At 67.9% G+C, this 55995-nt stretch carries 52 protein-coding genes, 2 tRNA genes and 2 pseudogenes (2 of these 56 running past the window's edge); 35 read left to right on the top strand and 21 right to left on the bottom strand.

From position 1 onward, the window contains the following. Both R3I40_RS10430 and R3I40_RS10435 read right to left on the bottom strand, forming a co-directional pair. A protein-coding gene (locus R3I40_RS10430; protein WP_285261711.1) for a restriction endonuclease subunit S crosses the window boundary here: on the bottom strand, positions 1-628 show its 5' portion. 572 nt of this gene lie to the left of the window's left edge; the window shows 628 of its 1200 coding nt (coding positions 1-628); the start codon lies at positions 626-628; its stop codon lies beyond the left edge, outside the window. Continuing rightward, positions 625-2598: a type I restriction-modification system subunit M gene (locus R3I40_RS10435; protein ID WP_285261710.1), complete on the bottom strand. Its 1974-nt coding sequence runs from the start codon at positions 2596-2598 to the stop codon at positions 625-627. The genes R3I40_RS10430 and R3I40_RS10435 overlap by 4 nt, the downstream gene beginning before the upstream one ends. A gap of 299 nt (positions 2599-2897) precedes the next feature. Between R3I40_RS10435 and R3I40_RS10440 the strand changes: the two genes are divergently transcribed. Next, the gene (locus tag R3I40_RS10440) at positions 2898-4592 is read left to right on the top strand and encodes an ATP-binding protein (protein WP_285261709.1); all 1695 of its coding nucleotides are present in this window, start codon (positions 2898-2900) and stop codon (positions 4590-4592) included. A gap of 15 nt (positions 4593-4607) precedes the next feature. Here the strand turns inward: R3I40_RS10440 and R3I40_RS10445 are convergent, their stop codons facing one another. After that, complete coding sequence (locus tag R3I40_RS10445) at positions 4608-5081, bottom strand: GNAT family N-acetyltransferase (protein WP_285261708.1); 474 nt, start codon at positions 5079-5081, stop codon at positions 4608-4610. 82 nt (positions 5082-5163) lie between these two features. On the opposite strand from R3I40_RS10445, the gene R3I40_RS11600 reads away from it, so the two are divergent. The 9 genes from R3I40_RS11600 to R3I40_RS10485 all read left to right on the top strand — a co-directional run bounded on the left by R3I40_RS11600 (position 5164) and on the right by R3I40_RS10485 (position 12917). Then, a complete protein-coding gene (locus R3I40_RS11600; RefSeq protein ID WP_183377274.1) occupies positions 5164-5319 on the top strand; it encodes a GH-E family nuclease in 156 nt (51 codons plus the stop codon). After that, entirely contained in the window at positions 5316-5945 is a 630-nt protein-coding gene (locus tag R3I40_RS10450) for an ankyrin repeat domain-containing protein (RefSeq protein WP_239375950.1), read from the top strand. The genes R3I40_RS11600 and R3I40_RS10450 overlap by 4 nt, the downstream gene beginning before the upstream one ends. Positions 5946-6118: 173 nt before the next feature. After that, positions 6119-6295 (top strand): hypothetical protein, encoded by a 177-nt coding sequence (locus tag R3I40_RS10455; RefSeq protein ID WP_285261707.1) that lies wholly within the window; start codon positions 6119-6121, stop codon positions 6293-6295. A gap of 462 nt (positions 6296-6757) precedes the next feature. Beyond that, on the top strand, positions 6758-8842 hold the full coding sequence (gyrB, locus tag R3I40_RS10460; protein WP_183377277.1) for a DNA topoisomerase (ATP-hydrolyzing) subunit B: 2085 nt from the start codon (positions 6758-6760) through the stop codon (positions 8840-8842). 102 nt (positions 8843-8944) lie between these two features. Beyond that, the gene (gyrA, locus tag R3I40_RS10465; RefSeq protein ID WP_285261706.1) at positions 8945-11638 is read left to right on the top strand and encodes a DNA gyrase subunit A; all 2694 of its coding nucleotides are present in this window, start codon (positions 8945-8947) and stop codon (positions 11636-11638) included. 75 nt (positions 11639-11713) lie between these two features. Beyond that, positions 11714-12340 (top strand): DUF3566 domain-containing protein, encoded by a 627-nt coding sequence (locus R3I40_RS10470; protein ID WP_259922194.1) that lies wholly within the window; start codon positions 11714-11716, stop codon positions 12338-12340. A gap of 237 nt (positions 12341-12577) precedes the next feature. Continuing rightward, positions 12578-12651 (top strand) — tRNA-Ile (locus R3I40_RS10475). A gap of 21 nt (positions 12652-12672) precedes the next feature. Continuing rightward, positions 12673-12816 carry a DLW-39 family protein gene (locus tag R3I40_RS10480; protein WP_239375941.1) on the top strand — a complete coding sequence of 48 codons (144 nt, stop codon included), beginning with the start codon at positions 12673-12675 and terminating at the stop codon, positions 12814-12816. Between the two features lie 25 nt (positions 12817-12841). Then, positions 12842-12917: transfer RNA gene (locus tag R3I40_RS10485), tRNA-Ala, on the top strand. Here R3I40_RS10485 and R3I40_RS10490 read toward each other — a convergent pair. The 8 genes from R3I40_RS10490 to R3I40_RS10520 all read right to left on the bottom strand — a co-directional run bounded on the left by R3I40_RS10490 (position 12906) and on the right by R3I40_RS10520 (position 21568). Further along, positions 12906-14495 carry a recombinase family protein gene (locus R3I40_RS10490; RefSeq protein WP_285261705.1) on the bottom strand — a complete coding sequence of 530 codons (1590 nt, stop codon included), beginning with the start codon at positions 14493-14495 and terminating at the stop codon, positions 12906-12908. The genes R3I40_RS10485 and R3I40_RS10490 overlap by 12 nt on opposite strands. A 493-nt stretch (positions 14496-14988) precedes the next feature. Next, positions 14989-15462, bottom strand: a complete 474-nt coding sequence (locus R3I40_RS10495) for a helix-turn-helix domain-containing protein (protein ID WP_285261704.1) — start codon at positions 15460-15462, stop codon at positions 14989-14991. Next, the gene (locus R3I40_RS11605) at positions 15459-15974 is read right to left on the bottom strand and encodes a helix-turn-helix transcriptional regulator (RefSeq protein ID WP_396349473.1); all 516 of its coding nucleotides are present in this window, start codon (positions 15972-15974) and stop codon (positions 15459-15461) included. Before R3I40_RS11605 ends, R3I40_RS10495 begins: the two co-directional genes overlap by 4 nt. After that, the gene (erm, locus tag R3I40_RS10500) at positions 15893-16711 is read right to left on the bottom strand and encodes a 23S ribosomal RNA methyltransferase Erm (protein ID WP_285261703.1); all 819 of its coding nucleotides are present in this window, start codon (positions 16709-16711) and stop codon (positions 15893-15895) included. Before erm ends, R3I40_RS11605 begins: the two co-directional genes overlap by 82 nt. 445 nt (positions 16712-17156) lie before the next feature. Further along, complete coding sequence (locus R3I40_RS10505) at positions 17157-18320, bottom strand: hypothetical protein (RefSeq protein ID WP_285261702.1); 1164 nt, start codon at positions 18318-18320, stop codon at positions 17157-17159. A gap of 610 nt (positions 18321-18930) precedes the next feature. Beyond that, on the bottom strand, positions 18931-19434 hold the full coding sequence (locus R3I40_RS10510; RefSeq protein WP_285261701.1) for a DUF4411 family protein: 504 nt from the start codon (positions 19432-19434) through the stop codon (positions 18931-18933). Continuing rightward, the gene (locus R3I40_RS10515) at positions 19434-20591 is read right to left on the bottom strand and encodes an ImmA/IrrE family metallo-endopeptidase (protein WP_285261700.1); all 1158 of its coding nucleotides are present in this window, start codon (positions 20589-20591) and stop codon (positions 19434-19436) included. The genes R3I40_RS10510 and R3I40_RS10515 overlap by 1 nt, the downstream gene beginning before the upstream one ends. A 632-nt stretch (positions 20592-21223) precedes the next feature. Continuing rightward, the gene (locus tag R3I40_RS10520; protein ID WP_285261699.1) at positions 21224-21568 is read right to left on the bottom strand and encodes a hypothetical protein; all 345 of its coding nucleotides are present in this window, start codon (positions 21566-21568) and stop codon (positions 21224-21226) included. A 547-nt stretch (positions 21569-22115) separates the two neighbouring features. Between R3I40_RS10520 and R3I40_RS10525 the strand changes: the two genes are divergently transcribed. Further along, on the top strand, positions 22116-23222 hold the full coding sequence (locus R3I40_RS10525; RefSeq protein ID WP_285261698.1) for a bile acid:sodium symporter: 1107 nt from the start codon (positions 22116-22118) through the stop codon (positions 23220-23222). 111 nt (positions 23223-23333) lie between these two features. Here the strand turns inward: R3I40_RS10525 and R3I40_RS10530 are convergent. Next, a pseudogene (locus R3I40_RS10530) lies at positions 23334-23495 on the bottom strand (YccF domain-containing protein); the annotation flags it as partial. On the opposite strand from R3I40_RS10530, the gene R3I40_RS10535 reads away from it, so the two are divergent. The 6 genes from R3I40_RS10535 to R3I40_RS10560 all read left to right on the top strand — a co-directional run bounded on the left by R3I40_RS10535 (position 23416) and on the right by R3I40_RS10560 (position 28158). Beyond that, positions 23416-23784, top strand: coding sequence for a phosphoenolpyruvate carboxykinase domain-containing protein (locus tag R3I40_RS10535; RefSeq protein WP_285261697.1), 369 nt, complete (start codon positions 23416-23418; stop codon positions 23782-23784). The pseudogene R3I40_RS10530 and the gene R3I40_RS10535 sit on opposite strands and share 80 nt — an antisense overlap. A 137-nt stretch (positions 23785-23921) precedes the next feature. Next, a complete protein-coding gene (locus R3I40_RS10540; protein WP_285261696.1) occupies positions 23922-24851 on the top strand; it encodes a metal ABC transporter substrate-binding protein in 930 nt (309 codons plus the stop codon). A gap of 2 nt (positions 24852-24853) precedes the next feature. Then, positions 24854-25642: a metal ABC transporter ATP-binding protein gene (locus R3I40_RS10545; protein WP_239376509.1), complete on the top strand. Its 789-nt coding sequence runs from the start codon at positions 24854-24856 to the stop codon at positions 25640-25642. Then, positions 25639-26574 (top strand): metal ABC transporter permease, encoded by a 936-nt coding sequence (locus R3I40_RS10550; RefSeq protein ID WP_285261695.1) that lies wholly within the window; start codon positions 25639-25641, stop codon positions 26572-26574. Before R3I40_RS10545 ends, R3I40_RS10550 begins: the two co-directional genes overlap by 4 nt. Further along, a complete protein-coding gene (locus R3I40_RS10555) occupies positions 26571-27458 on the top strand; it encodes a metal ABC transporter permease (protein WP_183377079.1) in 888 nt (295 codons plus the stop codon). Before R3I40_RS10550 ends, R3I40_RS10555 begins: the two co-directional genes overlap by 4 nt. Positions 27459-27483: 25 nt before the next feature. Next, positions 27484-28158, top strand: a complete 675-nt coding sequence (locus R3I40_RS10560; RefSeq protein ID WP_285261694.1) for a metal-dependent transcriptional regulator — start codon at positions 27484-27486, stop codon at positions 28156-28158. A gap of 3 nt (positions 28159-28161) precedes the next feature. Here the strand turns inward: R3I40_RS10560 and R3I40_RS10565 are convergent, their stop codons facing one another. Beyond that, a complete protein-coding gene (locus R3I40_RS10565; protein ID WP_285261693.1) occupies positions 28162-28839 on the bottom strand; it encodes a metal-dependent transcriptional regulator in 678 nt (225 codons plus the stop codon). A gap of 337 nt (positions 28840-29176) precedes the next feature. Between R3I40_RS10565 and R3I40_RS10570 the strand changes: the two are divergent. Continuing rightward, positions 29177-29503 (top strand): annotated as a pseudogene (locus tag R3I40_RS10570) (relaxase domain-containing protein); the annotation flags it as partial. Positions 29504-29520: 17 nt separating this feature from the next. Then, positions 29521-30279, top strand: a complete 759-nt coding sequence (locus R3I40_RS10575; protein WP_285261692.1) for a MerR family transcriptional regulator — start codon at positions 29521-29523, stop codon at positions 30277-30279. A gap of 115 nt (positions 30280-30394) precedes the next feature. Here the strand turns inward: R3I40_RS10575 and R3I40_RS10580 are convergent, their stop codons facing one another. Further along, positions 30395-30814 (bottom strand): YccF domain-containing protein, encoded by a 420-nt coding sequence (locus R3I40_RS10580; protein WP_285261691.1) that lies wholly within the window; start codon positions 30812-30814, stop codon positions 30395-30397. Between the two features lie 223 nt (positions 30815-31037). Between R3I40_RS10580 and R3I40_RS10585 the strand changes: the two genes are divergently transcribed. The 3 genes from R3I40_RS10585 (at position 31038) to yczE (ending at position 34202) form a co-directional block, all read left to right on the top strand. Next, a complete protein-coding gene (locus R3I40_RS10585) occupies positions 31038-32447 on the top strand; it encodes a dicarboxylate/amino acid:cation symporter (protein WP_285261690.1) in 1410 nt (469 codons plus the stop codon). A 389-nt stretch (positions 32448-32836) separates the two neighbouring features. Continuing rightward, on the top strand, positions 32837-33499 hold the full coding sequence (locus R3I40_RS10590; RefSeq protein ID WP_285261689.1) for a GNAT family N-acetyltransferase: 663 nt from the start codon (positions 32837-32839) through the stop codon (positions 33497-33499). Between the two features lie 7 nt (positions 33500-33506). Continuing rightward, positions 33507-34202, top strand: coding sequence for a membrane protein YczE (gene yczE, locus R3I40_RS10595; RefSeq protein WP_285261688.1), 696 nt, complete (start codon positions 33507-33509; stop codon positions 34200-34202). Here yczE and R3I40_RS10600 read toward each other — a convergent pair. Continuing rightward, positions 34184-35056 carry a GNAT family N-acetyltransferase gene (locus R3I40_RS10600; RefSeq protein ID WP_285261687.1) on the bottom strand — a complete coding sequence of 291 codons (873 nt, stop codon included), beginning with the start codon at positions 35054-35056 and terminating at the stop codon, positions 34184-34186. The two genes, yczE and R3I40_RS10600, sit on opposite strands and share 19 nt — an antisense overlap. A gap of 79 nt (positions 35057-35135) precedes the next feature. Here R3I40_RS10600 and R3I40_RS10605 point away from each other — a divergent pair, with 79 nt between their 5' ends. Continuing rightward, on the top strand, positions 35136-35858 hold the full coding sequence (locus tag R3I40_RS10605) for a hypothetical protein (protein WP_285261686.1): 723 nt from the start codon (positions 35136-35138) through the stop codon (positions 35856-35858). 57 nt (positions 35859-35915) lie between these two features. On the opposite strand, the gene R3I40_RS10610 is transcribed toward R3I40_RS10605, so the two are convergent. Further along, on the bottom strand, positions 35916-36722 hold the full coding sequence (locus R3I40_RS10610) for a histidine phosphatase family protein (RefSeq protein ID WP_285261685.1): 807 nt from the start codon (positions 36720-36722) through the stop codon (positions 35916-35918). A gap of 165 nt (positions 36723-36887) precedes the next feature. Here R3I40_RS10610 and R3I40_RS10615 point away from each other — a divergent pair, with 165 nt between their 5' ends. The 6 genes from R3I40_RS10615 to R3I40_RS10635 all read left to right on the top strand — a co-directional run bounded on the left by R3I40_RS10615 (position 36888) and on the right by R3I40_RS10635 (position 41720). Then, a complete protein-coding gene (locus R3I40_RS10615) occupies positions 36888-37214 on the top strand; it encodes a DUF3870 domain-containing protein (RefSeq protein WP_183377067.1) in 327 nt (108 codons plus the stop codon). A gap of 209 nt (positions 37215-37423) precedes the next feature. Beyond that, the gene (locus R3I40_RS10620; RefSeq protein WP_183377066.1) at positions 37424-38578 is read left to right on the top strand and encodes a DUF819 family protein; all 1155 of its coding nucleotides are present in this window, start codon (positions 37424-37426) and stop codon (positions 38576-38578) included. A 21-nt stretch (positions 38579-38599) separates the two neighbouring features. Then, positions 38600-39754, top strand: coding sequence for a dipeptide epimerase (locus R3I40_RS10625; RefSeq protein ID WP_285261746.1), 1155 nt, complete (start codon positions 38600-38602; stop codon positions 39752-39754). Continuing rightward, on the top strand, positions 39751-40863 hold the full coding sequence (locus tag R3I40_RS10630) for a C40 family peptidase (protein ID WP_285261684.1): 1113 nt from the start codon (positions 39751-39753) through the stop codon (positions 40861-40863). Before R3I40_RS10625 ends, R3I40_RS10630 begins: the two co-directional genes overlap by 4 nt. A 255-nt stretch (positions 40864-41118) precedes the next feature. After that, positions 41119-41328 (top strand): type II toxin-antitoxin system HicA family toxin, encoded by a 210-nt coding sequence (locus tag R3I40_RS11610; RefSeq protein WP_183377064.1) that lies wholly within the window; start codon positions 41119-41121, stop codon positions 41326-41328. Between the two features lie 5 nt (positions 41329-41333). Further along, on the top strand, positions 41334-41720 hold the full coding sequence (locus tag R3I40_RS10635) for a hypothetical protein (RefSeq protein WP_183377063.1): 387 nt from the start codon (positions 41334-41336) through the stop codon (positions 41718-41720). Between the two features lie 44 nt (positions 41721-41764). On the opposite strand, the gene R3I40_RS10640 is transcribed toward R3I40_RS10635, so the two are convergent. Further along, positions 41765-42601 (bottom strand): serine hydrolase, encoded by an 837-nt coding sequence (locus R3I40_RS10640; RefSeq protein ID WP_285261683.1) that lies wholly within the window; start codon positions 42599-42601, stop codon positions 41765-41767. Between the two features lie 62 nt (positions 42602-42663). Between R3I40_RS10640 and R3I40_RS10645 the strand changes: the two genes are divergently transcribed. Further along, positions 42664-43863: a glycerate kinase gene (locus R3I40_RS10645; RefSeq protein ID WP_285261682.1), complete on the top strand. Its 1200-nt coding sequence runs from the start codon at positions 42664-42666 to the stop codon at positions 43861-43863. A 12-nt stretch (positions 43864-43875) separates the two neighbouring features. Here the strand turns inward: R3I40_RS10645 and R3I40_RS10650 are convergent, their stop codons facing one another. Genes R3I40_RS10650 through R3I40_RS10660 form a run of 3 tightly spaced genes read right to left on the bottom strand, consistent with a single transcriptional unit; the run spans position 43876 to position 47692 of the window. Continuing rightward, a complete protein-coding gene (locus R3I40_RS10650) occupies positions 43876-44892 on the bottom strand; it encodes an NAD(P)-dependent oxidoreductase (protein WP_285261681.1) in 1017 nt (338 codons plus the stop codon). A gap of 14 nt (positions 44893-44906) precedes the next feature. Next, entirely contained in the window at positions 44907-46274 is a 1368-nt protein-coding gene (locus tag R3I40_RS10655) for a four-carbon acid sugar kinase family protein (RefSeq protein WP_285261680.1), read from the bottom strand. A gap of 26 nt (positions 46275-46300) precedes the next feature. Further along, the gene (locus tag R3I40_RS10660) at positions 46301-47692 is read right to left on the bottom strand and encodes a GntT/GntP/DsdX family permease (RefSeq protein ID WP_285261679.1); all 1392 of its coding nucleotides are present in this window, start codon (positions 47690-47692) and stop codon (positions 46301-46303) included. A gap of 163 nt (positions 47693-47855) precedes the next feature. Between R3I40_RS10660 and R3I40_RS10665 the strand changes: the two genes are divergently transcribed. After that, positions 47856-48560, top strand: coding sequence for a FadR/GntR family transcriptional regulator (locus tag R3I40_RS10665; RefSeq protein ID WP_183377058.1), 705 nt, complete (start codon positions 47856-47858; stop codon positions 48558-48560). A 99-nt stretch (positions 48561-48659) separates the two neighbouring features. Beyond that, positions 48660-49658 carry a D-erythronate dehydrogenase gene (denD, locus tag R3I40_RS10670; RefSeq protein WP_285261678.1) on the top strand — a complete coding sequence of 333 codons (999 nt, stop codon included), beginning with the start codon at positions 48660-48662 and terminating at the stop codon, positions 49656-49658. A gap of 54 nt (positions 49659-49712) precedes the next feature. Here the strand turns inward: denD and R3I40_RS10675 are convergent, their stop codons facing one another. Then, positions 49713-50003, bottom strand: coding sequence for a GNAT family N-acetyltransferase (locus R3I40_RS10675; protein WP_183377056.1), 291 nt, complete (start codon positions 50001-50003; stop codon positions 49713-49715). A 135-nt stretch (positions 50004-50138) separates the two neighbouring features. Between R3I40_RS10675 and R3I40_RS10680 the strand changes: the two genes are divergently transcribed. The 3 genes in view from R3I40_RS10680 to R3I40_RS10690 are tightly spaced (each overlapping or abutting the next) and all read left to right on the top strand, a layout consistent with a single transcriptional unit that may run on beyond the window. Next, on the top strand, positions 50139-52166 hold the full coding sequence (locus R3I40_RS10680; RefSeq protein WP_317699986.1) for a hypothetical protein: 2028 nt from the start codon (positions 50139-50141) through the stop codon (positions 52164-52166). Further along, positions 52160-53080: a PD-(D/E)XK nuclease family protein gene (locus R3I40_RS10685; RefSeq protein WP_317699987.1), complete on the top strand. Its 921-nt coding sequence runs from the start codon at positions 52160-52162 to the stop codon at positions 53078-53080. Before R3I40_RS10680 ends, R3I40_RS10685 begins: the two co-directional genes overlap by 7 nt. Continuing rightward, positions 53077-55995, top strand: the 5' portion of a protein-coding gene (locus R3I40_RS10690) for a UvrD-helicase domain-containing protein (protein ID WP_285261676.1). 543 nt of this gene lie beyond the right edge of the window; 2919 of the gene's 3462 nt are visible here — the first part of the coding sequence; its start codon is at positions 53077-53079; its stop codon lies off the right edge, out of view. The genes R3I40_RS10685 and R3I40_RS10690 overlap by 4 nt, the downstream gene beginning before the upstream one ends.

Raw genomic sequence — 55995 nt, forward strand, 5'->3', positions numbered from 1 at the left:
ATGGGTAGTCGGAGAGGTCTTTGTTCGCGTAGTTTGTACCGAGAGTGAGGCCGGCCTGGATGACAGCGTGTACCTTGAGAGGGGTCAGAGTGCTGGCAAGCGAGAGGTCCGACAATTGCTCGTTTAGCGCCGCCCAACGCCGTTCTACCGTCAGTGTCTGCAGCGTCTTCAGATCTTTAACGAACTCATCGATCTCGGCGGTCTCGTGGTCGAGGTAGTCGGCGATCCCGGTCTGCGTCGAGTGTGGCGGGACTGGGATCGTCAGTTCACCCAGATCTGCTGAAGTAACACTCGGCAGAGCTGTATTTGTCGACAACAGCCCGAACGGAATTGTCTGCGACCAGTAGGCCAGGTATTTAGGATGAAGACGTCGGTCGCGAGGCCTTGCGAAGTAGGCCGTGTCCACGTGCCAGAACTTGCCAGACACATATGTTGGTCGATCAACGGTGCCCTTGCGACCGAAAAGAACACCTTCGCCATGCCTCAGAGCGACACTCGAACGCGCAAACTCGCCTCCGGAGCCGAAAACCGGGAAGCACCCGTCGGGATCTTCGACCTTAGAGTGGTCGATACCGGGCAAAAACTCGACCAAATGCGAAAGGCGGGCCACAGGCCAGACGTCGCTCACCCCTTCACCTCCTCGAGGCGGGCGCGGATGCGGCCGAGGACTTCGTCGAGCTCAGCGTCGATCTCCTCCAGGGGTCGCGGCGGCACATACTCATAGAAGTGCCGGGTGAACGGGATCTCCGCACCCTCCTTCGTCTTCGAATGGTCGATCCACGCATCCGGCACCCACGGCTTCACCTCGCGCTCCAGGTACTCCTCAACGTCCTGGTCCCACGGCACGTTCTCCGTGTCCCGCAGATCCGCCGACGGCTCCGGCTTGCCCGCCTTCATCACGAGCTCACCCTCATCGTCATGCTCACCCAGAGCACCCAGAACAGCCTTCAGCTGCGCCGCCGTCAGCTTCAACCCCGCGGCATCCGCGATCTCACTGACCCGCTTCGAGAACTCCGCGCGCGACGTCGACAGCGCACCAGCATCAGCCGCACCCGCCTCGGTCAGGCCCTCACGGAACTTCTCCAGCAGGGACCCGTCGGCCTTCGCCAACTGGCGCAGAGCCAGCACCCGCTCAACCCGATCGGGCCCGAACCCATAGTTCAGCCGCAGCGGGCGCTCCACCGTGATCGTCCGGTAGAGGAAGTCCTCGATGCGGAATATCTTCGAATGCTTCGACTCCTCAAACGCATCGAACAGGCGCGTCAGCTCAGCAATATGCGCCGCACTCAGCTGCCGGCGCTTCGACCCGATCGACTTGCGCATCTTCTCGAACATGCCCGTGGCATCGATGAGCTGCACCTTCCCGCGGCGCTCCCGCGGTTTGTCCTTGTTGAGCAGCCACACGTAGGTTGCGATCCCCGTGTTGTAGAACATGTCCGTGGGCAGGGCAACGATCGCCTCTAGATAATCCTGCTCCAGCACCCACTTGCGGATATTCGACTCACCACTGCCGGCACCACCGGTGAACAGAGGAGAGCCGTTCAGCACGATCGCACCCCGCCCAGCCGACGCGTTCGGATCCCCCGGCTGCGGCTCCCGCAGCTTCGAAATCAGGTGCAGAAGGAACAGCGTGGACCCGTCGGACACGCGCGGCAGACCGGGCCCGAACCGGCCATCGAAGCCCCGCACCGCGTGCTCCTCCTCCACCACCTTCCGGGACTGCTTCCAGTCCACACCGAACGGCGGGTTCGACAGCGCGAAGTGGAACGTGCGGCCACGGAACGCCGGCTGCGTGAGGGTATTGCCGAGAACAATGTTGTCGATCGGCTGACCCTTCACCACCATGTCCGCCTTGCAGATCGCGTACGACGCCGGATTGATCTCCTGCCCATACAGCGACACCTCAGCGGTCGGGTTCTCCGCCCGGATCTTCTCATCCGCCATCGTCAGCATCCCGCCCGTGCCCACGGTCGGGTCATAGATCTCCCGCGCCACATGGTCCTTCCCCAGATCCGGGGCGTGCGCCAGCAGCAGCGTCACCATCAGGTCAATGACATCGCGCGGCGTGAAATGCTCACCCGCCGTCTCGTTCGACGCCTCCGCGAACTTCCGGATCAGCTCCTCGAAGATGTGCCCCATCTTCTCGTTCGAGACAACCTTCGGGTGCAGGTCCACCTTCGCGAAATGCTGAAGCACCTGCAGAAGCAGGTCATGCTGAGCCAGCTCGATGATGCGATCCTCGAACGCGTACTTCTCGAAGATCTCCCGCACGTTCTGACTGAACGAGTTCACGTAGTCCCGAAGGTTCTCCTCCAGGTTGTCCGGATCGCCCTGCAGCGACTTCAGATCATGCCGGGACCGGTTATGGAACGAGAAGTCATGGCCAGCGCGGGCACGCAGCATCGCCGCCGGCGGCTCCGGATCCCACTCGCCGTCACCCAGCACCTCCAGCACCTTCGCCTTCGTCGGCGCCAGTACCGAATCCAGACGCGACAGCACCGTGAACGGCAGGATCACATCCCCGTACTGGTGCTGCTTGTACGTGCCGCGGAGGATGTCCGCCGCGGACCAGATGAACTGCGCGTGATTGAACGACACGGGAAAGAGCTCGCTTCCTTGCGGTGACCAAGAGAAGGGGGCGTCAGGAATGCTTGCTCGTTCGCCCCGAAGGTACACCGCAAGGATAGGGGGTCCCCCGTCTTGCCGTGAGGGTTGCTGCCTGGTGTGCTATCAGTGAGCGGATGCTGTCGGTCACTGACATTCATTGGGATCTCAGTGAGATCGAACTCGGCTTCAGTGAGACGATGCGAGGTCTCAGTGAGGCCGCAGTCACTCTCACTGAGCTTCGAGAGCGCCTCACTGAGGAAAATCTTCTCTCAGTGACATAAGATGGAGCCATGGACACTGCACAGGTGCAGCAACGCGTCGACCGCGCACGCGCGCGCTCCTCTGATGACAGCGCTGTCGAGATCAAGGCATCTGCGAAAAACTTGCCCAAGAGCGTCTGGGAGTCCATCTCCGCATTCGCGAACACCAGCGGCGGCCTGATCGTCCTTGGGCTCAGCGAGGACGATGGTTTCACGCAGGCCGACGGTTTCGACCCCTCCAAGGTGGTCAATCAACTCCAAGCGGGGCTGGGAACCGAAGCGCCTAAGGTTCAGCCGGTGCCCAACTACGAGTTGGATGTCATTGACATTGACGGTGGTCAGACTACTGTCGTTGCAGTCCAGATCAGCCGCCTCGACGTGCATCAGGACCTGCCCGGTCCGTGCTTCGTCATCGATAAGGGAATTCAACGTGGCAGCTTTCGTCGCGAGCATGACAGCGACCGTCGACTGTCGCCCTACGAAATCCATCAGATCGGGGAGAGGTGGCAACGTCCAATCGTCGATCGGCAGGCGGTGACCGGGCGCGCCGTCGCCGACTTCGATGAAGAGGCAGTTGAGCGACTGATCAGCCGCCTGGAAAAAGAGAACTCGCGTGCCATCAGTGGAGTGTCAACCACTGCCGAACGCCTAGTAAGGCTCAATGCCGTTACCGCAGGTGGTGAGCCAACTATGGCCGGTTGGCTGACACTGGCCGGATATCCCCAGCAGGAGTTTCCGCAACTGTTCATTGACGTAGCGGTTCATCCGGGAGGAACGAAGTCGAGTGATGCCGAAGTTCGCACAGTAGATCGGCGAATCTGCGACGGACGGATCCCTGACATGATCTCCGACGCTGTTCAGGTCTGCCTGAGGCATCTGTCAGTCCGCACCACCATCGACGGTGTCGAGGGAAGAAATGAATACGAGATCCCCGAGGAAGTTCTGCGAGAGGCGTTCACCAACGCGGTCATGCATAGGGACTACAGCAGCGCCGTGCTCGGGCAACAGGTAGCTGTTGACCTTTTTCGCGACCGGATCGAGATCACCAACCCTGGAGGGCTCTGGGGTGATCGTACAGTCGAGAACATTGCCGACGGTCGATCCACCGCCCGCAACGAGGCCCTGGTGCAGCTCCTTATGCGCGTGCCCATGCGGTCAGGCGGAGTTGTCGCCGAGAACCTTGGGTCGGGTGTCCCACGTATGAACGCCGCCATGCGGGAACACGGGCTCCTCGAACCACAGTTCCGGGCAGAGCCCGGGTTGACCTCGGTGACTATCTTTCGGCATGGCTTCCATACAACCGAGTTCCGGAGTTGGCTCGGCACCCGTGAAACCGATGGATTAGGTCGCGACCATATCCGCCTCCTCGCCTATCTCTTCCGGAATGAGAAGGTGAGTGTTTCTGAAGCACGTCACGCACTGCACCTTGACTCCGATGATGTTCGCGTAGTCTTGAAGGATTTGGTGGCACGGGGGGTTGTATCCGAGCGGGAGCCGGGACTGTTCGGGATCAACGTCCGGGCCAGGGCTTCGCTGACCGTCACTGAGCAACTCGTGTTCGACGAGATGCATAGCGATCAACCCAGGACGATTGCCCAGCTGGCCCAAGCAACGGGTAAGACAGCGGTCCAGCTACGGCCCGTCCTTCGGTCCTTGGTGGAAAGTGGCCACATCGTAGCGACGGCTCCGCCAACGTCCCGTAACCGTGCATATTTGCGGGCTTGAGTCCGCCGCAGTTCGTCAGCGCGCCGAAGCGACCAGCGGTTTCACCATGAACAGGCACGGGTTGTCCTCGCCCCACAGGTCCGTCTCCTCCAGTGGCAGGAACCCGATCTTCTCGTAGAAGCGGCGGGTCTTTGCGTAGCCTTCGTCGGGGTGCGACGCGCCGAGCGTCTTCACCTCCAGCAGCGCCACGCCCCGCTCCCGGGCGTCGACCTCGATCGCGGCCATCAGCGCGGTGCCGACGCCGCACCCCAGGTGGTCCCGGTCCACCGCCATGAAGTGCACCTCTGCGACATGCTCGAAGTGGCGGTCGATGAGGGCCACGCCGATGACGGCCCCGTCGGCCCGCACCGTCCACGTCTCCTTGGTCTCGGCGGCGTCGATGTACTCCTGGTTCGCGTCCGACAGGCCGAACCATTCCGGCAGGGTGGCGATGATCCGCCGAACATCGTCGGGGACGGGCCGGCTGCGCTGCGCAGTCCACTGGGGCATGCGGGGCTCCTTCGTCGAGGGTGGTCCTGTTGATCGTGAGGCCCCGTCGGCCGGGAGGCAACTGATTTTCGGGGGCCGACGGATGCACGCCCGCAATGGCCGATGCGGACTGTGCGCGGGCGGTAAGATCACCTCGGAAGATTTCAAGAAATGGCACCAAGATCCCGACCACTATGTGGTTGAGGATCCGGGCCGGAATCGGAGTCATGGTGATGACAATGTGGAGAATCCGGAGTGAGTGACGAGTTTGAGAATTGGTCGCCGTTCATGGCTGGCCGCTATTGGACCTTTGAAAAGGTGATGGATGCTCTTCGGGCGAATCCGGATCCTGTGGAGCCGGACGGTTGGACGGATTTCCTTTTCGACAGTCTCTCGAACAAGGTCGTTGAGGATCGTGTGGCGATGGCGACCATGATCCTGGATCACGGTGCTGATCCGTCCGTCATTTCGAGGGACGGTGACCGGATCAATTGTTTGCATGTGCTGTTCACGTCCGGTAGCCGGGTGCATGATCCGGCGTTAGAGGCTCCATTGTTGGAACGCCTGCTCGACGGCGGGGCCAGCATGACGCTGCGGTCGCCACGGTTCGGGACGCCTTTCGAGATGATGACGAAGGTCGTTGCGGCAGAGGAATTGCTGTATCCATTCTATGATGTGGTGTTCGCTCGTCCCGATATTGATATGGGTGTGGTGATCGATCCGCCGACGGGAAAGACTCTGGCGCAGAAGCTTCTATCGCCCTTGCGACGGGGTCGGGGACGGATGGAATGCGCCCGGCGTGCGCAGGACTACATCAAGAAGCACGGTCTGCAGGAAGCAGCCGGCGTGAGCGATGAGGACCTGGAAAGGACGCTCAATGAGTGAACCCGTCGAATCCAACTCCAGTGCTGGTGCGTGCGTCCCGCCGAAGTTCCGGGCCTGACACGACGCCGCTGACCCCGTCGGCCTGCGCCCGCTCTCGCCGCCCGGCCGGTCCCCGTCGGCCAGGTCCGGGCCGCCACGAGCCCGGACCACGTGACCTCGGGGTGACAGGCGGGTTGCAATCCGATCACGGCGCCGGCCCCGCGCCCGGATCCGCGGCGCCCGCCGCGCCGTCCGCCCGCAACGGTGTGCGCGCAGCGAACTGGGCGGCCGTGATCATCGCCTACATCGTCCTGTTCATCGTGGTCGGCGGCATCGGCACCTCCGTCCTCAAGGACCGCGCCGAGCACTGACCCCGTCGGCCGGGTGAGCTCACCCCGCCCACCCGGCCCGCCCACGCTCGGCGGGCGCAGAGCGGCACCCCGTTGTCTATATCGACCTGGTGTGCCGCTATACGCCAATGCTCGCCCTCCCGCTCCGGCCCGGCCGGACGTGGGCGCCCCTCGGCTGCCGCCCGCGCAGCCGTTGGACCCCTCCAGGCGCCTCCAGAAGCCCCGCGGCCGTCCCCCGACCCATACCGACGTGTTCTGTGCCCGATTCGGGCCCTTCACGGCCTTTTGAGGGGCGTGTTCCAGCCGCCGATCGGGTAGAATCGTGCAGGTTGAGAATCGGGACGCGCCCTGTGCGGCCCTCCAGGGCCCCGTCGGGAAAACGCGGGCCCGCCAGGAAAAGGGGCCCCGTGGGGACACCGCCCGCGCGCCCGCCCGTGCAGAGCGCCCGATCCTTGCACGCGACCAGAAGGAGCTGTTGCGCCAGTGAGCGAGAACACCGCACCCACCCCCGCCGATGCACCCCACTACGAAGCGTCGGACATCACGGTCCTCGAGGGCCTCGAGGCGGTGCGCAAGCGCCCCGGCATGTACATCGGCTCCACCGGTGAGCGCGGCCTCCACCACCTCGTCTACGAGATCGTGGACAACTCCGTGGACGAGCACCTCGCCGGCCACGGCTCCTCCATCGAGGTGACGATCCAGGCCGACGGCTCCGTGCGCGTGGTCGACCACGCCCGCGGCATCCCCGTGGACATGCACCCCACCGAGAACAAGCCCGCCGTGGAGCTGGTGCTGACTGTGCTGCATGCCGGCGGCAAGTTCGGCGGCGGCGGCTACGCCGTCTCCGGTGGCCTGCACGGCGTGGGCTCCTCCGTGGTGAACGCCCTGTCCACCCGCCTCGAAGTGGAGATCCGCCGCCAGGGGCACGTGTGGCGCCAGGCCTACGAGCGGGGCGTGCCGACGGGCCCCCTCGACAAGGGGGAGGAGACCGACGAGACCGGCTCCACCCTCACCTTCTGGCCGGACCCGGAGATCTTCGAAACGGTCGAGTTCGACTTCGAAACCCTCCGCAAGCGCTTCCAGCAGATGGCGTTCCTCAACAAGGGCCTGCAGATCTCCCTGACCGATGAGCGCGTCCAGGAGGAGGACGAGGACGAGGAGCACCTCGGCGACCTCGACAACCTCAAGTCCGATGACCCCAAGGACGTGGACGGCATCGAATCCGATGCCGAGCAGCCCGCGGAGCAGAAGGACGCCTCCGCGCCGCGCGTGGTGGTGTACCGCTACGACAACGGCATCATGGACTTCGTCGCCTTCATCAACAAGCAGAAGCGCGCGGAGACCATCCACCCCGAGATCATGTCCTTCGAAGCGGAGGACACCGCGGAGACGATCTCCGTGGAGATCGCGATGCAGTGGACCACCGCGTACAGCGAATCCATCCACACCTACGCGAACACCATCAACACGCACGAGGGCGGCACCCACGAGGAGGGCTTCCGCTCCGCCCTCACCGGCGCCGTGAACCGCTACGCCCGCTCTGCCGGCCTGATGAAGGAGAAGGAGCCGAACCTCACTGGTGAGGACATCCGCGAAGGCCTCACCGCCGTCATCTCCGTGAAGCTCGGCGAGCCGCAGTTCGAAGGCCAGACCAAGACGAAGCTCGGCAACACCATCGCCCGCACGTACGTGTCGAAGGTGATGACCGAGCACCTCGGCGACTGGCTGAACATGCACCCGAACGAGGCGAAGGACGTGGTGAAGAAGGCCCAGTCCGCCGCCGCCGCGCGCGAAGCCGCCCGCAAGGCCCGCGACGCCACCCGCCGCAAGTCCCCGCTGGAGACCGGCGGCATGCCCGGCAAGCTGCGCGACTGCTCCGGCCGCAACCCCGCCGAGTCCGAGATCTTCATCGTGGAGGGCGACTCCGCCGGCGGCTCCGCAGTGCAGGGACGCGACCCGCGCACGCAGGCGATCCTGCCGATCCGCGGCAAGATCCTCAACGTGGAGAAGGCCCGCCTGGACCGCGCCCTCGACAACGCCGAGGTCCGCTCCCTCATCACCGCGTTCGGCACCGGCATCGGCGAGGACTTCGACCCGCACAAGCTGCGGTACCACAAGATCATCCTCATGGCCGACGCCGACGTGGACGGCCAGCACATCTGCACCCTGCTGCTGACCCTCCTGTTCCGCTACATGCGGCCCCTCATCGAACTGGGCCACGTGTTCATCGCGATGCCGCCGCTGTACCGCCTGAAGTGGTCCAACGCCCCCCACGAATACGTGTTCAGCGACGAGGAGCGCGACCAGCGCCTCACCGAGGGCCGCGCCGCCGGTAAGCGCATGCCGAAGGACAACGGCATCCAGCGCTACAAGGGCCTCGGCGAGATGGACTGGCGCGAGCTGCAGACCACCACCATGGACCGCGATGAGCGCTCCCTCAAGCAGGTGACCGTGGACGAAGCCGCCGACGCCGACGCCATCTTCTCGGTGCTCATGGGCGATGACGTCGAAGCGCGCCGTCGCTTCATCCAGGAGAACGCAAAGGACGTGCGCTTCCTCGACATCTGATGGCAGGCCGACGGGATCCGCAGCGCCCCGGCGCACGGCGGCCTCCGTCGGCCCCCGAACGGCAGACGACGAGACTGAGCGCAGATGGAGAAGCACAGAACAATGAGCGATGACGAACTGAACGGCGCAGCCGGCACCGGCCCCCAGGGCGAGGACACCAACGCCGAGGGCGCCGCGGACCGCGGCCCGCTGACCGCCCCCGACTCCCTCGAGGTGACCACCACGGAGAGCACCGACATCGACCCCGTCGACGCGGGCGACCAGCTCGTCCAGGTGGACCTCAACAAGGAGATGCAGCGCTCCTACCTCGACTACGCCATGAGCGTGATCGTGGGGCGCGCCCTCCCGGACGTCCGCGACGGCATGAAGCCCGTGCACCGCCGCATCACCTACGCGATGTACGACGGCGGCTACCGCCCCGAACGCTCCTTCTCCAAGTGCGCGAAGGTCGTGGGCGATGTGATGGGCAACTACCACCCGCACGGCGACTCCGCGATCTACGACGCCATGGTCCGCCTCGTGCAGCCGTGGTCAATGCGCTACCCGCTGATCCTCGGCCAGGGCAACTTCGGCTCCGCCGGCGACGACGGCGCCGCCGCACCCCGATACACGGAGTGCAAGATGGCGCCGCTGGCGATGGAGATGGTCCGCGACATCAACGAAGACACCGTTGATATGCAGGGCAACTACGACAACACCATCGACGAGCCCACCATCCTGCCCGCCCGGTTCCCGAACCTGCTCGCCAACGGCTCCTCCGGCATCGCCGTCGGCATGGCGACGAACATTCCGCCGCACAACCTGCGCGAAGTCGCCGACGCCGTCCACTGGCTGCTCACCAACCCCGAAGCCACCAAGGAAGAGCTGCTCGAGGCGTGCCTGGAGCGCATCAAGGGCCCCGACTTCCCCGGCGGAGCCACCATCGTGGGCACCAAGGGCATCGAGGAGGCGTACCGCACCGGCCGCGGCTCCATCACGCAGCGCGCCGTGGTCAGCACCGAGGAGATCAACGGCCGCCTCGCCCTCGTGGTCACCGAACTGCCGTACCTGGTGAACCCCGACAACCTCGCCCGCAAGATCGCTGACCTGGTGAAGCTGGGCCGCCTGCAGGGCATCTCCGACATCACCGACGAGACCTCCGGCAAGACCGGTCAGCGCCTCGTGCTGACCCTGAAGCGGGACGCCGTCGCGAAGGTGGTCCTCAACAACCTGTTCAAGCAGACCCAGCTGCAGGAGAACTTCTCCGCGAACATGCTGGCGCTGGTGGGCGGAGTGCCCCGCACCCTCTCGATCGACTCCTTCATCCGCGAATGGGTGAAGCACCAGATCGAGGTCATCGTGCGCCGCACCCGCTTCCGCCTGAAGAAGGCGGAGGAGCAGATCCACATCTACCGCGGCTACCTCAAGGCCCTCGACGACCTCGACCGCGTGATCGACACGATCCGCCGCTCCCCGGACGCCGACCAGGCCCGCACCGCGCTGATGGAGCTGCTGGACATCGACGAGATCCAGGCGAACGCCATCCTCGCCCTCCAGCTGCGCCGCCTCGCCGCGCTGGAGCGCCAGAAGATCATGGAGGAGCACGACCGCCTCGCCGCCCTCATCGAGGAGTACCAGGCGATCCTCGCGTCCGAGGAGCGTCAGCGGGAGATCGTGGGCGAGGAGCTCAGCGAGATCGTGGACCGCTACGGCGACGACCGCCGCACCGAGATCCTGCCGTTCGGCGGCGACATGTCGATGGAGGACCTCATCCCCGAGGAGGACGTGGTCGTCACCATCACCAAGGGCGGCTGGGTGAAGCGCACCCGCACCGACCAGTACCGGGCGCAGAAGCGCGGCGGCAAGGGCGTGCGCGGCGCGTCCCTGCGCGCCGACGACGTGGTGGACCACTTCTTCACCACCACCACGCACCGGTGGATCCTGTTCTTCACCAACCTGGGCCGCGTGTACCGCATCAAGGCGTACGAACTGCCGGAGGCCGCCCGCGACGGCAAGGGCCAGCACATCGCGAACCTGCTGGAGTTCCAGCCGGAGGAGACGATCGCGTCCGTCCTGGTCATCTCCGACTACGACGAAGCGGACTACCTCATCCTCGCCACCCGCTCCGGTGTGGTGAAGAAGACCGCCATGAGCCAGTTCGACTCGAACCGCTCCGCCGGGCTCATTGCCATCAACCTCCGCGAGGTGGAGGGGGCCGACGGGTCCACCGCCATGGACGAGGTCGTGGCGGCGCGCGCCGTCAACGCGGACGACCACCTGATGCTGGTGTCCCGCAACGGCCAGTCCGTGCGGTTCCCCGCCTCGGACGACGTGCTGCGACCCCTCGGCCGCGTCACCGGCGGCGTGACCGGCATGAAGTTCCGCGACGACGATGAGCTGCTCGCCATGGACGTGGTGCATCCCGGCACGTACGTGTTCACAGTGACCGACTCCGGGTTCGCGAAGCGCTCCCCGGTGGATGAGTACCGGGTGCAGGGCCGCGCCGGCCTCGGCATCAAGGTGGCGAAGCTGCCGAACAACCGCGGCCACCTCGTGGGCGCCGCGGTTGTGGAGGAGGATGACGAGGTCCTCGTGCTGATGGAGAAGGGCCGCGTGGTCCGCTCCCGCGTGGACGGCGTGCCGGCGAAGGGCCGCGACACGATGGGCGTGGTGTTCGCCAAGCCCGACCAGGGCGACCGGATCACCCTCGTGAACGTCTTCGCCGAGAGTGAGGACGAGGACGAGGTCGATGAGGCGGAGAAGCCCGACCTGACCGACGCCGACGCCACCGACAGCGCTGCCGAGACCGACGCCTGACCGCGCGGTGAGTACAGCAGGCCGGGCCGGATCGCATAGGCTCATCCCGAACACACTCGACATGAGGAGAACTGCGTGAACACGACGGACAGCACCACCCCCCGCGGCTCCAGCAGTCCGGGCGGCTCCAGCAGTTCGGGCAGCTCCGGCGCGGCCGCGGCCGCCGGGTCCGACACCCGCGAAGGCGTGACCCAGAAGCTCTCGAAGGTGCGCGACGCCGTCGCCGGTCCGAAGGGCACGTCCCGCTCCCCGCGGCCGACGGGTTCCGGCGCGGCCGGATCCGCGTCGAGCGCGAACCCTGCCGGCGCGAAGGGCGCTGCCGGCGGCGCCGCGAAGCGGAACCCGCGCCGTGTTCGCCTGACCCTGGCGCGTCTGGATCCGTGGAGCGTCATGAAGCTGTCGTTCCTCATCGCGATCGCCGTGGGCGTGGCGACCGTCATCGCCACTGCCGTGCTGTGGATGATGGTCGACGCGATCGGCCTCTGGGATCAGATCAACGAGATCGGGTCGACCATCAGTGAGGACGGGAAGCCGCTGAAGTTCCTCGAGTACTTCCAGTTCGGCAAGATGCTGTCCTACGCGACGCTGTTCTCGATCGTCAACGTCGTCATCATCACCGCGCTGGGCACGCTGTGCGCGTTCCTCTACAACATCGTGGCGGCGCTGCTCGGCGGTCTGAAGGTCACCTTCACCGACAGCTGAGCTGTGGCGCGGGGGGCGGCGGTGCCCGTCGGCGCGGTTCGCTACCCCGTTCGCGGGCACGGTGCGCTCGCAGCCCCGCTCGTCGGCACGGTGCCGCCGCCGCGCCGTCACCGAGCGGCCACTCACCTGTGGCATGCCTGACACTCCCCGCACATGGTTTGGCCGTGGGGGCGGGGCGGGGTAGAGTTATTCGTCGGTAGGCGATGAGTTTCCGAACGATTCGCACCACCCGGATACGGGCCTATAGCTCAGTTGGTTAGAGCGCTGTCCTGATAAGACAGAGGTCACTGGTTCAAATCCAGTTAGGCCCACTCTCGGAAACGGAGGATCTGATGAAGGTTCTGAAGTGGACACTCGGCCTGGCGGCCGTCGCAGCAGCTGGTGTTGTTGCTTGGCGTCAGAGCGAAGCCGCTCGACTCGAAGAGGATCTGTGGGCTGAGGCTGAGGTCAAGACCTCGCCTTCCACCCGTGACTGAGGTCAGCTAGGCTGACACCACCCTCGGGGGTATGGCGCAATTGGTAGCGCACCTGCTTTGCAAGCAGGGGGTTAGGGGTTCGAGTCCCCTTACCTCCACCAGATCAGACGTAGTAGAACACTGACATCGGTTGATGTGGGTGCGAGGGCGGCGAACGGCTCGTTGAGCTGGATCGCCGCTTTTTCGTCTTCGGTGATGAGGATGCGTTGGTAGAAGGCTTGGTTGGCGAGCCGCTTGCCCAGGTCGTCGGTGCGCTCGTACATCTGGGCGCAGTCGGCGAGGAGTCGTAGGGCGGTGGCGAGGTGTTGGCGGGGGCCTTCGTGGTCGTGCCGCTCGGCGTCCAGCCGTTTGGTGACGTCAGTCAGGGCGATGCGGATTCGGTCTTGGTGTCGTTTCAGGGTCGGTAGGTCGATGGCGTCGGCGAAGTGGGCTTCGAGGAGCTTGTCTGCTTCGGCTTCGAGCCGGTGCTTGATGGCGGTGAGGTCGTCGATGGTCTGGGACCGTTCAGCCATGCGCTCATCGAAGGCCGCCTCGACTCTCTGCGCGAGCTGTGCGTAGGTGTGTTCGGTGATGGCGATGTTCTGGTAGCAGTCGGCGACGAGTTGTTCGGCGATGCCGACGGGCACGGCCTTCCTCGTGCAGCGGGTGCGTTTGGTGGCTCGGCCGGTGCAGATGTAGTAGGCGTAGCGGATGCCTTGTTTGTTGCGGGCGTAGTCGAGTTGCAGCCGGGCGTTGCAGGTGCCGCAGTACAGGGTGCCCTTGAGGTAGTGGTCGTATTTGCGGCGGCGTTCTCCGGCGGTGGCGCGGGTGTCCAGGAGGGTCTGGACCTGCTGCCACGTCTCTGCATCGACGATGGGTTCGTGGGCGCCGGGATGGAGGGCGCCTTGGTAGCGGACCTGCCCGATGTAGTACGGGTTGCGCAAGAGTTTGAAGAACGTGGACCGCCCCACCGGCCCCGACGGCCGCTTCGGCGTGGGGACCGTGGTGAGGCCTCGTGCGGTGGCTTCGGCCAGCAGGTCGGGGACGGTGTGCTCGCCTTTGGCGTAGGTGTCGAAGACCCAGCGGATGAGGGGTGCGCGGTCGGGGTCGATCTCAACCGTGCGGTACTCCCGGCCCTGCTCGTCGCGTTTGCGGATGTTGCGGTAGCCGATGGGTGCTTTGGATGGGGTGCCGCCTGCGGCGACTTTTTGGGTCATGCCTTTGGTGACTTCGGCGGCGAGGTTGCGGGAGTAGAACTCTGCGATGGAGGACATGATGCCGTGGAGCAGCATGCCGGAGGGGGTCTCATCAATGTTCTCGGTGGCGGAGACCAGCTGGACGCCGGCGTCGATGAGGTGGCGGTGGATGTCGACGTCATCGAGCCGGTTGCGGGCCAGCCGGTCGACCTTGTGCACGATGCAGTAGGTGACCTGATGGGTGGTGATGTAGTCCAGCAGCTGCTGCAACCCCGGACGCTTCGCCGACCGGGCTGACTCACCTGCGTCAACGAACTCCGCGACCACCTGCGCGCCAAGGGTTTCGGCTTTGCGGCGGTTCGCCTCCCGTTGCGCGGGGATGGAGAATCCCTCGTCTCGGCCGCCGGTAGTGGCTTGTTCCTTGGTGGAGACCCGCTGATAGGTCACCGCCGTCACCCGCCCCTCACCCGTGATCGTTGGTGCCTGTGTGTCGGGGGTGGTCATGGGCATCTTCTCTCGTTGTCGAGCTTGCATCGGGTTCGGGCTGCGGGGTCTGGGCGTGGAGACAATCGGCCAGGTGCAGCACCAGCGCGACCATCCGGTCCATGTCCGGCTCGCCCCGGGGCACGGGTTCGGCGATCAATCGGCGCCCGGTGGGTGTGGTGCGTGCATACCTCATGCCCCACAGGTGGACACCCCACCCCAGTACCCACGGGGACGGTCGGGGTGCTGACGGTTCCGGAAAATGTCCGGCACCGTCGCTTCCACTTGAGCCGGGCAGGGCGGTGCCGGGTGGGGTGGTTCACGGCGGGGGAAAATTTCCCCAGCCGTCCAACCCCACCCGATGACGCATAATCCGAGCCGCGCCACGGCGCCTCGCGTAACAGTTGAGCCCAATGGAGGCTCACCAGCCAGGTGCGCACCGCGCCCCAGATCGAGCATCGTGGCGGTGACTTCCACGACTACTACCGCGCGACAGTGGCGGGAGTCCAGCAGTTCAGCCATGGATGAGCGGATCACCGTCTGATCTGCGCGTTTTCCGGTCATCGTCGGTGGCGGGAAGGGGTTGTCCGCACCACAAGCAACCGGTCAGGTCGTCTGCTGTCTGTCGGGTCTGCTGCCGGTATTCGGTCCGATACGCGGTTGGGGTGACGCCCATGGTCTTGGCGAACTGCTCCGCCGCATGGCCTCGATTCCTCCACCCCACCCGGACCCCGATCTGATCGACCGTCATATCCGACTCCCGCAACAGCCGTGCCATCTCCCGGACCCGCAACCGAGCCAGCAGCATGATCGGCGGGACGCCGAACTGCTCCACGAACAGGCCCCCGAGCCGTGACCGCGACAGGTGTGCATCCTGTGCGAGTTCGGCCAAGGTCCACCGGTGAGCGAGATCGGCCCGCATCCGGATGACCGTGTCACGGATCTCTGTCCTGGCAGGGTCGAGGCCAGAGCGCTCTGTGGCCGTCATCGGGGCAGCTCGCTTCGCTGTCCACAGCACGGGCATTTCAGGCTTGCTCGTTGGGTCGCGGTGAGTCGGTACGCGGATGGACTGACCCCGATGATGGCGGTGAACTGTCGTGCGGCGTGGCCGCGGCTGCGCCACCCGACCCGTGTCATGGCGACACCGATCGGAAGGTCGGTTTCGACCAGGAGCTCGGCCAGTCTGTGGGCTCGAACGTGAGCCAGGTACTGGATGGGCGGCATCCCGAAGCTTTGGCTGAAGGCCCTGCCCAGTTGTGACGTGGACAGGTGCACGAGGTCGGCAAGGTCACGAAGTCGCCAATCCCGTCCGGGGTCTTGAGCGAGGAGCCGTGCTGCATGGTGTGCGGCTGTCTCGGTCGGGCACGCATGGCTGGGGGTGGTCTCGTCAGGGCAGACTCGCCACGAGGGGTCGATGCTCATCGCCGCCGCCTTCCTGAGGACGACTGCGTGCGGCGGGACGGTGGCGAGGAGCCCGTGGTCTTGAACAAGTTCACCCATGCCTCGACGGGCAGGTCCTTCGGCAGTCCGGCAGCGGTCATACCGTGGCCCCTCAACCATGCCTGTGCCGCCTGTGGTGAGCCGAGTGCGGTGGTGCGTGCGAGGATCTGGGCGAGCCCGCGGCCGGGACCGGTGTAGACGCGGTGGACCAAGGCGTGGAACTGGCGCCGCCGTGCCGGGGGCACCAGCGGGTGTTCGCGGCGGTGAAGGGTGAGGATTCCGCCGTCGACTCCCGGACGTGGGGTGAACGCGCGGGCTGGAACACGACTGTGCAGCGTGAAGGTGAACCAGGGCGCCCATTGTGCGGTCATCATCGTGGCACCGCCAACTCCTGCTCTGCGCCGCGCGACTTCCCATTGCACGAGCACGATTGCATCGGTCCATGCGGGTGCGTGCAGGATGCGTCGCAGTATGGCTGTGGTCTGGTGAAATGGCAGGTTGCCGACGAGCACATGCGCAGACGTGGGAAGTCGGTAGGTCAGGAAGTCGTCGGCGACAACCTCCACGTGCGGTGGGAGTCGTTGGGTCAAGCGTCGGGCGAGTCGGGTGTCGATCTCGACGGCTGTCACCGGTCGCCCAAGCCGGGCTAGCGGGGTGGTGAGTGCTCCGTCACCGGGGCCGATCTCGATGATCGGGCCCTCGGTGGTGGCCACGAGCCGCGTGATCGTGGCGATAGTGGATGGGTCAGTCAGGAAGTTCTGGCCGTGCTCATGACGGCCACCTCGATAGGTAGGCACTGTTTGCTCCTTGGTTGTTGCGGAGCCGGGCACGCTGAAAGAGCCGCCCGGCCGTGATCACCGGGGGCGGGAGCAACAACCTGTGGAGGGTGCTCGCCGCCGTCAGCGGCTGCGCAGACGCAGCGAAGCAGTGCCGTAGAACAACATGCCCACCAGCGTAGGCGACCCCACCGCCACTCCGCGACCCATTACCCCGTCCATGCGACAAAGACGCGGAGATCTGTATCAGCACAGGCCAGAACCGGTGCACAGACTCTCCGTGCCCGACGGGCCTCCACACGGCAACCGAGAGACCCACAGAGCTTCCACGCGTCTTGCAGATGAGGGCGAGCGACGGCATCGACGCTGCACCGAGCACCAGTGGAAGTGTCTTCGCCTGGCTGGAGCCGACCGGCTGACACCCCGATCTGCAAGAGGCGTGGCAGCTGGGCGTCGGCTCACGGCACTAGCCTGGCTCAGACTTGAGGAAGTGCGCCGGTCCATACTGTGACAGCGACCATCGGCCCGCTTGCCACTCTGGGGCACTTGTTCCGTTCCCGTCGATTCGGACCCAGCGCAGATCTGTCTGATGTCGCTCGGCATTGACGGTCAGTCTGACGTCAGTGTGCGCGACTGCTGCCGCCACGTGGCGGACCCGGAGGATCTCCCACTCTTCAAGTCTCAACTCTTGATACAGGAGCTTTGCCTCTTCGGCGAGTTGACCGACGGGTCGCTGCGTGGGGCCAAACTGCATGAAGTGTTGGCCCATTGGGCCCCATTGGCGTCTACTCCAGCGTTCGAGAAAGTCCGTGCAGGCGGCGACTAGTTCCGAGGGCTGATCGCTGAACGATTCCTTCTCGTGTTCATGGGGTTCCCATTGGTCAAGTCTGGTCTTGTCCGCTTGTACGTCACGCCAATGTGCCAGCGCCTCGCGAAACGTTGGGCCGGGCTCAACCGGGGCTGCTTGGCGTCTCCGGGAGTCGGCCCAGTCGGCGACTGCGAATAGCCTGTTCCATGCCTTTGTTGCGACGACTTCATTGTTGTAGTGCACCAGTGTTCCGTGCATGATCCCGTTGCGGGCTAGTTCGGTGGTTTCATCCACGCTCGTCTTGTAGTGGCCCTTGATGAATGACTGGTGGGCGTGGCTAAGGCCGAGGTGGTGCCCAACGACGCTGTCCCAAGCAACCATGTCCTCGGGTGACCGTGCATGCAACCCCTTGCGTTGGGCGGTGTCCAAGTCGTTGACGAACCCATCCATAACTGAGAGTAAAACGAGAACGGTGCTGTAGAAACGACCTGATTCATAGTCAACCAGGGCCTTCTGCAGCAAGGGGATGCGCGGCCGCATCTCGTCGAATCGGTTGAGTCGGCGAAGCGGGAATGAAATTCTATCCTGCGTTTGGTAATACTCGATGAGCCGCTGCTCAGCAGTCTCAGGGTCTTGAGCTGAGATGATTTCAGCGATGGCTTCTAGATTTAGGTCGCCAGTGAAGACCCAGTTGCGGGGACCCAGTAGGGCATAGAACGCGTCGACAGTATCGGTGATCCGCCGATACTCTCTTTGGAGGCGCTTGAGTTCCTTTCGCTGGTCTCGTGGCAGCAGGAATCCCAGCAGTCTGAACGCAGCCATCTGCTGCTCCAACTCCCTGACTGAGGGGAGATCGCGTGCAGACCCGTAGGGGGTTGCCGGTGGATGGTCCGTCATGTCGATAACGCTAGCGGTGAGCGCAGGCAACCGTGACGGACCGCACTCCTCCGGTTCGTGGACGCGCGACACACGTCATCGCGTTTTCACCCACACCGTGCCTCGATGGACTTCGAAGCGTTTCGCAACAGCAGTGGCACTCTGACCGTCGCTCCGGGCGGTTCGGATCGCGTCCACTTCCTCCAGCGTCAGGCTCCACCGCATCACAAGAGGGCGTGGTCATCACCTCGCGCACCGCCTATCCACGGTGCTCGACGCCGACCAAATCATCGTCCTCGAAAACGGTCATGTGCGAGACGCAGGAACCCACCACAACCTCCTCGCCCCTGACACCCGCTACCAAGAGTTCATCACCGCACTACGCATCCACGCGCACACCGACCGCACCCCGACCGGAACGTAGGGGTGTAAGGAGGCCACGCTCGGGATAGGCGACAGGCAGCGGTCACAAGTGTACGCACTGAAGGAGGAGCGAACTCGCCCCTTTGCTCAGCTGCTCCATGTCCAAGATGTTCTACAGCGATGGGCGTATCAGTCACGGTGTGGATGTGCCCGCACTGAGGTCGAGCCGGGCTCCGGTCTGGCGGAGCATCTGGAAGGTGTCGGTCGTGCCGACGCCCATAGCCAGGCAAGCGTCAGGGATCAACACCCTGACTCGGGCGTTGGGTTGAGATCGTTCGTGGGTGACCACCGTGTGCTGGTGTTCGCGAGCGTAGGCGACAAGGAGATAGTCGGCATTGGTGCCGGTGAATTCGGCTAGCGCTGCTGGGGTGAAGCTTCGTGAGGTCGCCCAAGCGGTGAGGTCACCGAAGTGTCGTGTAGTTCCTTGATCGACGGCTCGGAAGAATGCGGCGTTAGCATGTGCCCAGGCGGCGAGCTCGTCGTCACCCTCAAGGAGCTCGTCGCGGACCGCGTCGATGCTGCAGGCCAAGGATTGTCGGTGGGCCTGATCGAGCCAGGCCCAGAATCCAGGGGCGATGTCGAAGGCGTAGTAACGGTTCTTGGCCTCGATGAGCACGTTGGCGTCGATCAGATACATCAGGCGACCCCCAACTCGGCGGCCAGGTTCTCGAAGGTTGCGTGTTTCTTGGTGCCGAGCAAGCGGTAGGCGTCCCGATAGGTGGTGGACCCTTCGAAGGCGCTGGCGATCACGGCCTGGGCGAACTGACGGCTAAGTCGAATCGGCTGCGTGTAGTAGTAGTTGCCACCGGAGTTCTCGCTGCGCCTCGCCGCGAGGATGCTGATCACGCGGTCCCGCTCGTTCTCATAGCGCTCTCGATAGTCCTCCCAGGTTAGGAGCTGAGCGTCGAAGATGCGTTTGAGTACCACTAGGGTGCTGACTCGGTATTTCTTAGCCAGGCGCTCCAACTCCTCGATGTTCGCTTCTCCGCGGTAGTCGCTGAGCAGTGTGGTCAGCGGGACTAGCACTTCGGCGGCGACTTGGTTGCACCACAGTTCCTCGGTCACCCCGTGGTTAGCGGTCATGGCCGCATCGGACAGGGCGCTTGCTCCCAGCCATACGTGAGCCAGTTCGTGGATCATGGTGAAGATCTGTGCGGCCTTGGTGTCAGCGCCGTTGACGAAGATCAGCGGTACGAGCGGGTCGGTTAGTGCGAACCCTCGGAACTCTTCAGGGTTGAGTTTACGATGAGTGTTCGCGCCAACGACGCCATTGATCATCACCAAGACGCCTATGTTCTCGATGCGGTCGATCAGACGTCGTAAAGCGTCCTCCCAGCTGGAGAAGGTGCTCCGTTCGGTCAGATCGAAGCCAAGCAAGTCGCGCATCTGGTCCGCGACAAGCACCGGCGGCGTCTCGGTCGTTGCGGAGCCGACAAACTCAGGTTCGCCCACGCCGTTCTCTTGCGCATAGGTCCGGTACCAGTCCTGGCGGGTCTGGCACAGGTAGATCGTCTCCAACAGGTCAGCAGACGGCCGCGGGACCGCGAGGTTCCCGATCGTGCGCATGTCTGGGATAGGCACGTCTTCCACTGGCGGTTCAGAGAGGAACAACAGCCCGAAAGGGGTGTGAGTGTCGTTGGCGAACTTCTCCAACTGCTTCAGCGTTGGACGCTGGGTACCAGAGACCCACCCATCGAGTTTGGGCGCACGACGTTCGACAGTCGCCTCGTCCCACCCCGCTCGTTCGACTGCCCACTGGAGTAGATCGGGGGCGACCTCAACGCGAACAGTCATCCCGTCACCTCCATTCAAGCTCCAGTCGAGATGCAACTCTGAGTGACAGTCTACGTAGCAGGACAGACAAGGGCATCGCCGACGAGCCGCTCTGGGAATGGTTCGCTGACAGCAGTTGCTCGTGACTTGCGCTGGTCACCGCTTCGTGTGCTCCCACACTGTCACCCGATGGATACCGAACCGCTTGGCGATTGACATGGTGCTTTCGCCGGTTGCCTTTGCCGTTCGGATAGCGTCCGCTTCCCTCTCCGTCAGGGGTGTTCGGGATCGTCTCGTTGGGTTCGCCACGACCCCTGGATCTGGCTCGGCTGCCGGGGGCTCTTCGCTTGCGCCATCTCGTTTCTCCCGTTCCCACGCGGAACTCAGCCGTTCCAGCCGCTCCCACGTGTTCGGGCTGAGTCCACCGGCGTCCACCCGATAGGAACGAAGGCTCCACCGGCAACGGTGGGGCCTTCGTCATGTCTGCGGTCAAGCAACCAACGGTGCGGCGCGGGAACCAGCGCGGGGCTGAGGGCGCGGGAACCAGCGCGGGGCTGAGGGCGCGGGAACCAGCGCGGGGCTGAGAACGGCGCCGGCCCGAACCGGTACCGACCTGGAGCCGGCGACAGGCCGAACTCAGGACAGGGACGCAGTTACGACAGGTCGCGGCGGTGACGTTGCGGCATGCGCAGCAGCGGAGCGAACCCGAGCGCGATGCACAGGAAGACCGTCGCAGCGTACGGCGGAACTCCGGCGAACACCGACCCCACCAGGGCGAGCGTCGACCCGACGATGCCGGTAATGGCGACCGTGCGGAGCGCCTCCGGTGCGATTGCGGTGCGGAAGGCGGTCACTGCGCCGAGGCTGAGGCCGAGGACAGCAAGGGCAACCGAAGAGAGCGGCGGCATGATGCTGTGGTTCAACCACAGCAGAACGATGGTCATGGCCGCCATCAGCATCCCGAGTGCGACAGCGGGTGTCTTCAGTGAGTCCGTCATGGTGACCGGTCTGCCTCTCGAACCCTCCACCCCATGAGTGGGACGCCGACGCGCCCCCGAATGCCCTCATGTGGTTCAGATCACTCCCCCATGGTAACGGAGGGTCCCGGCAGCGTCCACCGGAACGGGGGAGTTGACGAATGTCCACGCCCCGGGGTCGCGGAGCAGGCCGGGCGGTCGTCAGGCGCGCCGTTGTGTCAGCTCCGGCGTGCACAAGGTGGAGAAAATCCGGGTCTGGTGGGCGGTTCGGCGCCGAAACGCCGCTCTCACTCCAACTTTTGCACAGCGCACCGCCCGGGGGCTCCTTAGCCGGCCCGGGCCACCCTGGATCAGGCCCGAATCGGGCAGGACCCGCGCCCGGGGCTGCCCCGACCACCCTGGATCAGGCCCGAATCGGGCAGGACCCGCGCCCGGGGCTGCCCCGACCACCCTGGATCAGGCCCGAATCGGGCAGGACCCGCGCCCGGCCCGCCGCCCCGCCGGCTGAAGCACTGAAACGTCCGCTCCCATCACGGCTCTGTCCGGGATCCGCCGCTACCCTGGCCCCATGCGACGCACAGTGGACTGGATGCACCGCCACCAGGTCGCGATGTACCTGCTCGCGCTCGGCGTCGGCGCCTGGACAGGGCTCGCGCTCCACGCCGTGACGGGACCCGTCGGCCCCCTCGCCACCGACCTCCCCGTGACCGAAGCCATTGCACCCGACCTCCTCACCGCGCATTTCGCCGCCGCGGTGCTGCAGGCCCTCGCCGTCGCAGTGACGCCGGTGCTGGCGCTGCTGCTGTACGCGACGTTCCTGTCGATCCCGCTGGCGAGCCTGCCCGCTGCGCTGCGTGACACCCGGTTCCTCCTCACCCTCCTCGCGGTGAACTTCCTGGTGGTGCCGCTGATCGCGTGGGTGCTGACCCGGCCGCTCGCGGGCGCGGACGCACTGCAGCTGGCGGCGCGGCTGGTGCTGCTCGCCCCCTGCATCGACTACGTCATCGTGTTCACCCGCCTCGCGGGCGGTGACCACCGCCGGCTGTTGGCGGCGGCGCCGGTGCTGATGCTGGCGCAGATGATCGCCCTGCCGGTGCTGATGCGCGTCATGCTCGGCGAGGAGATGGCGTCGGCGGTGTCGGCCGGGCCGTTCGTGCGGGCTCTGCTGCTGATGATCGTGCTGCCGCTGCTGGCGGCTGCGCTGACGCAGGCGTGGGCTGCGCGCTCCCATGCCGCGCAGCGGTGGGCGGTGGCCGCGGATGCCGCGATGGTTCCGCTGATGATGCTGACGCTCGCGGTGGTGACGGCGTCCCAGATCGGCGGGGTCACCGAGCAGCTCGGCCGCCTGGCGGTCCTCATCCCGATCTATGCAGTGTTTGCGCTGGTCATGGTGAGTGTGGGTGTGGCGGCAGGTCGGGCGGTCCGGTTGGATGGGGCGGGCCGTCGGGCCCTGGTCTTCTCTGGTGTCACCCGGAATTCGCTGGTGGTGCTGCCGCTCGCACTGGCGCTGCCGCCGGCGTTCGCTCTCGCGCCGGTGGCGGTGCTGACGCAGACCCTGGTGGAGCTGGTCGTCATGGTGGTGATGGTGGCGGTGCTGGAGCGCAGGCCTGTAACCGAGCGGCGGCCGGTGCTCGAGCGCAGTTCTGACAGTGCGCTTGACCCTGACGCGGCGTGAGGCGGAACGGTGGAGCCATGGCACGAGATGACGACACAGATCAGCAGCGGCTCGGCACGGATCAGCCGGCTCGCGACCGCTGATGGTGACGGCCTGCGCCAGCGCCGTGGTGACGTGCGCGATCGAGAGCCACAGGCCCGCCACCAGGAACCAGATGATGTTGCCGAGCTCGCTCAGGGCCGACGCGTGCCCGGTGTCCACTGCCTCGCGGCCGAACGGCCACAGCACGAAGCCGGCGAGGCGGAACGACGCCACGCCGAACGGGATCGTCACGATCTTCACCAACGTCGCCCACAACGCCCGCACCGGCGAAGTGTGGTGGGAGGGGAAGACACCCCGCCCACCCGCAGACACTGAGGGCTGGCGGGACTGGGCCGGAAGGTTCATCTCCGACCGCACGGCCGAGGAACAGGACGACCTCGACCGACTCCTGAGCATCGACACCACCCGGTGGCACCAGGAGATGACACACCGTGACGAGCATCTCGCCCAGTTCCCCGGCCTGCCCCACGCCATCCGCGATATTCACGCGCGGATCACTGCGAGCCTCGACCGTCGTTGATGCTCGCGCACCTCGCCTGATCATTCGGGTTGGCGAAAAGCGGGAATCCCCACTATGCTCGAAGAACTACGGCTAGCCAAACAATCATGTTCTACCCGCCGAGAGAAAGGCGTCGTATGCATGCGCGTTCAAGACTGATGACCCGCCGGGGAGCAGTGGCCGCCGCCCTGCTCCTAATCACGGGGTGCTCCGCCATCCCGCAGGAAGGCGGAGAGGCAGGCGCGGACGCGCTGACCGTGTACGCGACGACCGGGTACCTTGCCGACGCGGTCGCGAACATCGCCCCCGACGCGGAGGTCACCACGATGGTCGGCCCTGGCGGCGACCCGCACACCTACCAGCCGTCCACCAAGGACATCGAGACGATCCAGAACTCCGACGTGGTGCTGTGGAACGGGTTGCACCTGGAAGCGCAGATGATCGACCAGCTCGAAAGCCTCGGCGACAAGCAGCTCGCCGTCGGCGACGCGCTCCCCGAAGATCTGTTGCTGGCGTGGCCGGAGACTGACGACGAAGGCAACCCGCTGCATGACCCGCACGTGTGGAACAGTCCCGAGGCATGGTCCCTCGTGGTCGGTTACATCGCCGACAAGCTCGGCGAGATCGACCCCGAGAACGCCGACGAGTACCAGGCCAATGCCGAAGCGTACATCGGCGAGATCGAGGCCGCTGCCGCCGCGGCCGAGGAGCTGCTGGCGAGCGTCCCCGAACCTCGCATCCTGATCACCGGGCACGACGCGTTCAACTACTTCGGCGACACCTACGACCTGCAGGTGTACGCCACCGACTTCGTCTCCACCGAGGCAGCCCTGAGTGCCGAAGAGCTGAGCGAGCTCGCGAAACTGATCGCGGACAACCAGGTGCCGGTGATCTTCCAGGACAACCAGGCCAACCCGCAGGCGATCACGAGCCTGCGCGAAGCCGTTCGCGCGCGCGGCTGGGAGGTCGAGATCTCCGATCAGGAGCTCTACGCCGACTCCCTCGGCGCCGACCCCGGCGTGGACACCTACCTCGGCGTGTTCACCCACAACGCCCAGGCCGTCGCCGAAGCCCTGGGAACGGAGTGACTGTGACCGCACCCGTGACGGACCGCTCCGCCGCCATCGATCCGAACGCCGCGCTTGCCTGCGCCACCGAGAACCTCTCGGTGGCGTACCGGGCCGAGCCGGTGCTGCGCGGCGTGGACTTCCGTGTGCCGCAGGGAGTGGTGATGGGGATCGTCGGACCGAACGGCGCCGGCAAGTCCACGCTGATCAAAGCGATGCTCGGGCTCGTGAAGCCGCTCACCGGGACCTCGGAGTTCTTCGGGCAGCCCTTGGCGCGGGTGCGGCGTGCGGTCGGGTACATGCCGCAGTCCACGAGTGTGGACTGGGACTTCCCGACCACCGTTCTCGACGTGGTCACGATGGGCACCTACGGCACGCTCGGCTGGGTCCGCCGCCCCGGCAAAGCCGAGCGCGCCCGCGCGATCGCAGCACTGGAACAGACCGGGATCCCCGATCTTGCCTCCCGGCAGATCGGAGAGCTCTCCGGCGGACAGCGCCAGCGCGTGTTCCTCGCCCGCACCCTCGTGCAGGCTCCCGAGCTGTACTTCATGGACGAGCCGTTCCAGGGCATCGACGCGAAGAGCCAGCAGGCCATCGTCACCGTGCTGCACGCGCTCAGGGAGCAGGGCAAGACCGTCGTGATCGTGCACCACGACCTGGCGACCGTGCGCGACTACTGCGACCACGTCACTCTGCTGAACCGCCGCATCGTCGCCTCCGGTCCCGCCGACGAGGCGTTCACCAAGGAGAACATCCGCACCGCCTACGAGGTCACCGCGGACGATGACACCTTCCTCGAGTTCGCGTCATGAGCCTGATCGAGTTCTTCGATAACCACACCTACCGGATGGTGTTCTTCGGCACGATGACGATCGGCCTGGTCGCCGGCGCGCTCGGGAGCTTCGCGTATCTGCGCAAGCAGTCCCTTATCAGCGATGTCAGCTCCCACGCGGCCCTCCCCGGCACCCTGCTGGCCTTCCTCACCGCCGTGGTCGTCCTCGGCGTCGACGGGCGCAACATGATCGGGCTCATCATCGGAGCGGTCGTCGTCGGCACGATCGCGGTGCTGTTCGCCAACGGCGTGACCCGCACCTCGAAGATCCACATCGACACCGCGATGGCTGTGGCGCTGACGATCTTCTTCGGCGCGGGGATGCTGCTCATGCGGATCATCGCCAACGGCGTCTTCCCCGGCAAGGGTGGCATCCAGGACTATCTCTTCGGCAACGCCTCTGTCATCACCATCGCCGATCTGACCACCAGCATCATCGTCGGGTCGCTCGCGCTGGTATTGATGCTGGTGTTCTGGAAGGAGTTCGCGCTGCTCACCTTCGATCCCGACCACTCCACCGTGCTCGGCTTCCGAGCGCGCACTATCGACATGCTCATGTTCACCACGATCGTGATCGCCACTGTGATCGGGGTGAAGGCCGTCGGTCTCGTTCTCATGGTCGCGTTCGTCGTCACCCCGCCCGCCGCCGCCCGCCAGTGGACGCGCACTCTGCCCGGCATGGTGGCCTTGTCGGCCGTGTTCGGCGCGCTGGGCAGCGGCGTCGGCGCCTACCTGTCGATCGTGCTCGGCAAGGTGCCCACCGGGCCGTTGATCGTGCTCACCCTGTTCGCGATCTTCCTGTTCTCGCTGCTGTTCTCGCCGCGGCGCAGCATCATCACCCGGATTGTCACCCGGGCGCGGGCGCGATCCGCTCTGAAACGCGAACTCGTCCTGGAAGGAGCCGCCCGATGAGCTTCGTCGTCGGCACGACCCTCCTCGCCGTCGTCACGGCCCTGGCCTGCGCACTGCCGGGCACTTTCGTGGTGCTGCGGAAGAACTCGATGCTGGTCGACGCGATCAGCCACGCGGTGCTTCCCGGGATCGTCGTCGGTTACTTTTTCACCCACAACCTCGACTCGCCTCTCCTCATCATCGGAGCTGCACTCGCCGGCCTCATCGTCATGCTCGGCAGTGAATGGCTCACCCGCACGGGTCTGCTCACCGGAGACGCCCCACAGGGGCTCATCTTCCCCGCCCTGTTCAGTGCCGGCGTGATCCTCGTCAGTCTGAACTTCGCCAACGTCCACCTCGACACTCACGCCGTGCTCGTCGGAGACCTCAACCTCGCCGCGTGGGAGCAGCTCATTATCGGCGGCACCTCGTGGGGCCCGTCCTATCTGTATGTGATGCTGGGCGTGCTCGCCCTGAACATCGTGTTCCTCGGCGCGTTCTACTCCAAGCTCAAGGTCACCACCTTCGACGCGCAGTTCGCCACCAGCCTCGGCATTCGCACCGGCTTGGTGAACACCGCGTTCATGTTCCTGGTCTCGCTCACCGTCACCGCAGCGTTCAACGCCGCGGGGGCGATCCTCGTCATCGCGCTCATGATCGTCCCGCCTGCCACTGCGTACCTGCTCAGCCGGTCCCTGCCGGTCATGATCGCCCTCACCGCTGTCATCGCCGTCGCGGGTGCTCTCGCGGGGTTCTGGATCGCCTATGTGTTCAATGCCGCCACCAGCGCCGGGATGGCCGTGTTCTACGGGCTCGTCTTCGTGATCGTGCTCGCCGCCACCCGGCTGGCGCAGCGTGCGCGGCAACGGGAGAGGCGACGCCCCCGGGTGGTAGCACCCGCCTGACCGGGCCGGGGCGGGAGGGAAGCGCATGCGTGAGACGACGGCGACGCAGTACCTCAAGACGATCTGGCGCCTGGAAGAACGCGGACTGGCCCGCGTGGGCGTCACCACACTCACGGAACACCTCCGCAAGTCACCAGCGACCGTCTCCCAAGCCGTCCAATCCCTCACCTCGACAGGTCTGATAACCCACGAGCGCTACGGCCCCATCACCCTCACCCGTCCTGGACGCAGGGTTGCGGTCGTCGCGATCCGTCAGGAGCGCATTGCCCGCGCGTTCCTCCACAAAGTGCTCTCCTGGCCGTGGCCGAACATCGGCGAGGAAGCCGCAACTCTCAGCCCTCCTCTCAACGACGAGCTGGCCGAACGGATGCACCTCACCGCGGGAGCGCCGGGCGCAGACCCGTATGGGCACCCCATCCCGGACGAGCAGGGGAACATCACGAGGATCAATGACCGTCCACTCAGCAGCTTCGCCGCGCCAATGACCGTCCGGGTGACTCGCGTCGATGACCGCGATACCAGCATCCTCGAACGGTTCCATAAGCTCGGACTCATCCCTCACGCAGTGGTGCAGATCAGCGGCCTCGACCAAGCCATCGGCGTCATTACCCTGACCACACCATGTGGTCCGGCGAGCATCGGACTGGGCAGCGCCGAACACACCGCGGCGATTGCCACACCTCCAACGCGCACGCGCTGACGGCTACGAGACCGGCGTCACCCATACCGCGTCGGTAGCCGACCGGCCCAACGGCAACGGTGTCCCGCCCTCCTCGGTCACCACCTCGATGGTGTCCGAATAGGGGGCGGCAGCCCGAGTCTCCAGCACAGTCCCGTACCCGATACCGTGATCCGCGAAGAACTGCAGCAGCTGCGAGTCCTTGTCCGAGATCCGCTCGACACGAACCTGCCGCCCTGCGTCCAGCCCCGTTAACAACACCGCATCGGGCCTGGAGACAGTGCCGTCCGCGCCGGGGATCGGATCGCCATGAGGGTCGCGGTCAGGATGCCCGAGATGTTCATCGATCCGGTCGATCATGAAGTCCGAGACCGCGTGCTCCAGCGTCTCCGCCTCATCGTGCACTTGATCCCATCGGTACCCAAGCACCTCCACCAGGAACGCCTCGATCAGTCGGTGTCGACGCACCATCGCCACCGCGTGCGTCCGCCCTGCCTCGGTCAACGTCACCGCGCCATACGGGGTGTGCTCCAGCAAGCCCTGATCGGTCAGCTTCCTGATCGCATCCGATGCCGTCGACAGCTTCACCCCCGTCCTCGCAGCTACGGTCGACGCTGTTACTGGCTCGTCAGACCACTCCCCAAGGCTCCACACCGCCTTGAGGTAGTTCTGACTACTCGCTGAAAGAACTGAAACCGTCACGCGATGAGAGTACCAAACATCACAATACGATGCGCCGAACTTTAGGTCTGCTTCGGCGAATCATTCACCTCAGGCCTTGGCAGCCGTGACTGGCCCGAGAGCCCGCTATTTCCCCACACGTCTGGCACTAAGAGTGCGGGCCGCGCCCTGCGCGCGCACCTGACCCCCGAGATCGCCCCTCCCGTGACGGTCTCGGGGAGGGGCCGTCGTGGTGATGACGATCCGGGTCATGTCGTCCGGCAAGGGGTACGAGTACCTGTTGAAATCGGTCGTCGTTGGTGACGGCGACCGGGTGATGAGCAGCCCGCTGACCCGGTATTAGACCGAGACCGGGAGCCCGCCCGGAACGTGGGTCGGTACCGGACTGCTGAGTCTCGACGACGGGCTCACCCGCGCGTTGGCGGAGGGCGACACGGTGACCGAGGATCACCTGGCCCGACTGCTGGGCGAGGGCATTCACCCGGTCACCGGCGCGAAGCTCGGCAAGAGGTTCCCCTCGCTGCAGCCGCCGCGCGAGCGGATTGCGGCCCGTGTTGCGCGCCTCGATCCCGGATTGCGGGGCGAAGCGCGGGCAGAGGCGGTGCTGGAGCGCAGGCCTGTAACCGAGCGGCGGCCGGTGCTCGAGCGCAGTTCTGACAGTGCGCTTGACCCTGACGCGGCGTGAGGCGGAACGGTGGAGCCATGGCACGAGATGACGACACAGATCAGCAGCGGCTCGGCACGGATCAGCCGGCTCGCGACCGCTCCGTGGGGGAGGTCGCCGACCTCTTCCGGGTGACGGTGCGGACCCTGCATCACTGGGAGGAGATCGGGCTGATCTCTCCGAGCGGCCGCACCTGGTCCGGGTACCGGCAGTTCTCCCCGGAGGACTGCGAACGGATCCAGCAGGTGCTGATCTACCGCGCCACCGGTATGCCGCTGAAGCGGATCGCCGAGGTGATCGCGGAGCCGAGCACTCGCGCCATCGACCACCTGCGCGAACAGCGCCGGCTGCTGGAGAACAGGCTGCAGCAGCTGGAAGGGATGGTCGCCGCACTCGACGCCCTGATGGAGGACGCCATGACCACTGACAAGACCACGAACACCCGCACCGGCGGCGCTGCGACCGGCGCCGACGCGGCAGGAGCCGCCGCGTCGGCCACCAGACGGGGGGACCGGTCACCGCTGAGTGTTGAGCAGCGCGCCCAGATCCTCGGCGACGCCCAGTTTCCCGTCTACGCAGCTGAAGCGGAGGACCGCTGGGGCGGCACGGATGACTGGGCCGTCTCGCAGAAGCGTGCCGACGCCATGACCGCGGATGACTGGGCCGCCGCGAAGGCCGGCACCGACCAGCTCGAAGCCGATCTCGCAGGCGCGCTCGCGCACGGCGTGGAGCCGGGCAGCGACGAAGCGAGTGCGCAGGCGCATGGGGTGGACCTGTCGGCCCTCCGGTGGGAGTGAACGGACAGAGCTGACCGAACTTCAGCAGAACGGCATACCTGTGGGGCCCGGCGCAGCCCAGTCCGAGCCAGTGCCCGGGCCCCGTCGCGCTCCGGGGAGGCGGAGCTGCGCGCCGTCAGCGGCGGGCGGTCGGCAGCATCGCGGCGCGGGAGTCAGAGGAGCTGACCACGGTCTTCCCGAACGGGAAGCACGTCACCGGGATCAGCTTGATGTTCGCCCACGCCAACGGCAGGCCGATGATGGTGATGGCCTGCGCCAGCGCCGTGGTGACGTGCGCGATCGCGAGCCATAGGCCCGCCACCAGGAACCAGATGATGTTGCCGAGCCCGCTCAGGGCCGACGCGTGCCCGGTGTCCACGGCCTCGCGGCCGAACGGCCACAGCACGAAGCCGGCGAGGCGGAACGACGCCACGCCGAACGGGATCGTCACGATCGGCAGGCACGCGAGGACACCGAACACGATGTAGGCGATGAACAGGGGCACGCCAGCGGTGACGAGCCAGATCAGGTTGAGGATGAAGCGAATGAGTCCCATGGACTGAGCCTAGGCAGATCGCATGTGCGACGGGTGGGATCCGTCGGCCTCCCCGGCCTCGCCTGACCCGCGTCACCTCCGTCATGGCGGGTCTGGTCATGCTGGGGCTCGGGGCGACGCTGCTGGAGGAGAAGGGGTTCGAGATCCTGGCATAAGCGCCTGATTCGTCACACATAAGCTGGAGTTATCGCGCGGTGGGGCGGTGGCGCCTACAGTGGGTGCCATGAGCACCAGCACCGATCCCCGAACCGAGAGCGCCCCCGCGCCCGGAGGCCCCCAGAACCCGTCGGGCCGCCCCGGCCCCGTCCGCCGCGCCTTCGACGCCGTCGCCGGCATCCCCTTCGGCTATCAGGTCATCGCCGGCCTCATCCTCGGCGTGATCCTCGGCTTCATCGCCGCCCAGATGGGCCCCGCCGCCCCCGCCACCGGTGACGCCGACCCCGTCCCCAACTGGCTCACCGTCACCCTCGACACCATCGGCACCACCTTCATCACCCTGCTGAAGGCCCTGGTCCCGCCGCTGATCTTCCTCGCCGTCGTCGCCTCCATCGCGAACCTCCGCGAGGTCACCGGCGCCGCCCGCCTCGCCTGGAAGACCCTCCTGTGGTTCGGCATCACCGCCCTCATCTCCGTGGGCGTCGGCATGGCAGTCGGCACGGTAATGAACCTCGGCTCCAACACCGGCCTCAGCGCGGACGCCGCCCAGGCGCCCGACAAGTCCGGCACCTGGCTCGACTTCCTCACCGGGCTCGTCCCCTCCAACTTCATCGGCCTCACCGCCTCCGCATCCGACGACGGCGTGAAGCTCACCTTCAACGCCCTGCAGATCCTCGTCATCTCCATCGCCGTCGGCATCGCCACCCTGTCCGTCGGCGAGAAGGCCGAACCATTCCTCGCGTTCGTCCGCGCCGCCCTGGAAGTGGTGCAGAAGGTCCTCTGGTGGGTCATCCGACTCGCCCCCATCGGCACCATCGGCCTCATCGGCTACGCCGTGGTCGACTACGGCTGGTCCACGATCGGCGCGCTCGGCTCCTTCGTGCTCGCCCTCTACATCGGCCTCGCCATCGTCGCGGTCGTCGTGTACCCGCTGGTGCTGAAGTCCAACGGTCTCGGCGTCATGGACTTCTACCGCGGAGTCTGGCCCGCCACCCAGCTCGGCTTCGTGTCCCGCAGCTCGCTGGGCACCATGCCCGTCACCAAGGCCGTCACCGAGAAGAACCTCGGTGTCCCCGCCCACTACGCCTCGTTCGCGGTGCCGTTCGGCTCCGTCTCGAAGATGGACGGCTGCGCCGCCGTGTACCCCGCCCTGGCCGCCATCTTCGTGGCGAACTTCTTCCAGGTGCCGCTGGGCGTCACTGACTACCTGCTGATCGCGTTCGTGTCCGTCCTCGGATCGGCCGCCACTGCGGGCATGACCGGTGCCGTGGTGATGCTGACCCTGACCCTGTCCACCCTGGGCCTTCCGCTCGCCGGCGTGGGCCTGCTCATGGCCGTGGACCCGATCGTCGACATGGGCCGCACCGCCCTCAACGTCACGGGGCAGGCGCTCGTGCCGGCCGTGGTGTCCAAGCGCGAAGGCATCCTCGACGAGGCCGCGTACCGGTCGCGGGAGAACACCGCCGTCGCCGGCTGAGGCGCCGCGGCGGCGGGTCCGCGGGGACCCGCGCCGGGCCAGCCTCAGGTCCGCGCCGGGCCGCCGGGTCCGGCCTCCGCGCCGGGCCAGTCTCGGGTCCATGTCGGCCCAGCTGAACAAAAACCGACCGGAAAACGCTGTTGACGACTTCTAGAGCGCCGCAGAGTCGATTTCCGGTCGGTTTTTGCACGGCCGCCGCTGCCCCGCAGCCCCGCTGATCCGCTGCCCCGGCACCCCGGACCCCCGCTGCTCCGCTGCCGTCGGCTGGAGGCGGCCGGGCTGTCCGTGGCGTGCGGCCGCCCCAGCGTCCCGCAGCAGGCCCGGCCCGAACGCCGCGAATCAACTGAGACGGTGTTCCACTCAGTGAAACTCGCCCGTATCATTGCCGCATGATCACGCCCGACACCGCAGCAGATCCCGCAACGGCCGCAGATTTCGTGGCCGCCCGCGCCAAGGAACCCGGCGCAGCCGTCGGCGCCGGCGCCCGCGCTGACGCCCGCCCCGGGGACTCTGCACAGCCCGCCGCCGACCGGCTCGTGCGATGCACCCCTGCGGACGCTCCGGCGCTCGCCGCACTGCGCCGCGAACGAGAACAGTGGATGCAGGAGCAGGGCATCACCCAGTGGAAGCTCGGTTCCCTCCCGGAGGAGAAGATCCGCGAGCAGATCGCAGACGGCGATTGGTTCGCGCTGCTCATCCCGGACGGTCCGCACGCCGGTGAGATCGGCGCAGCCGCTCGCATTCTCGATGCGGACCCGCTCTATTGGGGCCACACGGATCTGCACGATGACCCCGCCACGTACACGCACGCGCTGATGGTGTCGCCGCGCGCGGCCGGCCGCGGGTTCGCCGCGCGGTTCCTGGAGGCGGGGCGCGCTGATGCCCGCAGTCGCGGCGCCCAGTTCCAGCGCCTCGACTGCCGGGACCAGCTGCTGCGGATCTACGAGCCGCTGGGGTTCGTCCGCGTCGGCGAGAAGGAGTTCCCGGCCGACCAGGTGGGGCTGTCCGGTTTCAGCGGCTACCGCGTCAACCTCATGCAGAGGGAGGCCTGATCACCTGATGGCCCAGTTGGAGGATCTGGGTCCCGTGGAGCAGCTGCGGGCGGGGCGTCTGCCGCTGCGGATCCTCTGGCTGTTCCTCGGGCTGACGGGCTTCGGTGTGGGCGCGGGGATGCTGCTCCTCTCGGCGCTCGGCACGCAGCCGTGGAACGTGATGGAGGCGGCCATCGCTGAAAGGACCGGGCTGACCATCGGCACCGTTGTGGTGATCGTGGCGTTCCTCGTGCTGGCGCTGTGGGTCCCGTTGCGGGAGAAGCCGGGCCTGGGCACGTTCGCGAACGCCCTGTGGATCGGCCCGGTGATGGATGTGACGATCGCGCTGATCCCCGCGCCGGAGGGCCTGCCCGGCAGGGTGGTGATGATGTTCGGCGGGATCCTCGTGGTGGGCGTGTTCGATGCCGTCTACATCGGCGCGCAGCTGGGCCCCGGCCCCCGCGACGGTCTGATGACGGGCCTGCACAGGCGTTTCGGCTTGCCCGTCGGCCCGATCCGCCTCGGCATTGAAGTGGCGGTGCTGGCGGTGGGGTGGCTGCTCGGCGGCCCGGTCGGTGTGGGCACGGTGGCGTTCGCGCTGCTGGTGGGCCCGGTGGTGCACTGGGCGCTGCCGCGGGTGACGATCCCGGTGACGCCGCCTCGTCGGCGCGGGACCACGCCGCAACGCCCGCGCGGGACGGGGATTCAGGCGGGCCAGCGGTAGCCGCGGGTGGTGGCGGTGCGCTCCCACCCGAGCGCGTCGTACAGGGCGAGGGCGGCCTCGGAGGTGTCGGCGACGGTCAGGGTCATGTCCTTCCCCGGCAGGTGCGCGGCGAGCGCCCCGATCAGGCGGCGCGCCACGCCCTGCCGACGGTGCGCGGGGTCCACCGCGAGGAAGTCCAGGTAGACGTCGCCGTCGTCCTCCTGCCCGGTGATGAAGCCGATGACCTTCCCGTCACTGCTGCCGGGGCTGCTGTCCGCGACGAGCGTGCGGTACCCCTGGTCGCCGTCCACCAGCTGCCGCGCCGTCGCGTACGTTCCCGGGAACGCCGCCTCGTGCAGTGCGCGGACCGCGTCGAGGTCGCCCGGCCGGACGGGGCGGACGGATCCGTCGGCCTGTGCCGCTGCCTCCCGGCTGATCCTCATCACGCAGTGCGCCGTCCCGCCGCGCCAGCCCTGGTCGGCGGCGAGGTCGGCGAGGCGCGTGTTGGAGAGGTCGGCGTAGATCTCGTGGCGGCCGACGGGTGCCTGCTCAATGGCGGCGCGCAGCAGGTCCACGGCGTCGCGGTCCCAGGTGTCGGGGGTGCACCAGGGTCCGTGGATCCAGCTCATGCCCACCTCATCGTCCCATTCGAGGAGGACCGCGCCGGTGATGGAGCCGTCCGAGTCGAGGCAGACGCGCAGGGTGTCCATCCAGTCCTGGTCCAGGTCCTCCAGTTCGGTCTCCAGACCCTCCTCGAGGGTGCCGACGTATGCGGTCGCCGTGGCGGGGTCCGTCTGCATCGAGGCGATGAAGCGGAGGGCGGCGGCACGGTCGGAGCAGGCGGCGGGGGCGCTCGCGGGTGTGGGCTCAGTCATGGCCGTGAGTGTACGACCACTTCTCCACAGAGCCCAGCGATTTCCTCCCGGCCGACGGGTTCTGCAGAAGGCTGGGCGCATGACGAAGAGAACCGCACCCAGCACCCGCCATCCGGCGTTCGACACCGCCTGCCCGCCCGGGCTCGACACCCTCGCCCACTACCTCATGCTCGCCATCGCGACCGGCACCCCGCCGGGGACCGTGGCCGGCCTGCTCGATTCGATGTCCCGCCTCGGCGGCATCGCCGACTTCTTCCCCGACCAGGCCCCCATCGACCTGGAGGAGGCGCTCGCGCTCCTGGGGGAGATCATCGGCGCGCACAATGCCTGCACCCGCACGCACTCCCCGCACACGCGCATCTTCCGCCGCGCTCAACAGGACTTCCTGGCCGACGGGGTCGTCCTTCACCTCAGCACCTCGCTGGACGATCCGCCGGAGGATGTGAAGGCGATGTACCTGGAGCGCATGGCGGACCGGTACGAGCCGTTCGGTGTGCACCTGCGCGCGTTCGTCAGCTCCACCGCGGCGGGGTCCTTGGAGATGCTGCGCACGGGCACACTGCGGCTGCAGGTGCGGATGATGGAGGATGCGCACCTCGAGGCGGACGGGGCCGAGCAGGGCGCGGCGCGGGACGAGCTCGCCGACGATGTCGCCGACTACTTCCGCTGCCACGGTTGGAGCGTTGCCCGCGAGGAGGAGGCGGTGATCCGCATTGAGGGCCTCACCTGGCGTGTTGTCGCCGACGCTGCACCGTGCGGTCCGCTCGAGGCGCACTCCTGCTGTGACTGCCCGGACTGCTGACAGTGCGCTGTTGACGACGCGCTGCTGATGGCGCGGGGTCGGCAGTGCGGTGTTCGGTCAGGGCGTCTGTTCGCCGTGGCCCGACGGGTTTGAGCCGGTGTCCTCGCCCAGTCCCTGCAGGATGCTCGTCTCCTCCGCTGCCGCGCCCGAAGGGTCCACGCCGAATGCCCGCAGCGTGAAGTCCCCGGTCCGGTCGCGGTCCATCACGCAGATGGATGCATTCGGCAGCGGGTCGAGGATCGGGCCGGCGGCGAGGGCCAGCAGCACCTTCAGGGTGAGGCCGTGCGCCACCAGCATGACGGTGCGCCCCTCGGCCGGTCCCTCCGCGCCCTCTGCCGGGGCGGTTTCGCGGGCGACGATGTCGTTGAACGCCGCCCGCACCCGCGCCACGAAGTCCGCGCCGCTCTCACCGCCGGGCAGGGCCTCGGCGGTGCCGGTGAACACGGAGCGGAAGAACCCGGCGAGGTCCGGGACGTGGCGCTTGAACTCCTCTGAGGGCCTGCCGTCGAAGTCGCCGAAGCTCAGTTCCCGCAGCCCGTCCACAGCTTCCGCGGTGAGGCCGTCGTGGTGATCGGCGATGATCTCGCCGGTGCGCATCGCGCGCGGCAGCGAACTGGCGTATGCGGCGGCGATCGGGGCGGCGGCGAGGAATTCGGCGGTGGTGCGGACGTTCGCTTCACCGTTCTCGGTGAGCGGGGCGTCGGTCCAGCCCTGCATGATGCCGGCGCTGTTGAACTCGGTGCGGCCGTGGCGGATCAGCAGGAACCGGGTCGTGCCTGCGGGCGGCGGCGCCGTGGCGAGGGCTGAGGCGTCGGCGGCGGCGGAGGCGTCGCATGCGGTGGGGGAGGTGTGCGGGGAGGTCATGCCTCCACCGTATCGGGGCGTCCGGGGCCCGGGGCCGGGGCGCGCCTGGGTGATGGTGCGGGCCGCGCCTGGGGGATGGTGCGGGCCGCGCGGCCGCGCAGGTGTGCCGGCGGCGCCTCTGGGCAACGGCGCCCGCGGCACGGGCGGTGACCGTATTCTGGGCGCATGGGCACCACGATCTATCTGACCGGTGAGGCGAAGTCACCGACCAACAACCCCATCACGTCGAAGTGGGGGCTTTTCTTCGTGGGCCTCATCGTGAATAATGAGACCCACGTCATAGTCAGGGCGGACTGCAGCGCCACCCTCGGGCTCACCGTGGACTTCATCCGCGAACTCCTCGAAGGCCGCTCCCTCCTCGACGATGACGCACTGGTCGACACGATCACCACGAGGTACCACGGGTCCTCGCAGCGCGCACTGGCCGCAGCCGTCCGGAACGCCGCCGCGAAGTACCGCGACCTCTTGGACCGCGACACCAGCACACCCTGACCCCATAACCGCACCGTCAGCCCGGAACCTCGCCGAACCGGAACCCGTCGGAAGCACTGCCCCGGCGCCGCCCCAGCGGCCGCCGACCGTCCAGCCGCCACCGCGCGGCCAGGCCGGACCGTGCGCACCGAGCGAGCGTTCCCCGCGGCAGGCTTCCGGCTCTCCAGGTCCTCGACGCCCGGGCAGGCATCCGCACAAGGAGCCCCGCCATGATCGAGAACGGCCTGCTGATGCTCAGCGTCATCCTCGGCCTGTCCTGCATCCTCATCGTCCTGGAGAAGACCACCGGCTGGAAGCTGTTCAAGTTCGTGCCCGGCATGGTCATGATGTACCTGATCTGCGCCGCGCTGAACTCCGTCGGCGTCTTCTCCGACGCTGAGGAGACCCGCCAGGTCGCCGCCGATGTCAAAACCGTCATCCTCCCCGCGATGATCTTCCTGTTCCTCTTCGGCTGCGACTTCCGCCGGATCATCAAACTCGGCCCGAAGCTGCTGCTCACGTACTTCGTGGCCGCGGCGTCCCTCGCCATCGGCGTCGTCGTGGTGTTCCTGGCGTTCAAGGCACTGCTCCACCCCGAATCGTGGAAGGTGTTCGGCGCCCTCCTCGCCTCCTGGACCGGCGGCAGCGCCAACATGGTCGCCGTGCAGGACGTCCTGCAGGCACCCGAAACGATCTTCGGCTACGCCCTCATCACCGACACCATCGTGTACTCCTTCTGGCTGATGGCGATGTTCTCCTCCGTCGCCGTCTCCGACCGCTTCAACCGCTTCACCAAGGCGGACACCTCCGTCATGGACACCGCCCTGGACCTCGGTGACACGGACGAGAAGCCCATCACCGCCGCATCCCTGGCCCTCACCGTGTTCGGGTCGCTGACCGTCGCGATCCTCGCCATCGAACTCGGCGACCTGCTGCCCGAAGTGGGCGATGTCCTCAACGGCACCGCCTGGACGATCATCATCGTGTCCATCCTCGGCGTGATCGTGGCGCACACCCCGCTCGGCAGGATCGGCGGCTCCACCGAGATCGCCACCCTCATGCTGTTCATCGTGATCGGCCAGATCGCCACCGGCTCCGACTTCTCCGCCATCACCCAGGCACCGCTGTACCTCGTGGCCGGCTTCCTCGTGCTGCTGGTGCACGTGATCATCATGGTCATCTACGCGAAGCTGACCCGGACTGAACTGTTCTCCCTGGCGGTGGCGTCGACGGCGAACATCGGCGGCATCGCGTCCGCCCCCGTGGTGGCGAGCGCGTTCAGCCGGCAGATGGTGCCCGTCGGCGTCCTCTACGCCCTCATCGGGTCGCTGCTGGGCACGTTCATGGGCCTGGCGGTCGCGCAGCTGCTCAGCCAGCTGGTCTGACCGGTGGAGGGCACCGTGCAGATGACTGCCGTGCAGATGACTGCTGTGACGCAGCCACTGACCGTGCGGAGCGTGCGGGTCCACCGCCGCCGCGCCCCGCTGCTGCGGCCGTTCGTGACGGCGAAGCGCCGCACCGACGCGGTCGAGTACGTGGTGGTGGACGTCGAAGTGGAGGCGGCCGACGGGACCCGGGCGGCCGGCCAGGGCTCCGCGGCTGAGACCCGCGCCGTCACCGGCGAGGACGCCGACACGATGACCGCTGCTCTCCAGGGCCCGCTGGCGGCCGCGCTGGAGGGAGCCGATGGGACCGTCACCGACCTGGACCGACGCATCGCCGCCGCGGTCGACGGCGCCACCAGCGCGAAGTCCGCGCTGAGCGTGGCACTGCACGACGCGTGGGCGCGCACCCTCGACCTCCCGCTCGTGCAGGCGCTCGCCGCGCTGCGGGGGTGGCCGGTGGATCCGGACTGGTCGATCGAGGCGGACATGACGGTGTCGCTGGAGGATCCGCGCACGATGGCGGGCCACGCCGAAGACGCGGCAGCCGACGGGTACCGCATCCTCAAGGTGAAGCTCGGATCCAGCGAACAGGCGGACCGGCAGCGGCTCGAAGCAGTGGTGCACCGAGTCCCCGGGGTGCGGCTGCGGCTGGACGCGAACCAGGGGTGGCAGCCCCAGGAGGCCATCCGGATCCTGAAGGGCCTGGAGGACTCGGGCCTGCCGGTGGACCTCGTGGAGCAGCCCTGCGCCGCCGCCGACATCACCGGGATGGCCGAAGTCCGTGAGGCGGTGGGCATCCCGATCATGGCCGATGAGTCCCTGTGGGACGCGGACGACGCCCGCGCGCTTATCGATGCGGGTGCCGCCGACCTGTTCAACATCAAACTGGCCAAGACCGGCACCATCACCGGCGCCCTCGCCATCGCCGATGCCGCACTCGACGCCGGGATCGGCTGCATGGTGGGCGCGATGATGGAACCGCGGATCTCCATCACCGCCGCCGCCCATGTTGCGGCCGTGCACCCCGCTGTCACCATGATCGACCTCGACTCCCCGGACTGGTTCGCTGAGCGCAACCCCGTCGGCGGGTACGAGGTGGCCGACGGCACCCTCCGCCTCCTCGGCGGGGCGGGCCTCGGCCTGGAACGGCTCGACGAGAAGGAGACGAATCAATGAGCTGGAACCGCACCATCACCCGACGTCAGAGCATCGCCGCCGCGGGCACCGCTGCCGGTGCCGCAGCACTCGGCGGCACCGCGGCCGCCGGCGAACCCGTCGACCGCCCCGCCGCCGCGGAGCCCGTCGGCCGCCCGTCCGCTGGGGAGGTCCGCGCCGGCCACCGCGCCTTCATCGCCGTGTCCGCCGCGACCGTGTGGGTGGAGCCCGGCCTGGAGCGCCCTCAGGACGCGCCGTCGCTGGCGAACCCCGTGGACATGGACGAGTGGAACGCGTCGATGGAGGACACCGAAGCGCGGCGGTGGCTCGTCGGCAAGCTGGAGACCGCGGCCGTTCTCGGATCTGAAGTGATCGTCGATGAGGTCGCGGGGGAGTGGGCGCGGATCGTGGTGACGCACCAGGCGACGCCGCGCGATGCCCGCGGCTACCCCGGCTGGGTGCCGGTCCGCCAGCTGGTGGTGGATGAGCCCTTCGCCCGCGCCGCCGCCACCCGGGACGTGGCCGTGGTGACCGCGTTCCGCACTGTTCTGCGGCCCACGCCCGCACCCGGGGGCGCGCCCGGTCGCGGCGACGGCCTGGACGCGTCGTTCAACACGGAGCTGCCGGTGCTGGGGCGCGTGCGCGACCTGGTGAAGGTGCAGGTCCCGGGCGCGAAGCCGATGTACGTGCCCGCATCCGACGTGGTGGTGCGCGGCCAGGGAGAGAAGCCGCCTGTGCCCACCGCGGAGGACATCATCGCGACCGGCGCGATGATGCTGGGGCTGCGCTACCTGTGGGGCGGTGTCAGCGCCTACGGGTACGACTGCTCCGGGTTCACGTTCTCGATCTTCCGCCACCACGGCATTGCGATGCACCGCGACGCCGGGCCGCAGCTCACCGACTCCGGGTTCGAGCCGGTGGACCGTGCGGACCTCGAGCCGGGCGACCTGCTGTTCTGGTCCACCAAGCCCGGGTCGGACTCGATCCGGCACGTCGCGATGTACATCGGCAACGACCAGATGATGCAGGCGCCGAACTCCGAGCGCTCCGTAGAGGTCACGGACTTCCCGCGTGACGGGATGGAGGACGACTGGGCGGGTGCGGTCCGCGTCCAGGCGCTCCGGCGGTGATGCGCTGATGTGCTGACGCCCCGGCGCGCCGACGCGCTGAGGCCTTGGGACCAGCGGCGTCCCGTGCCCCGAGGGGGAGGCGCGGGGCGCCGCTCATCTTCGCCCGGCTGCCGGCGGGCTGTTTCGGACGTCCGACGGAAGAGCCTGCTCTTACGGCGACCTCGATGTTGGTCCACAGGGACACGGCCTGTCATTCATCCACAATCTTCTCTAGGTCCCCTAGGGTGGCAAAACAATCCCCTATTGTCTTAGGGTATGGGTAGGCCGATTCCGTACCGTGAAGTCAAGAGAGAACTGGTCAGCCGCGGGTGGTTGCGAGCGCGCGTCAGAGGCTCACATGAGCAATGGGTGCCGCCGGAAGGCGGGAAGCCGTTGACAATCCCTCGACACCGCGAGATCTCTGCTGGTGTGATGCGCGTGATTGTCCGCCGGCTCGGCGGGTCGGTTCCGAGGAACTGGAGGTAGTGGTTGTGGCACAGAAAGTGATCCCGGCAGTTGTCCATCGGGAACCCACATGGTGGGTGATTGAACTTCCGTCATTGGACATCGCCACGCAGGCCCGGACGCTGCGGGAGGTTCGTGCGATGGCGACTGAAGCGGCCGCTCTTCAGCTTGATGTGGAGGACAGCGAGATCTGCATCGAGCTGGAGATCATCCTCCCCACCGACGTGGCCGAGCTCTGGCAGCGGGCACAGGGACTGGAGCGGGAGTCCCGTCGGATCTCCGCGGAAGCGGCCCAACTGTCGCGCCGAGTCGTTCGGGAACTGCGTGAATCAGGTATCAGTCAGCGTGACTCTGCCGAAGCACTGGGCCTGTCTCCGCAGCGAATCGCACAGTTGGAGAAGCGGACCGCGTGATTCGCCTCGGCGCGCCATGACCAACTGGGAGGGGAAAGCGGGGGTCAGAACGTGCCGGGCACGGACTGCTTCGCGGCGGCGCGGATCGCCTCGTCGGCCTCATCCTCGCTGGTGAAGCCCTGCGTCATCACCGCGATGACCACGCCGGCGTCCAGCCCGGTGGTGGGGCGGATCCACGCCGCGTCATGCCGGAACCCCGGCACCCAGCCCGACTTCGACCCGCACCGGAACCCGTCGGCCACCCCCACTGAGATGATGCGGATCTGCTGCGCGTCCAGCGCCTGCACCGCCAGCTCCCGCGAGGCTGAGGAGAGGGCCGCGGCGGTGCCGACGGGTGCATCACTCACCAGGGCCCGCAGCATCACCGTGAGGTCGCGCGGGGTCGTCTCGTTCGTCAGGCCCGCTGCCAGCGCCGAGGCATCACCGATCTGTCGCTCCAGGCGCGTTCCCGTCAGAGCGAGCGCCTCGATCTCGCGGGCGACCGCGCCGTTCGGCAGCAGCCCCATCAGGTGATTCGTCGCCTCGTTCGAGGACCGGTCGATCATGCGCAGCGCCAGGTCACGCACCATGACCGGTGAGCCGTCGGCGGGATGCGTCGGGTCGAGATGGTCGCCGTCGAGGGTGAACGGTTCGCCGTCATGCCCAGTGAAGGTGCGGGTCGCAGGAACCACCGCGTCCAGATCCAGAGCGCCCGCATCCGAGGCGCGCAGAGTCGCCAGGAGGACCAGCAGTTTGATGGTGGACGCCGCATAGAACGGCCGGTCGGCCCGGTCCTCGGTGATCACGGACCCGTCGGCGCGCACCGCACACACCGCGACGGCGCGCTCCGTCGGTGCAGCGGCAGTGGGCAGGGGCGACGCGGCAGGCTCCGGGGTGCTCATGCCCGTGACACTAGCAAGCCGCGCACCCGTCGGCTGGCGCCGAGACCTGGAAGAATCGGGGCATGCGCATCGTCATCGCCCCCGACTCGTTCAAGGAATCCGTCACCGCTGAGCGGGCCGCCGCCGCGATCGCCCACGGCGTCCGCACCGTGGCGCCCGGCGCCGACTGCCGAGAAGTCCCCATGTCCGACGGCGGCGAAGGCTTCACCGACGCGATCGCCGCCGGCCTCGGCGCCGACCTCATCGACGTCCCGACGACCGACCCCCTCGGCCGCCCCATCACCGCCCGCATCGCCGTCGCGCCCGCCCGCCCCAGCGTGGGCGGGACCAGTGCCGACGGGACCTCCGCGACCGCGGTCCTCGACATCGCCAGCGCCGTTGGCCTCGACCTCCTCACCGCGGGCGAGCGCAATCCCCGCCGTGCCACCACCCGCGGGCTCGGCGCCCTGCTGCGCGAAGCCGCCCGACGGGTGCAGCCCGGCGGCCGGATCATCGTCGGGCTTGGCGGCTCCGCCACGAACGACGCCGGCATGGGCATGCTCGTTGACCTGGGCCTTCGGCTGCTCGACGACACCGGCGCCGACGTGGACCCCGTGCCTGAGGACCTCGGCCGGGTGGTGCGGGTGGACGCGACCGGGCTCGACCCAGTGCTGCGCAGAGTCAGCATTCACGCGGCGTGCGATGTGGCCAACCCCCTGCTCGGCGCGAACGGCGCCAGCGCGATCTTCGGACCGCAGAAGGGCGCGGACGAGCAGGCCGTGCGGGAGCTCGACGCGGCGCTCGCGGCCGTGGTCCGCGCTGCGGCCGGGGTCGAGCTGCCCGGCAGCGAAGGCCGCACCATCGACCCCGCCTCCGCGGACGAACCGGGAGCCGGCGCCGCCGGCGGACTCGGCTGGGCCCTGCGCGCCGTGCTCGGCGCCGAGATGACGCCCGGGATCGAGCTGGTCGCGGACACCGTCGGCCTCGATGAGCAGGTGGCCGGCGCCGACCTCGTCATCACCGGTGAAGGCAGCGTGGACGCGCAGACCCTCGCAGGGAAGACCCCCGCGGGCGTCGCCGCGGCCGCGCAGCGCCACGGCGTGCCGTGCGTGGTCCTCGCGGGTCGCGTTCAGGCCGATGCCGACGTGCTCCACGACCACGGCGTCACCGCGCTCGTGCCGATCGTCCAGGGCGTCACCGATCTTGAGGCCGCGCTCGCGGACGGCGAGGCCAACCTGGAGCGCGCCGCCGCGATGGTGATGCGGCTCGTGACCGCGCGCTGAGCCCCCGGGGGGTCAGGCGCTGGGCGAGGCCCCGTCGCCGCGAGTGCCGCGCGTACCTCCGCCGAGGAGGCGGAACACCACAGAGTCATCGAGCCGGCCCATGCCCTCGTCATGTCCCCGCTGATAGAGAGCCTGCGCCGCGCCCGCGAGCGGGGCCTCCTGGCCCACGAGACCAGCGGCCTCATTCACCAGCCCCATGTCCTTCACGAAGATGTCGAGCGCACTGCGGACATCATCGAACGCGCCGGCGACCATGCGGGAGCCGCGGTCACCGAACATGAACGACTGGGCGGCACCAGCACCGAGCACCTCATGCACCTGCGCCACATCCAGTCCCATCGAATCAGCGAGCGCGAGCGCCTCACCGGCGGCGGCGATGTGCACGCCGCACAGCAGCTGGTTGACCACCTTGAAGCGCTGCCCGTCGCCGACCTTCGAACCCACCACGGGCGCGTTCGACGCCATGGCGTCCAGCAGGGGCCGGGCTGCAGCGACGTCCCCGTCGGCCCCCGACACCATGACCAGCAGGTCACCCAGGCCCGCGCGGGCCACACCGCCGGAGACGGGCGCATCCACGAAACGCGCTGTGTGGGGAGCGAGCTTCGCAGCGGCCTCCTCGATCGCGGCGGGGCCGACGGTCGCCATCACCATCACCACCGTGTCCCGGGTGAGCACCTCGGCGATGCCGGTCTCGCCGAACAGCACGCTCATCAGCTGCGGCCCGGTCGCCACCATGATGACCACGGCGTCGGCGCCGGCAGCGGCGTCGCGGGCCGACGGGGCCGCGGCGACATCCGGGGCGACGGCCTCCAGGGATGCCGGGTTCATGTCGAAGGCTGTGACGCGGTGGCCGGCCTTCGCGGTGACGCGGGCCATCGGGCCGCCCATGGCGCCGAGGCCGATCCAACCGACGTTCAGTGCGTCACCACCAGTGGGAGCGGCGACGGGCGCAGCATCGGAAGCGGGCACCGTGGCATCAGCAGTCTGATCGGTGGGGTGGGAGGGCGAGGTAGTGAAATCGGAAGACATGACGGTCCTTTCGGTCATGCGGCGGCAGCGACGGCTGCGCGGAGACGGTCGATGACGTCGGCGAGGGCCTCCCGGCCGCCGACATTGCCGGGGAACACCACATAGGGGACGCCGAGCACGTCCTCGGGTGCGTCCTCAGCGGTGAAGAGGCTGATCTGGCCGGGGAAGAACTGACCGGCCACGGTGGCCCGACGGATGCCGAGTCCGGATGCCGCCACCTCATGGGAAGTGATGCCGCCCTTGGCGACGACCCACGCGGGGCGGGCCGGCCGTACGCCCTGCACAACAGCGACCACGGCGTCGGAGACGCTCCGCGCGATCGCCAGGGACTCCTCCTTCGAATCGGTGGAGACCAGGGTGCGGCTGGTGTAGACCACGCAGTCGGAGCCGTCCAGCCCGGAGCGGATCGCGGCGATCGTCTCCTCCAGGTGCCGGTCGCGGCGCTCAGGATCCAGCAGCGCCTCCACATCCAGTTCGAACTCGGTGAGGGCGCCGCGCTGCTGCACCACTTCCAGCTGCTGAGTCGTCAGCCCCACATGGGACCCGACCACGACCAGGCCGTGCTCACCTCGACCGGACGCCACCGGCAGATCGGCTTCGCCGAGCACCACAGCACTCGACTGGCCGGCCAGCGGCCGCACGAACGACGGGCCGCAGCGAGTGACGAACACGCGCCCGTCGGCCTGCAGGCGCCGAACGGCCTCCGCCACCACATCCATGTCGCTGTACTCGGTCGCGTTGACCACCACCCAGGTGCGCGAGCGCGCCCCAGCGAGGATCTCCACCACCTTCTCGACCCCGCCCTCGCGGATGTCGTCCAGCGAGATGGAGAGGACGTCCTCGGCGTTCACTGCGCCGCCGGAGCGCTCCTGCAGGAACGCCCGAAGGTCCGAGTTCGAATACCCGAACGTGGCGTCACGGGCGAAGTCCGTGTCCTCCACGCGGCGCGCCTCGCCATCGACCACGGCGAAGTGGACATCGCCCTCGGTGAACCGGCCCGCCTCGATCATCGCGGGGCAGAACAGGAACGCGTCCACCTCGATGCCCTTCTCGGCAAGGGCATCGGCGATCGCCTCCGGCTCCGCGATCACGTGCCCCCGCAGCGTCGAATCCGAACGGGAGATGACATGCAGGCCCGACGGGTCCTCCAGGCGGTCCAGCACGCCGCCCACGATGCGGTGGTTCAGCGCGACGGCGTCCCCTTCATCGAGGGCACGGGAATTGGTGAGCACGAAGCACGTGCCGGACCCGTCGGCCAGCAGATCTGCGGGGATCGCCGGATCGAGGTTGAACGCGGCCGAGACACCCGCCACGCACTGCGACCCCGTCGGGTCATCATCCAACACGAGCAGGCGGGGCTGAACAGGCAGCGATGCAGACAATGCAGTCTCCTTACGCAGGGGTGGGGTCAGCCGACGACGGCCAGCAGCGCCCAGAGGACCAGGGCGACAGCGAAGCCGGCGAGGGACATCAGGGTCACGGTGACGGTGTAGGACTTCAGAGCGGTGGAGGTCGAGACGCCGAAGTAGCGGCTCCACACCCAGAACAGGGAGTCGTTGACATGGCTGAACGCCATCGAACCGATGCCGATTGTGACGGTGACCAGGGCGATCTGCGGGGCCGAAAGCCCCATGCTGGCGGTCATCGGCAGGATCAGCGGCGCCGTGGTCAGGGTGGCGACGGTCGCGGAGCCCTGCGCGGCACGGATCATCGCTGCGAGCAGCCACGCCAGCACGAGGATCGGCAGGCCGGTGGAGGTGAGCAGGTCGGCGACGGCGTCGGCCACACCGGTCGCGGTGAGGACCGCGCCGAAGGTGCCGCCGGCGCCGGTGATGAGGATGACCGCTGCGGTAGCGGGCAGGGCCGCGGCGAGGACCTCTTCGAGGCGGGACACGGACCAGCCGCGGGCGAAGCCGAGGGTGATGGACGCGAACAGCACTCCGATCAGCAGGGCGATCGGGGAGTTGCCGATGAAGGCGAGGAGGTCCGCGATCGGGTCACCCTCGTCCATGAACAGAGCGGAGACGGTGCCGGCCATGATGAGCGCGAGCGGCAGCAGGATGGCCGCGAGGACCATGCCGACCGACGGGTCAGCGGCACGGGCGGATGCGCCGTCGGTGCCGTCGGTGTCATCGGCAGCGGCGCCGGACAGCTCGGCGTGCAGCTCAGGAACCGGGGAGAACACGCGCTTGGCGATCACGGAGGAGAGCCACTGGCCGACCAGCCACATGACGATCGAGGGGATCAGACCGATGACCAGGACGAGGCCGACGTCGGCCTTCATGACCTCGGCGCCGCCGACGATGCCGGGGTGCGGCGGCAGAACGACGTGGACCGTCAGGAGTGCGGCAACCGTCGGCAGGGCGTAGGCCAGCATGTTCACGCGGCCGCTCATGCGGCGGGCGACGGCCAGCACGATCGGGACGAGCACGATGGTGGCGACATCCACGAACACGGGGATGCCGAACAGGAAGGATGCGGCACCGAGGGCGAGTGGTGCGCGCTTCTCGCCGACTGCTCGTTCGAGGGCAGCTGCGAGGACGCGGGCGCCGCCGGAGATGTCGACGATCGCGCCGAGCATGGCGCCGAGGGTGACGATCAGGGCCACGCCCCCGAGGGTGCCTCCCATGCCGTCCTTGAGGAGGGGCACGACCTCGCGAAGGGGGATGCCCGCCACCAGCGCCAGGGCGACCGAGACCAGGAGAAGCGCCAGGAAGGGATGGGTGCGGGCCTTGATGATCAGGACCAGGATGGCGAGCACGGACGCGAGTCCGAGCAGCACGAGCACTGTGGGTGACATAGAAATCCTCGTTGATTCCATAGGGATCGCGGTGCTGGCGATCGGGATGTGTGCGGGGGAGAAGACCCCCGCGCCTATCAGATATCTGACAACTTAGGGCGCGGAGGGTAGTCTGTCAACGTCCCGGTTGATCCAGCAGAGCAGCCAGAAAGTGGAGACGTCGATGAAGACCGCCGACCGCGCGCTGCGCGGCATCCTCCAACGCATCGCCGACGGCACCTACCCGATCAAAGCCGAACTGCCCCCGGAGAGCGACATCGCCGCCGAGCTCGGCATGTCCCGCCTCTCGGTCCGTGAAGCCATGAGGGAGCTCATCGCCGACGGAGTCATCGCCGCCAAACAGGGACGCCGCCACCGCATCGCCCCCACCATTCACTGGTCGGTCCGCTCACGCGAACTCGCGACCACGGTCGCCGCGCTCGAGGGCGGCTCGCAGCGGCTGGTCGATGAACTGCTGGAAGCCAGGCAGGTCCTCGAAGTGGAGATCTGCCGCCTCGCCGCCACTCGCATCACCGATGAACAGCTCGAGCAGATGCAGCAGCAGGTGGACATCATGGAGTCGACCCGCGACTCACTCGATGAAGCCGACATCGCCGCCAACGTGGCCGCTGATCTGGTCTTCCACCAGGTGATCGTGGACGCGGCCAGGAACCGCTTCCTCGCCACCGGCATGCGCCCACTGGCCGACATGCTCTTCGCAGTGCGCGAGCAGACCTCCCGGAGCGCGGAGGTCCGCACCGACGCTCTGCACCACCATCGACAGATCCTCGCGGCGCTCACCGACCGCGACCCCGGCGCAGCGGCGGACGCCATGGCCGCCCACATGGACCAGACGATGGAGGCGAGCCACGGGCTCAGTCTCAGTTGACGCGGGATCCCGTCGGCCCCGGCTCTCGCTGTCCCTCGTTCCGGCCCCGCGCCGCCAGCTCACCCCCCCCCCTTGTACGCGACTATTCGAAGGAGACTCATGCACGTTCTCATCACCGGCGGAGCCGGATTCCTCGGCACGATGCTCACCCAGGAGCTGCTCGACCAGACCGATGCCGGGCGGCTGGACGTGGGCGGCCGCGGCGGCGTCACCGCCATCACCAGCCTCGACATGGCGCCGAGCCGAGTGGATGATGCGCGGGTGCGCTCTGTCGTCGGCGACCTCAACGACCCGGGCGACCTCGCTGACGCCCTCACCGGCGGGGCCGACGTCATCGTCCACCTCGCGGCGGTCCTCTCCGGCGGTTCCGAGCAGGACTTCGACCTCGCGGACCGCGTCAACATCGACGGCACTCGTGCTCTCCTCGACGCCGCTCGCCGTCAGAGCGCCGAGACCGGTGCCGCTGCGCGGTTCGTGTTCACCAGTTCCCTCGCCGTGTTCGGCGGAGACGTGCCCGGCACAGTGCCGGAGCACTGGGCCGCCCAGCCCGAATCCACCTACGGCGCGCACAAGGCGATCGGCGAACTGCTGGTCAACGAGTACGGGCGCAAGGGGTTCGTGGATGCGCGCATCTGCCGCCTCCCCACCATCTCTGTGCGCCCCGGCCGGCCGAACTCGGCCGCGTCCTCGTTCGCCAGCGGCATCATCCGCGAACCGCTGAACGGCGAAGTCGCGCCCCTGCCGGTCCCGCAGGACACGCGCCTGTGGCTGTCCTCCCCGCGTGTTGTGGTGCGCAACCTCGTGCGGGCCATCGCCATCGACGGGGCCGTTCTCGATGAATCCGCGAAGGGGCCATGGCGCGTGATGAACCTGCCGGGCATCACCGTCACGGTCGCCGAGATGCTCACCGCGCTCGAAGCGGTCGCCGGTCCAGAGGCCCGCGCCCTTGTGCGCGACGAACCGGATGCGGCGGTCGCCGCGATCGTCACCAGCTGGCCCGGGGCGTTCGATGTGGAGCGCCTGCGCGGGCTCGGCTTCGAGGCCGACGAGTCCGTCGAGGACATGGTGCGGCAGTACCGCGACGACTTCTGCGCCTGAGAGCGCCGGCGCTTCGACTCCGTGTCCGCGCGCTGAGCCGCGCCTCGCCCGCCGTCACCCGTCGGCGAGGAGGTCCTGGTACTCGGGGTGCCGGTCGATCCACCCGGCCACGAACGGGCAGGCGGGGTTGACGCGGTGTCCGTCGGCGCGGATCGCGTCGAGCGCGGCGCGGACGAGAGCGGATCCCACGCCCTGCCCCTCGAATTCGGGGTCCACCTCGGTATGGGGGATGGTGACGATGCCGCCGGGGGAGAGGCGGTAGTCGGCGAACCCGGCGAGGCGGTCGTCGAGGTGCGCTTCGAAGCGTGAGCGCTGCTGGTTGTCGGTGACGATCGGGGCGGCCATGGGTCCTCCTGGAGGTCGCTGGGCAGGTCCCACTTTAAATGTCGCACCCCTCTTCTAGGCTGGATGCATCACGCCCAGCCAGGGTCCTCGCCGGTCGCGCCGGCCGGGCTCCCGGCGGAGAAGAAGGGGATGAACATGCAGGTCAGGTTCGGGTGGACGCTCGATGGTGCGCCGTGGGCGCCGCGGATTGCGGCGGAGGGTGCGCGTGCGGATCTGACGCTGGGCCCACGCGGTCTGATCGAGCTGCTGCAGGTGCGGTTGGGTCTCGCGCATCCACCGGTGGCGCCGTCGGTGCGGGTCGCGCAGTACCGGTCGGCGATGCAGGTCGCGGACCATCACTGGTTCCGTGAGTCGTTCGCGGTGGATCCGTGGAACACGGCGGCGCATGTGCTGGCGCTGCGGGATGCCGCGATCGAGGCGGGGTGGGACGCTTCTCGTCCCCAGGACCCGTCGGTGCTGCCGCGCCTGGATGCGCTGGCGGCGATCGAAACGCAGATTCAGGTGGGTCCGGACGGTGCGGAAGGGACCACGCTCGTGCCGGGTGCCGCGGATGATCTGCGGGATGTGCTCTCTCACCTGACGGACCTGTCGGCGTCGGCTGCGGCGTGGCCGCTGGGGATCGACGTGATTCGCGTGCAGGAGCCGGTGGCGGAGCTGCCAGGCCTGTTCCCGGAGGTGTTCGCGCAGCTCACAGCGCTGGGAGTCGAGGTGGTGGATGCCGAGGTGGAGACCGAGGGGAATGGGCCGACGGGCGCCGCCACCGGCACGGTCCCGCGCCTGCGGATCATCGAGGCGCCGGAGGAGTTCAGCGCGGCGGAGGCCTGCGCGCGGGTCTTGGCGGATGTCGCTGAAGCGTCGGACGGGGAGGGCCCGTCGGCCGCGGCGGTGCTGGTGGGGGCACCCACGATCCTCCTCGATCACGAACTGGGCCGACGGGGCCTGCCGACCCTCGGCGCGGCGGATGCGTCCCGCAGCCGGCTCACGGGGCAGCTGCTGCCGCTGTTCCTGTCGATCATCCGGCCGCAGCTGGACGTGTACGACCTCGCGGCGTTCCTCGACTTCACCATCACCTGCACGGATGAGGACGGCGCCCTGATGCGGGTGGGGATTCTGCCGGCACCGGTGCGTCGGGCGCTGCTGGGGGCGCTCGAAAAGGAGCCCGGTGTGCAGCCCGCTGCTGCCGCGGGGTCCGCGGGAGCCTCAGCCCCTGGGGCCGGCGATGACGCCGCTGACGCCGACGACATGACCGCGTGGGACCGCGCCATCGCGGGCCTGGAACCGACGCACGCGCAGATCGCGCGGGACCTCACCGCGCTGCTCCAACCGGACGAGGAGGCGTACGGCGGAGGCGGCACCGTCAACACGGACCTGCTGACCGCCCGCCTCACCTGGCTGAACGACCGCCTCACCGCGCTCGGCCGCAGCGACGGCGCACGGGAGGCCGCGCAGCAGATCCGCGGCCACCTCGACCTGTTCACCCGCCTGCTGGATGACACCACGAGCGACCCGACCGGCGGCAGGCGCCCCATCATGGAGAGGGAACTCGCGGACATCGTGGCCGCGTCGGCCCCCAGCACCCGGTCCAGCCTCACCACCCGCACCGCATCCGCCTGGACCGTCCTCACCGACCCGGCGCACCTCGACCCCGCACCCGGCACCCACCTCATCTGGTGGTCCGGGATCGACGACACCCGGCCCACCCCCACCATCTGGGACCCGGCCGAAGCCGCCGAACTCACCCGCGCCGGCGCCCGCATCACCCCCGTGGAACAGGTCGCCGCGCTCCAGGTGGCGGGCCGTCTCACCGCCCTGCGCGCCTACGAGCAGATCACCGTGGTGATCCCGAAGCGCCGCGCCGGGGAGGCCATCGCGATCCACCCGTTGCTGTCTCACCTCGCGCTCGACATCGCCGCCCACGACCGCGAACTCCACGGGCGCGACGTCGACAAGGTCCTCACCCATCCCAACATCCGCACCACCGCCGCGGACCAGGCCCGCGCCCTCCTCGACACCGGCCGCGCCACCCTGCCCGAGCTGCAGATCCCGACGCCGCCCACCACGCTCGAGCGCACCCTCCCCGGGGAGGGGAGCACCTGCTGCCGCGTCGGCTCTCCTTCACCCAGATCGACACCCTGCTGTCCGACAACCTCACCTGGGTGCTGAAATACGGGTACGGCATCCGCCGCGGCCACATCGCCGAAGTGCCCGCCGGCAGCCGCATGATCGGCTCCTTCATCCACGCGGTCGTGGAGACCCTGGTGAAGCGCGGATCCGTCGGCCCCCAGCAGGTGCCCACCGAGGACACCATCACCGCCGTGTTCGATGAGCTCGCGCCCCGCTTCGCCAGCCCGCTCACCCTCCCCGGAGCCCGCGCCGAACGCGAGTCCGTACGCCGCAGCACCGTCGACGCGCTGAGCACTCTGTTCGGCACCCTCGCCGAGCAGGACATTGCGATCCGCGGCGTCGAAGAACCGTTCCATGTTCCCCTCGACCTCGCCATCACCCGGCCGGGCGAAACCGCAGAGCACCGCACCTCGGAGCTGATCGGCTCCATCGACCTCAGCGCGCGCGACCGGGGCGGCGACCCCGTCGTCATCGACCTGAAATGGACCCGTGCCGTCCGCTACTACCGCGACCTCGTCACCACCTCCCGCGCGCTGCAGCTCGCCACCTACCTGCACGCCCTCTCCCGCGAAGAGGGCTGCTCACCGGCCGACGGGTACGGCACCGCTGGGTACTTCCTGCTCGAACCCGGTGAGTTCATCAGCGACGACCCCCGTATCGGCGACCTACCGGCCGGGCCCGATACCCACCCGGAACTGTTCGCGAAGATGCGCGCCACCCTCGACCTCGAACTGTCCCGCATCGCTGCTGGTGACATCGGGTCCGACGCCGCCGACCTCGCCATCGCCACCGGACGCATCGGCGACTCCAGCTCGAGGACCCGCAAGGAGCATGCTGATGCCGTCGGCCTGCGGGACGCCGCTGCGGCCGAGGACGGTCGCCTGTTCCACGACCACCGCTTCGACTTCAACGACTTCACGCTGATCACCGGCCTGACGGGGGACTTCACATGAACCGCACACTCATCACCGCGTCCGCCGGCTCCGGCAAGACCTACACCCTTACCGAACGCATCGCCGCGCGCCTCGCCCCCGAGGACGGCAGTGAGGCGGTCAGCCCGTCCGGCATCATCGCCACCACGTTCACCAAACGCGCCGCCGCTGAGATCACCGAACGGCTCCAGCAGAAACTGCTCGACCGCGGCATGGTCGATGAGGCCGGTGAGATCTCCACCGCCCTCATCGGCACCGTCAACTCGGTCGCCGGCCGCATCGTCACGGACTACGCCATCGACACGGGCCTCTCACCCGAGCTGCGGATCCTCGACGAGCACGCCAGCGATGCCGCATTCCAAGCCGCGATCGACACCCGCATCGCCGAAGCGGAGGGCCGGCACATGCCGATGCTGCGCCGCCTGCGCCACAACGGCGACCCCGCCGACGACCGCCCCGCCTACATGCAGACCGAGATCGCGTGGGCAGCGCTCGTCAAACAGGTGGCGGACAGGGCCCGCGCCAACAACCTCACGGCCGAGCAGGTTCGAAACGCGGCCGACGCCTCCTGGGCTGAACTCGAAGCGCAGCTCAACCGCATCGCCCCCGTTGCCGACGAGGACGCCCGCGCCGAGTGGATGCGCATGTTCGACACCTGCCTCGACACCGTCCGCGCCGACGCCGCCGCCTGCGAGGACCCCGACGGGCCGCCCAGCCACTGGCCATCCGACGGCGCGAAGCTCAACTCCCGCTCCGTTGCCAACGTCGTCGGCTCCGTGCCGAGCCTGGAGGCGTACCGCCGCCGCACCCTGAAGGACGGCCGCGACCTCGACGCCGTGCCGTGGGCGGCATGGGCGAAGGCCGCCACCGGGAAAGTGCCCGCAGCCGCGGGTGGGAAAGCACCCGGCACCCGCATCGTCGCCGCGTTCGAACCGCTCACGGCACTGATCACCCCGGTCACATTCGAGGACATCGAGGACGGCCCATCCACGCAGGCGGCCGACGGGGGCCTCTTCTCCAACCCGGCGCTGCGCGACGACCTGCGCGCCCTCGTGGACCTCGTGTTCCACACCGCCGCGGACTCCCTCGACGCCTACCGGGAGCACAAGCGCGCCCTCGGCGTCATGGACTACGTGGACCAGGAAGTCCTCGCCCTCGAGCTCATCACCGACAACCGGCGAGTCCGCGACTCCCTCGCCGCACGGTTCCAGATGCTCGCCGTGGACGAATTCCAGGACACGTCCCCCATCCAGCTCGCCCTGTTCCTCGCCCTCGGGGAGCTCGTGGACCACGTGCTGTGGGTCGGTGACCGCAAACAGTCCATCTACGGGTTCCGCGGCGCCGCCCCCGACCTGATGGAAGCGGCCGTGGACGCCGGCGTGATCGGCGCGGCCAAGCCGCTGCGCTACTCCTACCGTTCCACGCTCGGCCCGCTCAGCGTCTCCAACGCCCTGTTCTCCGCCCTGTTCCACGACCAGCCGCAGGCTGACGTCACCCTCGACGTGCCCGACTCCCGCCAGAACATCCAGCACCTCGGCGGGGCCGAGTTCTGGACGTTCGAGAAGGAAGAGGCATCGCGGATGTCGAACGCGGTCGTCACCGCCGGCATCGCGAATGGTGTCGCGGACCTGCTGGAGCGCACCCCCGAGATCGATGGTGAGGCCGTGCGGCCGCGGAACGTGGCGGTGCTGGTGCGCGCGAACGCGCAGATCCCCGAGCTGGTGGCGGCGCTGGAGCAGCGGGGCGTCCCCGCGACCGGATCCGCCCAGAGCGTGCTCAGCACCCGCGAAGGGCAGGTGCTGCGGGCCGGTCTCGCGTCGCTGCTGGACGCGGAGGACACCCTCGCCCTCATCGAACTGGTGACCCTGCTGCCGGACCATGCCGCGCACACCACCTGGTTCACGGACCTCGGTACCGCCCGCGGGGAGGACGGCCCGGAGGATCGGCCCGGGGCGGGTGATCGTCGTGCCCGCCGTGAGGTGTTCCGCCGCATGCAGGACGACCCGACCCTCGCCGCGCTGGGGCGGCTGCGCACCGCAGCGTCCGGCCTCACCCCGCACGAGCTCATCCTCGCTCTGATCGACGCGCTCGACCTGCCGCAGCGCATCAAATCGTGGACCTCCCCAGACGTCCGCCTGGAGACCCTCGACGTGTTCCGCCGCCTCGCCGCCGACTACGAGGAACGACAGGAAGCGGAGAACGCGCCGCTCAGCATCACCGGGCTCATCGCCCACATCGACGCCGAAGCGGACAACATCGAACCCACCTCCGATGCGGACGCCGTCCTCGTCACCACCGTCCACCAGGCGAAGGGCCTCGGCTGGAAGGTGGTGGTGTCGGTCCTGCCGGATCAGAAGGACCACCGCCGCGATGCGATCACCGTGATCCCGCGCGGCCCGTCCGAGTTCGACGCTCACCATCCCCTGGAGGGTCGACGCCTCCAGTACCTGCCGGAGGTTCCCGGTCTTGGGCTGCTGGAGGACGTCATCGCCGCGAGCGAAGCCGGGAAGCGTGCCGCGGCGGCGGCACGGGAAGAGGCGAAGCGCGTGCAGTACGTGTCACTGACCCGCTCGAAGTTCATCACCGTCCTCACTGCCGCCAGTGACGACCTGACGAAAACAGTGCTGGGCTCCCTCGACGACGCCGTCGACGTCACCCTCACCGGGGACGAGGCAGGGGAGCGGAAGACACCGGCACCGCGGCGGCTCACCGTTCAGGGGCCGACTGGTCCCGACGGGGAGCCCCGGTCAGGGAGTGCAGTGGTGGAGCATCGCGTGTTCACGGACTCCACGGCCCGCGTCGGTGGGGGAGGCGCGGCGCGGTCCGCGATCGCCGCAGCCGACCTCCCGGAACGCCTCGGTCCCGCCCCGGCGCCCCTGCCGGCCCGGATCACCGCCAGCAGCGTCCCCTCGGACGGCGTCGACGCCGATGTCCGC

Source organism: Helcobacillus massiliensis, from assembly GCF_033106145.1.
In the GTDB taxonomy this organism is placed as follows: Bacteria; Actinomycetota; Actinomycetes; order Actinomycetales; family Dermabacteraceae; genus Helcobacillus; species Helcobacillus massiliensis.

What these genes read in the sequence shown, in the direction of transcription:
- R3I40_RS10440 (WP_285261709.1), top strand. Translation starts at nt 2,898, where the DNA reads ATGGACACTGCACAGGTGCAGCAACGCGTCGACCGCGCACGCGCGCGC.
- R3I40_RS10445 (WP_285261708.1), bottom strand. Translation starts at nt 5,081, where the DNA reads ATGCCCCAGTGGACTGCGCAGCGCAGCCGGCCCGTCCCCGACGATGTT.
- R3I40_RS11600 (WP_183377274.1), top strand. Translation starts at nt 5,164, where the DNA reads ATGCACGCCCGCAATGGCCGATGCGGACTGTGCGCGGGCGGTAAGATC.
- gyrA (WP_285261706.1), top strand. Translation starts at nt 8,945, where the DNA reads ATGAGCGATGACGAACTGAACGGCGCAGCCGGCACCGGCCCCCAGGGC.
- R3I40_RS10480 (WP_239375941.1), top strand. Translation starts at nt 12,673, where the DNA reads ATGAAGGTTCTGAAGTGGACACTCGGCCTGGCGGCCGTCGCAGCAGCT.
- R3I40_RS10490 (WP_285261705.1), bottom strand. Translation starts at nt 14,495, where the DNA reads ATGACCACCCCCGACACACAGGCACCAACGATCACGGGTGAGGGGCGG.
- R3I40_RS10495 (WP_285261704.1), bottom strand. Translation starts at nt 15,462, where the DNA reads ATGACGGCCACAGAGCGCTCTGGCCTCGACCCTGCCAGGACAGAGATC.
- R3I40_RS11605 (WP_396349473.1), bottom strand. Translation starts at nt 15,974, where the DNA reads ATGGGTGAACTTGTTCAAGACCACGGGCTCCTCGCCACCGTCCCGCCG.
- R3I40_RS10505 (WP_285261702.1), bottom strand. Translation starts at nt 18,320, where the DNA reads ATGGCTGCGTTCAGACTGCTGGGATTCCTGCTGCCACGAGACCAGCGA.
- R3I40_RS10510 (WP_285261701.1), bottom strand. Translation starts at nt 19,434, where the DNA reads ATGTATCTGATCGACGCCAACGTGCTCATCGAGGCCAAGAACCGTTAC.
- R3I40_RS10515 (WP_285261700.1), bottom strand. Translation starts at nt 20,591, where the DNA reads ATGACTGTTCGCGTTGAGGTCGCCCCCGATCTACTCCAGTGGGCAGTC.
- R3I40_RS10520 (WP_285261699.1), bottom strand. Translation starts at nt 21,568, where the DNA reads ATGACGGACTCACTGAAGACACCCGCTGTCGCACTCGGGATGCTGATG.
- R3I40_RS10525 (WP_285261698.1), top strand. Translation starts at nt 22,116, where the DNA reads ATGCGACGCACAGTGGACTGGATGCACCGCCACCAGGTCGCGATGTAC.
- R3I40_RS10540 (WP_285261696.1), top strand. Translation starts at nt 23,922, where the DNA reads ATGACCCGCCGGGGAGCAGTGGCCGCCGCCCTGCTCCTAATCACGGGG.
- R3I40_RS10550 (WP_285261695.1), top strand. Translation starts at nt 25,639, where the DNA reads ATGAGCCTGATCGAGTTCTTCGATAACCACACCTACCGGATGGTGTTC.
- R3I40_RS10555 (WP_183377079.1), top strand. Translation starts at nt 26,571, where the DNA reads ATGAGCTTCGTCGTCGGCACGACCCTCCTCGCCGTCGTCACGGCCCTG.
- R3I40_RS10560 (WP_285261694.1), top strand. Translation starts at nt 27,484, where the DNA reads ATGCGTGAGACGACGGCGACGCAGTACCTCAAGACGATCTGGCGCCTG.
- R3I40_RS10575 (WP_285261692.1), top strand. Translation starts at nt 29,521, where the DNA reads ATGGCACGAGATGACGACACAGATCAGCAGCGGCTCGGCACGGATCAG.
- R3I40_RS10580 (WP_285261691.1), bottom strand. Translation starts at nt 30,814, where the DNA reads ATGGGACTCATTCGCTTCATCCTCAACCTGATCTGGCTCGTCACCGCT.
- R3I40_RS10585 (WP_285261690.1), top strand. Translation starts at nt 31,038, where the DNA reads ATGAGCACCAGCACCGATCCCCGAACCGAGAGCGCCCCCGCGCCCGGA.
- R3I40_RS10590 (WP_285261689.1), top strand. Translation starts at nt 32,837, where the DNA reads ATGATCACGCCCGACACCGCAGCAGATCCCGCAACGGCCGCAGATTTC.
- yczE (WP_285261688.1), top strand. Translation starts at nt 33,507, where the DNA reads ATGGCCCAGTTGGAGGATCTGGGTCCCGTGGAGCAGCTGCGGGCGGGG.
- R3I40_RS10600 (WP_285261687.1), bottom strand. Translation starts at nt 35,056, where the DNA reads ATGACTGAGCCCACACCCGCGAGCGCCCCCGCCGCCTGCTCCGACCGT.
- R3I40_RS10605 (WP_285261686.1), top strand. Translation starts at nt 35,136, where the DNA reads ATGACGAAGAGAACCGCACCCAGCACCCGCCATCCGGCGTTCGACACC.
- R3I40_RS10610 (WP_285261685.1), bottom strand. Translation starts at nt 36,722, where the DNA reads ATGACCTCCCCGCACACCTCCCCCACCGCATGCGACGCCTCCGCCGCC.
- R3I40_RS10615 (WP_183377067.1), top strand. Translation starts at nt 36,888, where the DNA reads ATGGGCACCACGATCTATCTGACCGGTGAGGCGAAGTCACCGACCAAC.
- R3I40_RS10620 (WP_183377066.1), top strand. Translation starts at nt 37,424, where the DNA reads ATGATCGAGAACGGCCTGCTGATGCTCAGCGTCATCCTCGGCCTGTCC.
- R3I40_RS10625 (WP_285261746.1), top strand. Translation starts at nt 38,600, where the DNA reads ATGACTGCCGTGCAGATGACTGCTGTGACGCAGCCACTGACCGTGCGG.
- R3I40_RS10630 (WP_285261684.1), top strand. Translation starts at nt 39,751, where the DNA reads ATGAGCTGGAACCGCACCATCACCCGACGTCAGAGCATCGCCGCCGCG.
- R3I40_RS11610 (WP_183377064.1), top strand. Translation starts at nt 41,119, where the DNA reads ATGGGTAGGCCGATTCCGTACCGTGAAGTCAAGAGAGAACTGGTCAGC.
- R3I40_RS10640 (WP_285261683.1), bottom strand. Translation starts at nt 42,601, where the DNA reads ATGAGCACCCCGGAGCCTGCCGCGTCGCCCCTGCCCACTGCCGCTGCA.
- R3I40_RS10645 (WP_285261682.1), top strand. Translation starts at nt 42,664, where the DNA reads ATGCGCATCGTCATCGCCCCCGACTCGTTCAAGGAATCCGTCACCGCT.
- R3I40_RS10650 (WP_285261681.1), bottom strand. Translation starts at nt 44,892, where the DNA reads ATGTCTTCCGATTTCACTACCTCGCCCTCCCACCCCACCGATCAGACT.
- R3I40_RS10660 (WP_285261679.1), bottom strand. Translation starts at nt 47,692, where the DNA reads ATGTCACCCACAGTGCTCGTGCTGCTCGGACTCGCGTCCGTGCTCGCC.
- R3I40_RS10665 (WP_183377058.1), top strand. Translation starts at nt 47,856, where the DNA reads ATGAAGACCGCCGACCGCGCGCTGCGCGGCATCCTCCAACGCATCGCC.
- denD (WP_285261678.1), top strand. Translation starts at nt 48,660, where the DNA reads ATGCACGTTCTCATCACCGGCGGAGCCGGATTCCTCGGCACGATGCTC.
- R3I40_RS10675 (WP_183377056.1), bottom strand. Translation starts at nt 50,003, where the DNA reads ATGGCCGCCCCGATCGTCACCGACAACCAGCAGCGCTCACGCTTCGAA.
- R3I40_RS10680 (WP_317699986.1), top strand. Translation starts at nt 50,139, where the DNA reads ATGCAGGTCAGGTTCGGGTGGACGCTCGATGGTGCGCCGTGGGCGCCG.